The following is a 55,500-nucleotide window of genomic DNA, read 5'->3' on the forward strand; positions in this document are numbered from 1 at the left end:
CCCTCCGCGGGCGACACGTCGGTCACGGCCGGCGCGATGTAGTCGAACATGCCGACCTTCACGGGGACCGTGGATGTAGTGACCGTCACTTCAGCGGGCCCGGCGGCCGCGCCCGCCGGCGTCACCGCGGTCAACGTCGTCCCGCCCGCGTCCACGCTGACATCCGTCGCCGGCACGCCGGCGAAGAAAAGCTGTGGCTCCCCGGAAAAGCTGCCGTTGGCGATCGTCACCGACGTGCCGCCGGGCTGCGGCCCGCTGGCGGGCGTGATCGTCATCGATGCCGGCGGCGTGCCGGCGGTGGTGTCCTGTTGCGACATCGTGTCCCCCTGTTCCCTGGTGATGTTCCGTGGGCCGCCGCGCCATGCGGACGGCTGCGATCGATCATGCAGAGCGCGGCCACGGCGAACAACATGAACGCTTCGCAAAAGTTCCCGAACCGATCGGTTCAGTATTAAGGAATCGTTACACGGCGATATCGAGAATGCGTTTCACCGGAGCGGCTCCCCCTCTCTCTCCCCGCCCCGGGTCCAATAACAACCATGAGGTTTTCCTCCATGAAGCGCACCCTCCTCGCCCTGACCCTCCTTGCCGCCGCTCCGTTTGCCGCCTCTGCGGCCGAAGGCCTGTCCTACAACTACGTGCAGGGCGGCTACGTCGCCACCAACAACAACGACGGCGTGCGCGACGCCGACGGCTGGGGCGTGAACGGCTCGATCGCCGTAAGCCCGAGCTTCAACATCATCGCCGGCTACACCAAGCAGGACATCGACAACGTCGACTTCAAGGTCGACGAGTGGAAGCTGGGTGCCGGCTACCACTACAGCCTGACCGACAAGACCGACCTCGTCACCAGCGTCGCCTACCAGAAGCTCGACCCCAACTTCAACGCCAGCCGCAACGGCTACAGCGCCGAGGTCGGCGTCCGCGGCGCCATCGCGCCGAAGTTCGAGGGCTACGCGATGGCCGGCTACGAGGACTACAAGCAGCTCGACGGCAACTTCTACGGCCGCGTCGGCGCGAACGTGAAGTTCAACGACACCTGGGGCCTGAACGGCGACGTGAAGTTCGCCGACGGCGATGCCCAGTGGTTCATCGGCCCGCGCGTCAGCTGGTAAGGCGCGGCCGCACGGCTCCCCGTGCAGGGCAGGCGTAGCCCCGCTGCATACGCCTTTTCCGCGATCGTCTCCCCCGATCACGGCCTGGAAGCCCGGCGCAAGCCGGGCTTTCTTGTGTCCGGCGCCCGGAAGCCGCGGCCTCCGTCAAGCCATTGCCAAACGTCAAACTTTCATTAAGATGCGTCGGCCGCCAAAGGCGGCTTTCCATATTCCAAGAAAATTCAGGGGTTTACATGAAGAAGTTTCTCGTGCTGGCGCTGCTGGCCGCCGCGCCGTTCGCCGCCAACGCCACCGAACTGAGCTACACCTACGTCGAAGCCGGCTACAGCGAGACCAAGCTCAGCGACAGCGGTTTCGACATCAAGCCGGACGGCTACGCCATCAAGGGCTCGATGGCCTTCGGCGACCACTTCTACGGCGCGATCGGCATGCACCAGGACAGCATCGACGGCGACGACTTCGAGCCGTGGGAACTGACCGGCGGCTACCGCCACGGCCTGACCGACACCACCGACTTCGTCGGCGAGGTCAGCTACATCGGCTTCAACTCCAGCCTCTCGGGCACCGACTACCACAACGACGGCTACCGCGCCGCGGTGGGCGTGCGCTCGGCGGTGGGCGAGCACGTCGAACTGGGCGCCAAGCTGACGTGGACGGGCGTCGAGAACATGGACGACGTGTTCGGCGTCAACCTGAACGGCCAGGTCAAGTTCAACAAGACCTGGGGCGTCTACGGCCAGTACCACTTCAACGAGTACAACTTCCTCGACGCCGATGCCGACAACTGGCAGGTCGGCGTGCGCGCCAGCTTCTGATCGAAGCGACCCGCCTGCGAGACACCCGCGACGCCCGGCTCCGGCCGGGCGTTCGCGTTCCGGGGCCACCGTCGCGCTTCCGGTCCCGCGCCCGGCGGCCCGGCTGCGCATTCAGGCGCGGCTTGGGTACACTGGCAGGCCGCACCGGGCCCAGGCCCGGGCACACCACCGCAACCGCCGGCCACGCCGGCGACACCACCGGCAATGGGGAAATTCATGAAGAAGCATCTTGCGGCCGCGCTCGTGCTGGCCTGCCTGCCGTTCGCGGCGTCCGCCCGCGACAGCCTGGGCGGCTACACCTACATCCAGGGCGACGTCGAACGCATCGTGGTCGACAGCCCGAACCTGGGCACCGACAGCTTCGATTTCGACGGCGCCGGCGTGCGCACCTCGCTCGAACTGACCGACGACCTGTACGTCTACGGCGGCTACGCCTGGGCCCGCAACAGCGACCTGCCCAGCAACATCAACGCCCGCCAGTCGCACGTCGGCCTGGGCTACCGCCACACCGTCTTCGACAACGCCGACTTCACCGCCGAACTGGGCTTCCAGCACATCGAGCTGGATTCCTCGGCCTACCGCGACAACTTCGACGGCACCAAGGCCTCGATCGGCCTGCGCGGCGCCTTCGGCAACAACTTCGAAGGCTGGATCAAGGCGAACTATGTCAACGGCAGCGACTACGACAGCGAGTTCAGCGGCACGCTGGGCGGCCAGTTCGTCGTCAACGAGACCTGGGGCGTCGTGGCCGAAGGCGAATTCGGCGACCTGACCTCGCAGTACACGGTCGGCGTGCGCGCCAGCTTCTGACGCGCCCCGCGGCCGGCACCGTCCGGCCCGCACCGCGATGCCCCCGGCCTTCCGGGGGCATCGTCGTTTCCGGGCAGGTGAATGAGGGGCGGGGCAATCGCTCAGCGAGCGGCGCAGTCGGCGCCGGGCGGCAGCGGGGTCGCCAGGGTCGAATCGAGCGCACGCCAGCCGGTCACCACCAGGCAGGCGACGACCTCGGCGCCGCGGTCGCGGAAATGGGTGTCGTCCGCCTGCGCCTGGTCCGGGCTGCGGCGTTCGGGGACATGCATGAAATAGGCCCGCGACGGCACATCACCCAGTGTCGCCAGCCATGCCCGACTGGCGGCGTCCAGGTCGATCAGGCCGACGCGTTCGCGCGCGGCCAGCGTGCGGACCGACGCGGCGTAGGCGCCATGCGTGTCCAGCGGGCGTCCCTGCGCATCGAATTTCCGCCGCGCCACCGGCGTGATCAGGATCGGCGTCGCGCCACGCGTGCGCGCCAGCGCGACGTAGCGCATCAGCCACGCGGGGAAGGCCTCGACCGGCTCGTCGTAGCGCGCGGGATCCTCGATCTTCTCGTCGTTGTGACCGAACTGGACCAGCAGCACGTCGCCCGCGCGCAGGTCGCGATCGATGCCATCCAGCCAACCCTGCTCGGTGAAGCTGCGCGCGCTGCGCCCGCTGCGGGCGTGGTTGCGCACCTCCCAGACGGCGGGGTCGAGCAACGCCTGCAGACGCATGCCCCAGCCCTCGCGCGGCGCACGCTCCGGGCCGTAGTCGCTGGCGGTGGAATCACCGGCGACGAACACCCGCCGCGGTCCGTCGCCGGCGTGCACGCCGCACGCGCACGCCAGCCACAGGCACGACGCGAGCGCGAGGCGCAGGAACGGCATCAGCGCGCCAGCCAGCCGCCGTCCACGGGGAGGATCGCGCCGTTGACGTAGTCGCTGGCACGGCTGGCGAGGAACACCGCGGCGCCGGCGAGATCCGCCGGCACGCCCCAGCGCCCGGCCGGGATGCGGTCGAGGATCGCCTTGCTGCGCTCGGCATCGGCACGCAGCTGGGCGGTGTTGTCGGTGGCCATGTAGCCGGGCGCGATCGCGTTGACGTTCACGCCCTTCGCGCCCCACTCGTTGGCGAGCAGCCGGGTGATGCCGGCGATGCCGGACTTGCTGGCGGTGTACGACGGCACGCGGATGCCGCCCTGGAACGACAGCATCGAGGCGACGTTGACGATCTTGCCGCCGCCGTTCGCGATGAAGTGGCGGCCGGCAGCCTGGCACAGGAAGAACGCGGACTTGATGTTCACGTTCATCACGTCGTCCCAGTCCTGTTCGCTGAAATCGACCGCGTCGGCGCGGCGGATCAGCCCGGCGTTGTTGACGAGGATGTCGAAGCGGCCGAACGCGTCGAGCGTGCGCTCGATCATGCGCGGGATCGGTTCGAGGCTGGCCAGGTTGGCCTCGATCTCGATGCAGCGACGGCCCAGCGCGCGGGCCTGCGCGGCGGTGTCGGTCGCAGGCGAGATGCCGGCGACAGCGATGTCGGCGCCGGCCTCGGCCAGCGCCAACGCGATGCCCTGCCCCAGGCCGACGTTGCCGCCGGTGATCAGCGCGACCTTGCCGGTCAGGTCGAACAAAGCGGTGCTCATGCGCGCCTCACTTGAGTTGGCAGATGTCGACCTGCTGCATGTCGGTGTAATCGAGGTTCTCGCCGCCCATCGCCCAGATGAAGCCGTAGTTGCGCGTGCCCGAGCCCATGTGGATGGACCACGGCGGCGACACCACCGCTTCCTCGTTGCCGATGACGAGATGGCGCATGTCGGCCGTTTCGCCCATGAAGTGCATCACCTTCTGGTCGTCGCCGAGGCCGAAGTAGAAGTAGACCTCGGAGCGGCGGTCGTGCAGGTGCGGCGGCATCGTGTTCCAGACGCTTCCGGGCTTGAGCAGGGTCAGGCCGAGCAGCAGCTGGCACGAGCGGCACGTCGCCGGAACGATGTACTGGTAGATCGTGCGTTCGTTCGAGGTCTCCAGCGCGCCGCGCTCCAGCGGCACCGCCTGCGCGATCGAGATGTGCGTCGTCTCGAAGCGCGCGTGCGCCGGCGTGGAAAAGAGGTAGAAACGCGCGGGATTCGCCGGATCGGCGGACGCGAAGGTGACGTCGGCGCTGCCCATCGGGACGTAGAGCGCGTCCTTCGGTTTCAGCACGTAGGCGACGCCGTCGACGGTCACGGTGCCGTCGCCATCGGCGACGTTCACCACGCCCAGTTCGCGGCGTTCGAGAAAGGGTTTGCCGGCCGCGGAGGCCGGCTGGGTCTGCACGGGCAACGAAAGCGTGGAATGCACCGGCGCGGCGCCGCCGACGACGATGCGTTCGTAATGGGTGTAGTGCAGGCGGATCGCGTCGGCGGCGAACAGACCGTCGATCAGGTAGCGCTCGCGCAACTGCTGGTTGCTGGCGCCGGCCATGGAATCGGGATGGCAGGCGTGGATGGTCTTCTCGAACATGGGGCGGCCCCTCGGATCGGACGCCGGGATCATAGCGGGGTTTTCGCCGAATTGACACCGGTTACCAAAAGTTGCGGCCACGACCCGCGGCGGCATGCACGAAAAAGGAATCAGCCGGCCTGCGGCGGCAGGCAGGAGTCGCGGGTGACGAGATGCGGGGTGACCGACGCCGGCACGGTCACGGCGTTGCCGGGGTCCGGCGCCAGCAGCAGCGATGCGGCCTGGCGACCGACGTCGCGCACCGGCAGGCGGATCGTGCTCAGTGCCGGCCACAGTTGCGACGCGAGCGGACTGTCGTCGTAACCGACGACGGACAACTCGCCGGGAATGGAAATGCCCATGCGCTGTGCGACCTTGTAGACGCCCGCGGCCATCTCGTCGTTGCAGGCGAAGATCGCGGTCGGGCGGTCGGCGCGGGCCAGCAGCTGTTCCGCGCCGGCGACGCCGGACTCGAAGGTGTAGCCGCCTTCGTAGATGCAGTCCGGCGGCGGCCGGATCCCGCGCCGACCGAGCGCATCGAGGAAGCCGTCGCCGCGTTCGATCGCCGAGCGATAGCGACGCGGGCCCGTGATCAGGCCGATGCGGCGATGGCCCAGCGATTCCAGGTAGTTCGCCGCTTCCGCGCCGGCGATGCGATCCTGCGTGACCAGCATGCGCCCGGGCTCGTCGAACGGCACCGAGGCGATGCGCACGTAGCGGCAGTCGATCGCGCGCAGCGCATCGGCCAGCGCCTGGTCTTCCGACACACGCGGGATCAGGATCACGCCGTGCAGCTTCTGCTGCAGCACGAACCGGCGGATGCCGTCGATGTAGCCCTCGCTCTTGCTGTCGCAGGGATGCACGACCAGCTCGTAGCCGGTATCGCGCAGCGCGTCCAGCACGCCGTACTGCATGTTGACGATGTACTGCGCCGTCGGGTTGTCGAACACCAGCCCGACCAGGAACGACTTGCGGAACGCCAGCCCGCGCGCCTGCGGATCGGGCGCATAGCCGTACTCGCGCATCAGCGCGTGCACGCGGGCGCGGGTGTCGGGCTTCACCAGCGGCGAATCGTTGATGACCCGCGAGACGGTCTTCTTCGACACGCCGGACAGGCGCGCGATGTCGTTGATGGTGGCCTTGCCCGGCACGGGCGGCTTCGGCTCGCGCGGACGCTTGCTGGCGGGGGGCGACGGGGTCATGGCCCGATTATGACCCGATTGCCGGCCGCGATGTCCCCGGTGGACAGCCCGGTCACTTCATCGCCGCGGGCAACCACAGCGACAGGGCCGGCACGAACGCCACCGACAGCAGCACCAGCAGCGCCGCCAGCCAGAACGGCCAGATCGTGCGCAGGGTCTCGCCGATGCTGATGCGGCCGATGGCGGTGCCGACGAACAGCACCGACCCGATCGGCGGCGACACCAGTCCCAGCCCGCCGGCGAGGATCAGCACCACGCCGAACTGCAGCGGATCGATGCCGCAGGCCTTCACCACCGGCAGGAAGATCGGCGTGGCGATCAGGATCTTCGGCGCCAGGTCGATGAAGATGCCGAGGAGTACCAGCACCAGCACCACCAGCGCCATGATCGTGGTGCGGTCGTGCGCCACCGAGCGCAGCGCATCGACGGTCGCCGCCGGCACTTCGAGGTAGGCCAGCATCCAGCCGAACGCGGCCGCGGCGGCGATGACGAACAGGATGGTGCCGGTAGTGCGCGCGGCGTGCGCCAGCGTCGCCGCGAGTTCGCGCCAGCCCAGCCGGCGGTAGACCAGCGCGGCCAGCGCCACCGCGTACAGCACCGCGATCGCCGCACTTTCGACCGCGGTGAAGATGCCGGCGCGGATGCCGAAGAAGATCAGCGCCACCAGCAACAGTCCGGGCAGCGCGGAGACGAAGCGCGCGAGCAGCGCGCGCACGCCGGGGAAGGGCTCGGTGCCGTAGCCGGCGCGGCGCGCCAGCACGTAGGCGGTGACCATCATCGCGACCGTCATCAGCAGCGCCGGCACCAGGCCCGCGGCGAACAGATCGATGATCGAGACGCTGCCGCCGGCCGCGGCCGAGTAGAGGATGAGGTTGTGCGACGGCGGCACCAGCAGCGCGACCAGCGCGGCATTGATGCTGACGTTGACCGCATAGTCGCGGGCGTAACCGCGCTGCACCATCTGCGGGATCATCGCGCCGCCGACCGCGGAGACGTCGGCGATCGCCGACCCCGAGACGCCACCGAAGAACAGCGACGACAGGATGCTGACCTGACCGAGGCCGCCGCGCACGCGGCCGACCATCGCACTGGCCAGCGCGATCAGGCGCTCGGAGATGCCGCCGCGCATCATGATTTCGCCGGCAAGGATGAACAACGGAATCGCCACCAGCGACGGCGAACCGGCACCGGCCGTGATCTGCTGCACCAGCACCAGCGGCGGCAGGTCGACGACCGCCATCGCCGCGAGCGCCGCGGCGGCGAGCGCGAACGCGACCGGCACACCGAACGCCAGCAGCAGCGCGAACACGCCGAAGAGGATCGCGATCGCCATGTCAGGACGCCTCCCTTCCGGACACGATCCGCAGCAGTTGCGCGATCGCGAGCAAGGTCATGCACAGCGCGCCCAGCGCCACCGGCGCGAACGGCAGCGTCTCCGGCAGCGGCGCGCCCGCGGCATGCACGTCGAGGCCGTCGAGGAACAGCCGCGTCGCCCACCACGCCACGGTGCCGCCGATGAGGGCGATCACCGCTTTCTGCAGCGCGACGACGCCGATGCGGAGCGGCCCGGCCGTGGCGCCGACCAGCAGCGTGAAGGCGAAATGCCGGTTCGCATGCACGCCCGCGGCGGCGCCGAAGGCCATCGCCGTGGTCAGCAACGCGACGGTGACCGGCTCGATCCAGCTCGGCGAATCGTTGAGCACGTACCGGGCGAAGACCTGCCAGCCCTGCACCGCGACCAGCGCGACGAGCGCGGTCGCGGCGATGGCGACGGTCACGCCCGCGAGCGCGTCGGCCCAGTCGCGCGGGCGCGGCGGCGACGCGGGCGCCGTGGCCCCGGCTTCGGCATCGGATGTCGACATGCTCGGTTCCCTCTCAGTCCGCGAGCGCGCGGATGCGGTCGTGCAGCGAATGGATGCGGGCGTCCTGCAGCAGGGAGCGCACCAGCGGCGCGGCGGCCTCGCGGAACGCGTGGACATCGACCGCGTTCATGCGTACGCCGGCATCGACCAGCGCCTGGCGCGCCTTGGCCTCGGACGCGTCCCACAGCGAACGCATCACCCCGACCGAAGCGCGCGCGATCTCCAGCACCCGCGCGCGGTCTTCCGGAGACAGCGCATCGAAGCGCTTGCGCGACATCAGCAGCACGTCCGGCGCGTACGAATGGCCGCTCTCCGACCAGTAGTGCGCGGCCTCGAAATGCCGGCTCGAATGGAAGCTGCGGATGTTGTTCTCGGCGCCGTCGATGAGGTGCGTCTCCAGCGCGGAAAACACCTGTCCGAGCGGCAGCGGCGTCGGATTGCCGCCGAGCATGCGCACCAGTGCGATGAAGATGTCCGACGGCGGCACGCGGATCTTCAGGCCGGCGAGATCGTGCGGCTGATGCAGCGGCCGGCGCGTGTTGTAGAAGCAGCGCGGGCCGCTGTCGTACAGCGCCAGCCCGACCAGGCCGCGGGCCTCGAAGCCACGCAGCACCTCGGCGCCGACCGGACCGTCGTGCACGCGACGCTGGTGCGCCTTCGAGTCGAAGGCGAAGGGCATGCACAGCGCGCGCGTCAGTGGAAAGGCGTTGTTGAGCGCGCCGGTGTAGACGCGGGTGAAGTCGATCGCGCCGTAGCGCGCCATCGCCAGCGCATCGGATTCCGAACCGAGCTGGCCCGACGGATACAGCCGCAGACGCAGGCGTCCGCCGGTCTCGCGTTCCAGCGTCTCGCCGAACCAGCGCACCGCGGCGACGGTGGGATAGTCCTTCGGATGCACGTCGGTCGCGGTGAGCACGCCCTCGGCCGACATCGCGGCGGCATCGCCGGCCACGGCCGCGAGCGCCGGCACCGAGGCGGCGGCGCACAGCCCCTGCAGCATGCGCCGCCGGCGCGGATCGAAGCCCATGCCGTTGAAGCCCGTGCCATTGGAGCCCGTGTTCATGCGGGGATTCTCGGCATCGCCAGGATCGCCGTCACGTGCAGCGCGTCGATGCCGGGGAAGGACACCCGCGCGGACTGCCCCGGCAGGATCTCGTGGATGCCGGTGGCCGCACCGGTCGACACCCATTGCCCGGCGCGCAGCGGCAGCCCGCGACGGGCGCAGCGTGCCAGCGCGAAGCGCAGCGCGGCCACCAGCCCGCCGACGATCTCGCCGGCACCGCCCTCACCCACGCACACGCCCTCGATCTCGGTCGTGCAGCGCAGCGCCTGCTCGCCCGCGCCGATGCGGGTGCGCCAGCCGGGTACGGCATGGCCCAGCACCAGCCCGGCGTTGTTGCCGAAATCCGACACCACGACTGCCGGCCCCAGATCGTTGATCCGCGGCAGCGGACTGCCGGCGAGTTCGACCCCGACCCGCAGCTCGTCGACCAGCGCGAGCGCGTCGTCGTCGGTCCAGTCGAGCTTGCCCGGCGGCGCATCGGCGCCCAGCCGGAACACGAATTCCGCCTCCACCGCGGCGAAGCCGTCACGGATGACCGGGAAGGCTGCGCTCTGGCCAAGCCGCGCGTGACTCACCCCATCGGCGAAGATCGGGCCGACCAGACGCTCCTCGCCCAACCGCTCGCGCCAGCCGTCGGGGATGCGGCCGACCTTCCAGCCCGCCAGCGCCCCGGGCCACAGCGCCAGCGCCGCGTCCTGGATGGCGTAGCCGGCGTCGAGCGTCTGCGGGCGCGCGCCGGGATACACCGGCTGCGCCTCGCCGCGCAGGCGCGCCATCACCAGCCGTCGCGCGATTTCACAGCTCTCGCCGTCGTCGCCCATGCCTGCCTCGATCCCGTCCGCCCGGACACCCGGGTCTTGTCGGGGGTGTTGTATAGGAAACCGGTGTCATTGACAATCCTCCGGGCACCATAGGCCCTTCCCCGGAGACCCGGCATGATCCGACACCCGCTGCTGTCCGCCCTCATCGCGTCCGTGCTGGCCGTCCTGCCGGGCGCCGGCATCGCCGCATCCGCCGCCGATCGCGGCGAAACGTCCGCCATCGCCTTCCCCGGCGCGATGGGCGAGGCCGCGCACACGCCGGGCGGGCGCGGCGGACGCATCCTGCGGGTCACCACGCTCGCCGCCGAAGGACCGGGCTCGTTCGCCGAAGCGGTGAACGCAACCGGCCCGCGCATCGTGGTGTTCGAGGTCGGCGGCGTGATCGACCTCGGCGTGAAGACGCTGAAGATCAGGGAGCCCTACCTCACCATCGCCGGCCAGACCGCGCCGCAACCGGGCATCACCCTCATCCGCGGCGGCATCGACATCGCGACGCACGACGTCGTGGTGCGCCACCTGCGCATCCGTCCCGGCGAAGCGGGCCAGCCCAAGCATGCGGGCGAGGATTTCGACGCGATCTCCACCGTCAGCGGCGCGCACGACGTGATCGTCGACCACTGCTCGCTGACCTGGGCCACCGACGAGAACCTGTCGGCCTCCGGCACCCGCTTCGGCGGTGCGAACGCGGCGGAATGGCGCGAGACCACGTCGCATCGCATCACCTTCAGCCGCAATCTCATCGCCGAAGGCCTGGCCAACGCCACGCATCGCAAAGGCGAGCACTCGAAGGGATCGCTGATCCACGACAACGCGCGCGACATCCTCATCGTCGGCAACCTCTACGCACACAACAACGAGCGCAGCCCGCTGTTCAAGGGCGGCACGCAGGGCGTCGTGGTGAACAATCTGATCTACAACCCCGGGCAGCGCGCCGTGCACTACAACCTCATCGCCGAGGAATGGCAGGGCCATCCGTACGAGGACGGCCGGCTGACGCTGATCGGCAACGTCATGCGCGGCGGGCCCGACACGCCGCAGCAGGCGGCATTCTTCATGTTCGGCGGCTCGGGCGGGCTCGATCTGTACCTCCACGACAACCTCGCCGTCGACCGCATCGGCCAGCCGCTGCCGATGATGGGCCGCTACAGCACCGCGCGCGCCAGCGTGCGCTTGCTGAAGACGCCGCCGTCGTTGCCGTTCGGCGTGGTGCCGATCGCCGCCGCCGACGTGCAGGACGCCGTGGTTGCCGACGTCGGCGCGCGGCCATGGGATCGCGACGACATCGACCGCCGCATCCTCGCCGACACGATCGAGGGCCGCGGCCACGTGATCGACAGCGAACAGCAGGTCGGCGGCTATCCGGTGGTGGCGGAGACGCACCAGGCGTTCGTCGACACCGACTGGAATCTCGACACGATGGAGCCGAAGAAGCCGCTGCCGCGCCGCGAACCGCTGCGCTGACGGCACGCGACATGGACGATCCCGCGCACGACGACGGGCACGACGACGCGCCTGCCCCCGCGCGACGACGGCTGGCCATCGCCGGTGCGGGCGCACTCGGCGTCGCCGTGCTGGGCGCGACACTGCCGTTCGTCACTCGCGCACACGGCCACGCGAACGCCCCCGCACCGCTCGCGCACACGCGCAGCGGCCGTGTACGCGGACGCCGCCTGCGCGAGGCCGATCGGCCCGACGTGCTGGCCTTCCTCGGCCTGCGCTACGGCGACGACACCGCCCCGGTGCGTTTCCGCGCACCGCGCACCGAACGCCCGTGGCGCGGCACGCGTGACGCGACGACCTTCGGCGCGTCCGCACCGCAGGCGGGCGCGCTCGGCCCGGGCAGCGAGGACTGTCTCTTCCTCAACGTGTGGACGCCCGCGCTGCGCGACGGTGCGCGGCGACCGGTACTGGTCTACCTCCACGGCGGCGCCTACAACACCGGCGCCGGCAGCGATCCGCTGTACGACGGCACGCGGCTGTGCCGCCGCGGCGATGTCGTCGTGATCACGCTCAACCATCGGCTCAACGCCTTCGGCTACCTGTATCTCGGCGAATTCGATCCGCGCTTCGCGGCATCGGGCAACGCCGGCCAGCTCGACCTGATCGCCGCGCTGCACTGGGTGCGCGAACACGCCGCCGAATTCGGCGGCGACCCCGGCAACGTCACCGTGTTCGGGCAATCCGGCGGCGGCGCCAAGATCGCCACGCTGATGGCGATACCCGCCGCCGCGGGCCTGTTCCATCGCGCGCTGACGATGAGCGGGCAGCAGGTCACCGCCGCCGGCCCGCGCGCGGCGGCGCAGCGGGCGCGCCTGCTGCTGGATGCGCTGGGCATCGCGCCGGACCGGCTCGACGCGCTGTGCGCGCTGCCCGCGGCCACCCTGCTCGCGGCCGCGACGACGCTGCGTGATCCGTCGCGCACCGAGGACATGGCGCTGTACTTCGGTCCCGTGCTGGATGGCGACACGCTGCCGCGACACCCGTTCCATCCCGACGCACCGCCGCAGTCGGCATCGATCCCGATGGTGATCGGCAACACCCGCGACGAGACGCGCGCCTTCCTCGCCGGCGATCCGGCGAACCTGCGGCTCGACTGGAACACCCTGCGCGATGCGCTGCGCCGGCAGCAATACGTCGACCTGCCAGTGGACACGGTGATCGCCGAATACCGACGGCTGCGCCCCGATGCCACGCCGTCGGAGATCTTCTTCGCCGCTACCACCGCGGGTCGCGCCTGGCGCGGCGCGCTGCTCGAGTGCGAGGCGCGCGCGCGCCAGGGCGCGCCGACGTGGGCCTACCAACTCGACTTCGCGTCGCCGCTGGACGGCGGCCGCTGGGGCGCGATGCACACGCTCGACATCCCGCTGGTGTTCGACAACATCCGCCAGCCGGGCTCGCGCACCGGCGATGGCGCGGATGCGCAGCGCGTCGCCGATGCAATGCGCGACATGCTCATCGCACTTGCGCGCCACGGCGATCCGAACCACGTGGGCCTGCCGCCATGGCCGCGCTACGATCTGGCACGGCGCGCGACGATGCGCTTCGACGTTGCATCGACCGTCGAAGACGATCCACGCCGCGGCGAACGCCTGCTCTACGAACGCGCACCGTTCGTGCAGCGCGGCACGTTCTGAGCCTCACGCACGCATTTCAGCGCGGATGCCGGGCCATCCAGCGCGGCCACTCGGCAAGCACGTCTTCGCCGCGCGCGTCGTACTGGCGATAGCCGCGGCGACGCTCCTCCGACACCGAAGCCACCGTGTCGAACACCAGCCCGTAGGCCACGCTGCCGTGCGGCTCCGGACGATCGCCGAACAACGCCTGCGCGCGCGCCTCGACGACGGCGGCATCCGGCACGAAACGATCGGGCGCGTAGAAGCGCGCCCACAGCGCACCGTCGGGATCGGCGATCAGACGACCATCGCGCCAGCGCCAGCCCGCGATCCGCGTCGCGCGCAGGAAATCCACGCCGCCGCGGATCGCCGCGCGCACGTCGTCGTTTGTATCGGGCAGCGTCATCAGGAAACGGAGCACGCCCGCGCTCTCGTGCGTCGCCAGCGCGGGCATCTCGAACGCGCGCGCCGGCGCCGGCGCGCCGGTCAGCGCATCGTGCTGCTGCGCCCACAGCGTGCGCCGGCCGTCGATCACGACCTGGTGCGCGACCCACCACGCGATGCCGCGTTCCGCCGCATCCGCCGCCCGCGCGCGGCGCGGGGCGTCGATGAATGCGAAGTCGCCGTCGCGGTCGCGACCGATGTCGTGCAGCAGCCGCACCGCCGACAGCATCGCGTCGTCGTTGAGCGTCACCGCATCGGCGTAGCCGCCCGCCAGCGGGTAGACCTGCGGCCAGCCGCCGTCGGGAAATTGTGCGGCCAGCAGCCAGTCGATGCCTCGCACGATGCCGGCGCGCAATCGCGCGCGATCGCGTGGCTGCACGCGCTGCACCTTCGCCAGGAAACGCAGCTCCGTCGTGCTCGCACCGTTGTCGAGCGTGCCGACGAAATGCCAATCGGCCCCGCGCTTGCCGTCCGGATCGATCTCGTCCGCCACCCACGACTCGCCGCGTTGCCGCACCGGGCCGTCACGACGCATGTTCTTGCCCCAGCCTCCGGAAGGAATCTGGTAACTCAGGATCACCCGCGCGATCGCGAGGCTCGCGGCATCGGCGTAGGCCGACGGTGCGCGATCGAGCGGCATGGTATCGACACCGTGCGAATCCTCCGCGCGCGGGTGCGGGATCGCGACGAGACCCGTGCGCTCGGCACGCAGCGCGGCGCGATCGGCAGCGCCTGCGCGCCTCGACGTCTCGACATGGGCGCGATAGGCCTCGCGTTTCGGTGCTGATTCACCGGCGATGCGGGCTTCGTCCAGCGGCTCGGCAGGCACGTTGTCGCGCAGGTAGCCCGCGCAGTCGCGCACGCAACCGCCTGCTTCTGCACCGGCCGGGGCGGCATGCATCGCGGACGCGAACGCCAGCAGCAGCCACGCCATCCCCGAAAAAAATGGCCGGACCGCCCTGTCCATCCCGCAAGACGGACGAAGACGACCGGCCAAGGCTCCCGGAAAGCCGGCGCCGGAGGAGGAGGCGTCCGGGCCGGCGGGTTGCGGAAGACGGTCGATGCGACGCACCGCGGCGCACCGCATCGACGGACGCCACGCGTGATCAGAAGTTGTAGCGCGCACCGACGTAGTACTGCCGCCCGGTATGGTGGTACACCGACGCACGATCCGCCGAGTCATCGACGAACTGGTCGTTGAATTCGTCGGTCAGGTTGATGCCTTCCAGGGTCAGCGCGAGGTGGTCGTTGACGTTGTAGGTGAACGACGCGTCCACGTTGAACGTCGCGCGCTTGCCTTCCACGTCGTTGCTGTTGCGGCCGGGCACGACCTGCAGGTAATCGTCGCGGTACGACGCCGACACACGGCCGCTGAACTTGCGGCTGTCGTAGTAGAGCGTCGCGTTGTAGGCGTCGGGCGAGAGGTTCACCAGATCCGCGTCGACGTACAGGCTGCTGGTCGGCGAGATCGCGTAGCGGATCGTCGACGCGACGTGCGTGTAGTTCAGCTGCACGCCGAAGCCCTTCGCCCAGCCGGGCAGGAAGGTGAAGGGCTGCTGGTAGTTGATCTCGAAGCCCTTGAGCGGACCGCCCGGGGTGTTCACCGGCGAAGTGATGTCGAACGGCGTGTCGGCCGGCAGGCCGACCGGCGTCAGCAATTCCAGCGGCAGGCCGGTGGTGTCGTAGGGCCGCGTCTCGCGCAACGTCTGGATGAAGGTGTCGATGTCCTTGTAGAACAGCGCCACGCCCAGCAGCGAATCCTCGCCGAAGTACCATTCGGCCGCGAGGTCGTAGGTCTTCGCGCGGAACGGCTTGAGCATCGGATTGCCGGTGGTGATCGTGCGCAGCGTGGTGTTCACGGTGCCGCCCGGGTTGAGGTTCGGCAGTTGCGGACGCGCCATCACCTTCGCCGCGCCGAAGCGCAGCACGAAGTCGTCGGTGAGATTCCAAGCGAGGTTCACGGAGGGCAGCAGGTCGTTGTAGTCGTTCTCCACGACGACCTTGGTGCCGTTGTTGGTGGCGAGGTAGCCGGTGGCTTCCACCGACGTCGAGGCATAGCGCAGGCCGAGGTTGCCGCGCAGGCGGCGACCGACGAAGTCGGTGTCGAAATCGTACTGCACGAAGCCGCCCTGGTCGGTCTCGCGCACGCCGAAGTTGTTGCCGCGTGCGTTGCCAACGGTGATGCCGCCGAGCCGGAAGTCGTCGCCGTCGCCGGCGGTGCCCGGCGTCGGATCGCAATTGCAGTAGATGTTGAACAGGCTGGCGATGGCGCCGAGGTTCGGCAGCACCCAGCCGCGCGCGTTGCCGCCGGGCTGGCCGAGGCCCGCGCCGAACCCGCTGAAGGTGCGCGCGATGTCGGCGACGGTCACGCCCGCCGGCAACCCGGGCACGCGTGTTTCGTTGGCGCGCCGCAATTCGAAGGTGTCAAAGCCGTATTCCTTCCAGCCGAAGCCGAACTTCAGGTCGGAGGTCGGCGTGAGGTCGTAGGTGAAGCTGACCTTCGCGTTGTCGAAGGTGTTGTCCGCGCCCTGCGGACGGATGCGGATCTCCGAGCCGGTCGAGTTCGCGGCCGGGCTGCTGATCCACTGCCAGGCCGAGGGATTGCTCACGTCGAACGGATAGGTGATCGCCGGCGTGCGATCGTCGCCACGGAAATCCCACGAATAGCCGTCGACGTTCTGCAGGTCGAGGGTGACCGTGGTCTGCACCGGATTGCGGAATTTCGACGACGACATGCCGGCCTGCGCCGACATCGTCAGCTTCTCGCCGAGCCGGGTGGAGAGATCCACGCCGATCTGCTTGAACGTGGTCTCCAGCCGGTCGAAGCGCGATTCGGAGCGCACGTCGACGTTGTTGAACACGCCGTAGACGAGGTTGCCGTGTTCGTCCACTTCGGCGGACACGACCTCGGTCTGCGGCTTGCCGCCCTGCGCGGCGGTGCGGCTGAAGGAAATGGTTTCGAGGAAGTCTTCCTGGCGCGTCGCCTTGAGCTTCGAGTACAGCGCATCGACCGAGACGACGGTGTCGTCGTTGATGCGGAACTGGAAGCTGCCGGTCAGGCCGGTGCGGTCCTGTTCGTGCGTCAGGCGACCGTAGCGCGGCAGGCGCGGCGCGAACGTCCCCGGCGCCATCGCGGTGTTGTACGCGGCGACGTTGGCCGGCGTGTTGGCCGGACGCGGCAGTCCCGTGGCGCAGTTGGCGGCGCTGGAACCGGGCGCCGTCGAGGCCGGCGTCACGCCGACCGGGCTGCAGAAGCCGCCGGAGGCCGACGTCGGCTCCCAGCGCACCGCGCTGAAACCTTCCTCGATCATCCCGCGCTTGCTGTAGGCCAGCGACAGCGCAGCGCCCACGCGACCGTCCGCCCAGGTGTTGCTGATCAGCCCGGCGAAGCGTGGATCCCACGACCCGGACAGGTCGTTGTAGCTCTGCTGCACGCTGGCCGTGGCGGTGAACTTGCGATAGTCGAACGGGCGGCCGCTGCGCAGGTCGACGGTGGCGCCGAGCGAGCCTTCGTCGATCTCCGCCGACTGCGTCTTGCGCACGGTGAGGTTGCTGAAGAGTTCGGACGCGAAGACGTTGAAGTCGAAGCCGCGGCCGCGGTTGGTGCCACCGGAGCTGTCGGTGCCGCCGGTGGTCGACAGTGCCTCCATGCCGTTGAGGCGGACGCGCGTGAAGTCGGCGCCGAGCCCGCGCACGGTGATCGAGCGGCCTTCGCCGGCATCGCGATCGATCGACACGCCGGGCAGGCGCTGCAGCGATTCGGCCAGGTTCTGGTCGGGGAACTTGCCGATGTCCTCTGCGACGATCGCGTCGATCTGCTCGGCCGAATCGCGCTTGTCGTCCAGCGCCTTGATCAGGCTGGCCTTGTAGCCGACCACGCGGACCTCGTCGAGGTCGCCGGCGGGCGTCGCATCGGCATTGCCCGCAGCAGGCGCCGTCTGCGCCAGCGCCGGCAATGCCGCGCAGTGGAGCGCGAGGCCGATGGCCGCCGCGAGCAAGGTAACCGGTGTCTTTCTTGAAACCGCATGCGCGTGCATCGACTTCCCCTCTCGTAAGAAACAGTCGGAATATTCGCGGGCATTTCACCGCTCTCCGGCGGTATGATGGCACCTGAACCTAAAATGACACCGCTGGCCAAACGCTAGCAAAAGACCCGCCGGGATGCATGCTGCGGCGCAGCACCCCGCCATCCACCCCCACCCGGTGCCCCGCGATGACCTCCAGACTCCTCTGCTTCGGCGAACTCCTGCTGCGTCTGGCCGCCCCCGGCCGCGAACGGCTGCTGCAGACACCGGAACTGCGGGTTCACGTCGGCGGCGCCGAGGCCAATGTCGCCGTTTCCCTCGCCCGTTTCGGCCATCCGGCGGAACTGGTCGGCACCGTTTCCGACAACGCGCTCGGCGACGCGGCGCTGGGCGAGCTGCGCCGGCACGGCGTGATCGTCGACCGGGTACGGCGCGCGCCGGGGCGGATGGGGCTGTATTTCCTTTCCATCGGCGCCGGCCTGCGCCCCAGCGAAGTGCTGTACGACCGCGCCGACTCCGCCTTCGCGCAGGCGGGTGCGGGCGCCCACGACTGGCCGGCGCTGGTGCGCGGCGCGCGGCTGTTCCACGTGTCCGGGGTGACACCCGCGTTGGGCCGCGCAAGCGCCGACGCGGCGATCGCCGCCGCCCGGGCGGCGCGCGCGGCGGGCGCCACCGTCTCGTTCGACGGCAATTTCCGCGCGAAGCTCTGGGCCGCCTGGGACGGCGATCCGGCGGAGATCCTGCGCACGCTCATCGCCGAAGCGGACCTGGCGTTCGCCGACCATCGCGACATCGGCGTGGTGCTGGGCGACGCGCCCGAAGGCACGCCCGCGGAGGAACCCGGCGCCCGCTTCGCGGCGGCGGCGGCGCGGGCATTCGCCGCATTCCCGCACCTGTCGCGCATCGCCACGACCGTGCGCACGCAGCACAGCGTGGACGAACACAGCATGGGCGCGCTGATGGCGACGCGCGACGGCGCGCTGCATGCGGCGCCGACACTGGCGATCCCGGGCATCGTGGACCGCATCGGCGCGGGCGACGCGTTCGCCGCCGGCGTGCTGCACGGGCTGCTGTCCGGGCGAAGCGACGCCGACAGCCTGCATTTCGGCCTGGCGGCCGCCTGCCTGAAGCACAGCGTGCCCGGCGACTTCAATCTGGTGGACGAAGCGGAAGTGCTGGCGGTGGTGCGCAACGACCGGCTGGACGTGCGGCGCTGACCCGCGGCGGCTGCACCGCGGCCGTCCGGCTCAGTCGCCGAACAGCCCGTGCGGGTATTCCGGCTTGCGCTCGCGCGCCATCAGTCGCTTGAGGCCATCGGCCGGGGTGATCTCGCCTTTCAGCACGTCGCGGACGGTGCTGGAGATCGGCAGTTCGATGCCGTGGCGGTCGGCCTGGCGCATCACTTCCTCGGCGGTCTGGATCGACTCCACGACCTGGCCGATCTCGCGCACGGCGTCCGCGATCGACTGACCTCGGCCCAGCGCCAGGCCCAGCCGGCGGTTGCGCGACAGGTCGCCGGTGCAGGTCAGCACGAGGTCACCGAGGCCGGCGAGGCCCATCAGCGTCTCGGCCTTGCCGCCGATGGCGAGGTTCAGCCGCAACATCTCGTTGAGGCCGCGGGTGATCAGGCCGGCGCGGGCGTTCAGGCCCAGCGCCATGCCGTCGGCGACGCCGGTGGCGACCGCCAGCACGTTCTTCATCGCCCCGCCCAGTTCGGCGCCCAGCATGTCCTCGCCGGTGTAAGCGCGGAACGACGGGCCGTGCAGGGTGCCCGCGACCTGGCGGGCGAAGGCCTCGTCCTCGGAATGGACGGTCAACGCGGTCGGCAGGCCCTGCGCGACTTCCTTGGCGAACGACGGCCCGGTGACGACCGCCAGCGGCACGCCATCCGGCAGCAGATCGCCGGCGACTTCATGCAGGAAGCGGCCCGAACCGGGCTCGAAGCCCTTGGTCGCCCATGCCACGCCCGCGTGCGCGGGACGCAGCGGCGCCAGCGCGTGCAGGGTCTCGGCGAAGGCATGGGACGGCACGACCACCAGCACGAGATCGCAACCGTCGAGAGCGACGGCCAGATCGGTGGTGGCGCGGAGGGTGTCGGGCAGCGGAATCCCCGGCAGGTAGCGGGGATTCTCGTGCCGGGCATCGATGGCGGCGACCGTGGCAGCGTCACGCCCCCACAGCACCGTGCGATGGCCGTGGCGGGCGATGAGCGCCGCCAAGGCCGTGCCCCAGGAGCCGGCGCCGAGGACGGCGACGGCCGGGAGCGCATCGAGGCGGGCGGTCATGCCGGCACCCGGATCGCGGAGATCAGCGGCGGTCAATCGGGGAGACCGATCGCGCGGATCAGGCGTTGCCGATGGTCTCGGCGCCGGCCAGGCCCTGCTGGGCGGCACGCTGGCGCAGGCCTTCGGCGTACAGGCCTTCGAAGTTGATCGGCTGCAGCAGGAACGGCGGGAAGCCGCCGGCCGTGATCAGGTCGCTGATCGTCTGGCGGGCGTAGGGATACAGCACGGTCGGGCAATGGATGCCCAGCATCGCGTCGAGGTTCTGGTCGTCGAAGCCGGCGAGACCGAACAGGCCGGCCTGGCGCACTTCGGCGAGATAGACGGTCTTGTCGGCCAGCTTGCAGGTCAGCGTCACGCCCAGCTCGACCTCGAACAGGTTGTCGGCGAGACGCTGCACGCGCTGGTTCAGGTTCATTTCGAGGGCCGGCTGGCCCTGCTCGTTGAACACCTGCGGAGCACCCGGGGCCTCGAACGAGACGTCCTTGACGTAGATCTTCTCGATGCTGAAGGTCGGGCCGTTGGCTTCGGCGGCGGCGCCGTTGGCGACGGGTTCGGACATGACGGGAGCTCCTGGAGGAAATGCGGAAAAGAGGTCGATTATGGCACGCGGGCCCCGGACGGGACCTCGGCGCGGTCACCGGGCCGGCGACGGGCGGGAAGGATGTGGGCGCCCGAGTGCCGGTTTGCAATGGCCGGCGGCGACGGGCGCCGGCGGCAGTCTGCCCCGGGGCTCAGCCCTTGCCCTTGACCAGCGGCAAATCGGCCTGGCGCCAGGCGGTGATGCCGCCGTCGAGGATGTGCACGCGCTCGAAGCCGGCCTTCTTCAGCCGCTTGGCGGCGCCGTTGACGGTGATGCCGTTCTGGCAGACCAGCACGATCGGCAGGGCGCGCGCGGGCGCCAACTGCTTGTTCTCGGGGTCGAACTGGCTCATCTGCACGTTGCGGGAGCCGGCGATGTGGCCGTCCTGGAAGTCGTTCGGCGCACGCAGGTCCACGACCAGCGCGTTTTCCTGGTTGATCAGCGCGGTGACCTGGGCCGGCGCCAGCGCCTTGTAGCCGCGGAACAGGCGCATCACTTCGTTGGCGATGATGGCCACCGTCAGCACGACGAAGGCGACGCTGTAGATCGGGTTGCGGGCGGCGAAAGCCCACAGTTCTGTGGAATTCACGGGCAAGGCATCCGGAGGCGCGGGCGGCCGCGCGGGGGGCGGCATTGTCGCCCGCGGCGGCCCGGCTGGCAAAACCGCGGGACGGGGACCGGGGGTCCCGGCCTCAGAGGCCCTTCCAGAAATCCGGCAATCCGGCAATCCACCAGTTCTTGGTCACCGGATCGAAGTGCCAGACCTCGGTGAAGCGCACGGTGCGCGGGCTCAGGGTGTTGCGGTTGACCACCTCGATCTGGATCTCGCGCAGTTCGCTGCCCTCGTCCGGGCCGGGCATGGTCGCCAGGTCGCGATAGGCGGTGACCTGGATCTGCTCGAAGCGGGAGAATTCGGCGTCGGTCATCGGCTTCTCCTTGCGGATCTTGGGATCGACCATGCTCCAGGCACCCTCGAAATCGCCCCAGCGGATCGCGGCGGAGTAGGCGTACTGGTTGCGGTTGAGCAGGTCGCGCTTCTTGCCGGCGAAGGCCGCACCGGCCAGCGACAGCAGCAGGACGACCAGCAGGCCACGGACGAACAGGGACGGCGAAGCGGTGGCGGGACGAGACATCGGCATCCGGACGGTGGCGGCAGGGTCAGCGGGCATCCTACCCCCTGCGCACGGCCACGTAGCGCGACCGGCTCTCCGCGGCCACGCCGCCTTCAGGAAGCGGGACTTCCGCAACGACCGTCAACCAGGCCTTGCCGGTCGTGCGCAGGGCGCGCAGGAACGCGTCCCACGCCTCGCCTTCGGCCGGCATCGCCACCGCCTCCAGATCGGCGTACAGCGGCGCGCGGTAGCGGACCTCGCTGGCACCGACGTAGACCTCGGCGTCGAGACCGGCCGCGGCCAGCGCGCGCACGATCAGCGCCCAGCCGGCGAGCGTCATCAGCGAAGTCAGGCTGCCGCCGAACGCGCAGCCCTTGTCGTTGACGTTGGCGGCCAGCGGCGCGTGCAGGCGCAGGCGGTCGTCGCCCTCGTCGGCGCCGACCCGCAGCCCCAGCGCCGCGACCGGCGGCATCGCCAGCAGTTCGGTTTCGAGTGCACGCAGCGCGGCGGCACGGTCGGTGTCGGTCATGGCGATCGCGGAAGCAGGAGGAGGACGGCGGCCACGCGATGGCGCGCGGCTTGCGGGCGCCCGGGGCTGCGGCCAAGCTGGTCGCATGTCGCCCCGTCACCGCCCGCGAGGATACGCCACGCCGCCGTCGCCCGGCCCCCTCGTGGTGTCGCTGCGCCCGGTCGGCGATCACGCGGCGATGCGCCGCGCCGCCGCCGCCCGCGGCCTGCGCGTGGTCGCGCTGTCGCCGTGGCGCATCGCGGTGCGTGACGATCCCGACACCCGCCATGCACTGCGCGCGGCGCTGACGGCGGACGTGGTGATCGCCACCAGTCCCGCCGCGGTGCGCGCCGCCGCCGTCCTCGCGCCGCTGCGCACGCGCCGCGGCCAGGTCTGGTGCGCGGTCGGCAGCGCGACCGCCGCCGCGCTGCGCCGTGCCGGCGTGGCCGCGCCGCTGTCGCCCGAGCGCATGGACAGCGAAGGCCTGCTCGCCCTGCCCGTGCTGGCGGACGTCGGCGGCCGCGACATCGGCCTGCTCACCGCCCCGGGCGGACGCGATCGCATCGCCCCGGTGCTGGCGTCGCGCGGCGCCCGCGTGCACCGCGCCGACGTGTACGCCCGCGAAACCGTCGCCCCCGCACCCGCCGCGCTGGCCCGCCTGCGCGCCACGACCGCGCCGCCGTGGCTGCCGGTGAGCAGCGGCGAAGCCTTGCTGAACGCGCTCGCCGCCGTGCCCGACGATGTCGCCGCACGCCTGCGCGGTGCGCGCGTGATCGCAGCGAGCGCACGCCTGGCCGCGATCGCCCGAGAGGCCGGCTGCACCGACGTGCGGATCGCCGCCGGGCCGCGACCGGCGCAACTGCTGGCCGCGACCGACATGCAATCCGGCTACCATGCCGCCAGCGCCGCCGAGGATGCGGCCGACCCTTCTCCATGACCGACAGCGCTCCCCCGCCGCCCGCTTCCGTCGACGCCACGTCCGCCGCTCCCGTCGCCACGCCGCCCGCGCCCGCCGCACCGGTGCCGTCCCTCGGCGGCCGGGGCTGGGTGATCGCGCTGGCGCTGGCCGGCACCGGCGCGTGGCTGTGGTACGCCGACCACCGGCGCGACGAGGACGCGCGCTTGGCCGAGATCGAGGCGGCGCAGCAACTGCATGCACTGGAATCACGGGTCGACGGCATGCGCCGCGACGTGCGCGGCCACGCCCAGCGCCTTCAGCAGGCCGACGCCACCAACCGCGTGCTGCGCGACGAACTGCTCGGCGTCGGCCAGCGCGCGGCGCTGCTGGAACAGCAGGTCACGCAGCTCGCAGACGCCAACCGCCACGGCGCAGAAGCGTTGCGCCTGGACGAAACCGAACTGCTGCTGACCCTCGGCGAACAACGTCTGCGGCTCTCGGGCGATCTCGATGGCGCGCGCCACGCCTATGCGCTCGCTGCCGAAGTGCTCGACCGCGTCGACGGCAGCAACGCCCTGAACGTCAAACAGGCGCTGGCGCAGGAGCGCGCCGCGCTCGATGCCCTCAAGGCCGACCCCGCACGCAGCGCGCTGGCGCAGCTCGATGCCTTCGCGCAAGCGCTGCCGCAGGAAGCCCACACCGGCAGCCTGCCGCCGGCCGACGCGCATGCCCCGTGGTGGGAACGCGTGCTCGCGAAACTCGTGCAGGTGCGCCACGGCGACGGCGAGGTCGCACTGTCCGCACAGGAACGCAGCAGCGCACGCACCGCGCTGGCACTCGAACTGGCGCTGGCGCGCACCGCGATCGAACGCCGCGACGACGCCGGCTACCGCGCCGCGCTGGCCCGCGCCGACTCTTGGCTGCCGCGACTGTGGCCCGCCTCGCCCGCGCTCGCCGCCCGTCGCGCGACGCTGAAGCAATTGCAGGCGCTGCCGCTGTCGCCCGACCTGCCCACGCTCGGCAGCACCCGCCAGGTGCTGCGGACGCAGCGGGGCGGGTGATGCGCACCGTCGCCGCTGCCGTCACGATGGTCACCGGCGCGCTCGCAGTGTGCGGATGCGACCTCAACACCGTCGAAACGCATGCAGATACGCTCGCCGATTACGACGACCGCGGCTGGCTGCCGGCCAAGCTGTTGCCGCCCTCCACGCGCGACATCGACCTCGAAAACAATGTCGACCTGAATTACTCCATCGGCAGCTTCCGTTTCCTGCCTGCGGAGGCCGGACGATTCATGCAAGGCGTTCGCAGCGGCGTGCCGCCGCACTCACCCTTCAGGCACTGGCGCCAGATCGTCGCCGACGCCCGCGAGGAGCGGCTCAGCCTCTGGCGATACTCGGAGGAAGGCGCCGAATACGCATTCTTCTGCGATCTGTCCGAAGCGCGCTGCGAATACTGGATGTGGTCGATCCGATGAACCTCTTCCGCACCCTCCTGTTCTGGCTGCTGCTGGCGCTCGCCGGGGCGGTGCTCGCGCAGTTCCTGCTGCGCGACCCGGGCTTCGTGCAGGTGCGCTACCTCGACACCACGATCGAGGCCACGCTGGTCGGCGCGGCGTTGATCGCGCTGGCCGCGGCATTCGCGGCATGGCTGCTGTGGAAGGTGCTGGGCTGGCCGCTGCGACTGTGGCGCCAGCGTCGCGAACGCGCATCGCGCATGCGCCTGGCCGAAGGCCTGGACGCCCTGCATCACGGCCGCTGGACGCAGGCCGAAACGCTGCTGGCGCAGGCGGCGCAGGATCCACTGTTCGCGACCCAGGCGCGGATCGCGGCCGCGCGCGCCGCCGCCGCGCGCGGCGATGCCACCGCCGTGCACGCACACCTCGACACGATCGCGGCGGATCAGCCGATGGCGCGGGCGATCGCGGTGGCCGAGATCGCGCTGGCCGACGGACGCGCAGACGATGCGCTCGCCGCGCTGGAAGCCGTCTCCGACCGGCCGCCGACGCCGCGTGCGCAGGCGCTGCGCGTCGATGCCCTCGCCGCGCAGCGGCAGGCCGCGATCGCGCATCCGGACGCCGCCCTCGTGCCTGCGCCGTCCGTCGACCCGGCACCGTCGCCCTGAGCATGCGCGCCGACCCGAGCCACCGATGAGTCCGCCCGCCACCGCCCTCCCGCGCATCGAACGCGACCCGCAGGACGGCGCCATCGCGCGCCTGTCCGGCGACTGGACGCTGCATCACGCGCTGGCCGTGGGCGATGCGCTGCGCGACGTGCCCGAGGACGTGCGCATCCTCGACGCCGACGGCGTGACCCGGCTGGATTCGCTGGGCGTGCTGCAACTGCTGCGCTTCGCCTCGCGGCGTGGACTCGACGACGACGCGCTGCGCTTCCGCGACGACCATCGCGCGCTGGTGCAGGCGATCGAGGACGTGCGCGACGGTCGCCCCAAGGCGACGAAGACCTACGGCGTCGCCGCCGCGCTGGAACGCCTCGGCCGCGCCGTGCAGCACGACGCCCGCGAAGTGGTCGCGCTGGTCAGCTTCCTCGGCGAGACGCTGGTCAAGCTCGGCCGCATCCTCGTGCAGCCGCGCCGGCTGCGCGTGACCGCCACCGTCTTCCACATGGAACAGGTCGGCCTGGACGCAGTGCCGCTGGTCGGCCTGCTCTCGTTCCTCGTCGGCGCGGTCATCGCCTTCCTCGGCGCGAACATCCTCGCCGACTTCGGCGCGTCGATCTACGTCGTGGAACTGGTGAGCATCGCCTTCCTGCGGGAGTTCGCGGTGCTGCTGACCGCGATCATCCTCGCCGGCCGCACCGCCAGCGCGTTCACCGCGCAGATCGGCGCGATGGTCAGCCGCGAGGAAGTCGACGCGATCCGCACCCTCGGCCTCGATCCGGTCGACCTGCTGGTGATCCCACGCGTGCTGGCGCTGATGACGATGCTGCCGCTGCTGACGTTCATCGCGATGCTCGCCGGCCTGCTCGGCGGCATGTTCGTCAGCGCCAGCAACCTCGACATCCCGCCGCAGGCGTTCTACAACCGCCTGCACGAGACGATGCAACTGCGGCATTTCCTGGTCGGGCTGTCGAAGGCGCCGATCTTCGCGCTGCTCATCGGCCTGATCGGCTGCCTCGAAGGCCTGCAGGTCAGCGGCAGCGCGCAGTCGGTGGGCGAACGCACCACGTCCAGCGTGGTGCAGACCATTTCGCTGGTGATCGTGCTGGATGCGATCGCGGCGATCTGGTTCATGCACATGGGGTGGTGACGTGAACCTTCTTGCGAATCCCGCACTGATCGACCCGCCATGCCACGCGCTGCCCGGACGCCGCCATGACCGGCATCATGACATCGATGCATCCGCGAAAGCCCGGAATCTTTTCCGCGCTGGCGCGCGGGTCACTTTCTTTGGCGCAAAGAAAGTGACCAAAGAAAACTTTCCAGCGCCGGATCACATCTGCCGACGGCGACGTGGTCGGGATTTTTCGATGAGACCTCCATGTCTCATCGAAAAACGGCGCACGTCCTGTGCGCCGCCCTCCGGGTCTCCATTGCCAGGACGGCATGCCGGACCGGAATTGTCGTCGGGACGAGTCGCATCCAAGGCAAGCACAATGCTTCTGCAGGATGGCATTCATTCGCAGATCGGCCTGCCGATCTTGATCCCTCGCCCCACCGCGAGACTGCCGCAGGAAACCTCGCTCGATACGCCAGCCGCAGTTCTTTTCTCCGATCGTCCCGACGACGATTCCAGCGCTGCGTGGAATGCCGGAACGGGAAACCCGGAGGGCGGCGCACAGGAGGTGCGTCGTTTTCCGATGAGGCAGGATGCCTCATCGGAAAATTCCGGTTGCAGCACCGGCGGCAGGTTCGAATTGGACCTGCATGTTTTCTTTGGTCACTTTCTTTTCGAAAAGAAAGTGACCCGCGCACCAGCGCGGGAACGATTCCGGGCGTTCATCGCTTCGCATGGGACACGGATGGCGAGAGCGCCACGCCGCATCCGCGCGCATCGAACGGTCATCGTGCCGCAGCGCGAATGCGCGCACCCGCTGCTCACGGCGGAAAAGGCATCGCCATGACGACGCCCATCGACGAACCCGCCATCCAGGTCCGCGGCCTGCGCAACCAGTTCGGCGAACAGGTCGTGCACGAACACCTCGACCTCGACGTGCGCCGCGGCGAGATCCTCGGCGTCGTCGGCGGTTCCGGCAGCGGCAAGTCGGTGCTGATGCGCTCGATCCTCGGCCTGCGCGAACCGGACGCCGGCACGATCGAAGTGCTGGGCGTCGACGGTCGTTCGCGTGCGGATGCCGATCGTCAGCACATCGAGCGCAACACCGGCGTGCTGTTCCAGGACGGCGCGCTGTTCTCGTCGCTGACCGTCGGCGAGAACGTGCAGGTGCCGCTGAAGGAACATCATCCAGAGCTGCCGGAATCGCTGCTGTACGAACTCGCGCTGCTGAAGGTGAAGCTCTCCGGTCTGCCGCCGGATGCGCTGGACAAGCTGCCGTCGCAGCTGTCGGGCGGCATGCGCAAGCGCGCGGGCCTGGCGCGGGCGCTCGCGCTCGATCCGCCGCTGCTGTTCCTCGACGAACCCACGGCCGGCCTCGACCCCATCGGTGCCGCCGCCTTCGACCGGCTCACGCGCACGCTGCAGCAGGCGCTGGGGCTGACCGTGTTCCTGATCACCCACGATCTGGATACCCTGTACGCCATCTGCGACCGCGTCGCGGTGCTGGCCGAGAAGCGCGTGATCGCGGTCGGGCCGCTGCACGAGATCGAACGACTCGATCATCCGTGGGTGCAGGAATATTTCAACGGCCCGCGCGGACGCGCGGCACGCGACGCCCGCGAACGCGACCCCGCGACGCAGGGCCGTGATCCGATGACCGAGAGAGCCTGACATGGAAACCCGCGCCAACTACGTGCTGATCGGCGCCTTCACGCTGGCGACGGCCGCGTTCCTGCTGCTGTTCGGGCTGTGGGCGGCGAAGTATTCGTCGGACAAGGACTGGCGCTACTACGACGTGATCTTCGACGAGGCCGTCACCGGCCTGACCGAAGGCGGCAGCGTGCAGTACAACGGCATCAGCGTGGGCAGCGTGGCCGACCTCAGCCTCGCGCCGGACGATCCGCGCAAGGTCGTCGCGCACGTGAAGCTGCGTGCGAACACGCCGGTGAAGATCGACACCCGCGCCAAGCTGTCGTTCACCGGCCTGACCGGCACCGCGTTCATCCAGCTCACCGGCGGCACGCCGGCCGCGCCGGCGCTGGTCGCGCACGGCGACGAGGTGCCGGTGATCCGCACCGAGGCTTCGGCACTGCAGAACATCGCCGAGACCGCGAACCGCCTCGTCGCGCGTCTCGACGAAGTGCTCAGCGACGAGAACATCGCCAACATCCACAAGACACTGGCGCACATCGAGAAGACCTCGCGCGCGCTGGGCGACAGCAGCGGCGACATCGGTGCGCTGATCGCCAACGCACGCACCTCAAGCGAGAAGCTGTCGGCGACGCTGGACACCACCAATGCCGCGATCAACGACGTCGACCGCGAACTGGTGCAGAAGCTGCCCGGGCTGATCGCCAAGCTCGACAGCACGCTCGCGCGACTCGACGCCACCGCCGGCAACGCCAACGCGATCATCGCGGAGAACCGCGGCGCGATCCGCGGCTTCACCCGCGACGGACTGGGTGAGGTCGGGCCGACGCTGGACGAACTGCGTGCGCTGGTGCGCGACCTGCGCCGCATCAGTGCGCGGCTCGACCAGAATCCGGCCGGCTATGTGCTGGGCCGCCAGAATCCGAAGGAGTTCGAGCCGAAATGAACCCCGCCACGAAATCCGCCCGCGTTTCGCGTCGCCGCGCGCTGCGCACTTTCGTCCTCGCCGCGCTGATCGCACCGCTGGCCGCCTGCGGCGTGCTGCCGAAGCACGAACCACTGGCGCTGTACCGCCCCGAGGCGACGATCGCCACCGACGCGACGTGGCCGCAGGTCGCGTGGCAGTTGCGCATCGCGCGCCCGTACGCGGACGACGCGCACGACAGCGCGCGCATCCTCGTGCGCCCGCAGCCGGGCGAATTGCAGGTCTACAAGGGCGCGGCATGGACGCAGCCGGCGCCGGACCTCGTGCTGGACACGCTGGTGCGCGCGTTCGGCGACAGCGGCCGGCTCGGCGGCGTCGGCCGTCGCGGCGAAGGCGTGGGCGCGGACTACGAACTGCTGCTCGACCTGCGCCGTTTCGAAGCCGATTACGCCGATGGCGCCATGCCGAACGCGCGCATCGCGCTCGGCGCGCGCCTCGTGCGCAACGACGACGATCGCGTCGTCGCCAGCCGCGTGTTCGAGGCCGACGTGCCCGCCACCGGCACCGCCGTGCCCGAGGTCCAGCGCGCGTTCTCGCAGGGTCTGGGCACGGTGACGACCGATCTCATCGGCTGGACGCTGGCCGAAGGCCGCCGCGACGCGGCGACGAAACGCTGACACCGCAAACGACGACGCCCCGCGGAAACCCGCGGGGCGTCGTGCTCAACGGCGCGAACCTCATTCCATCGGCGGCGGACGCTTGGAAGGACGCGCGGCACGCCAGCGGCGGATGCCATAGACCACCAGCCCGATCGCCAGCCACAGCGGCCATGCGGCGGTCAGTGCGACCACGAGGTCGAGGATGCCGTACCAGCCGGTGCGCAGCGAGTCGAACATGCGCGAGAAGAAGCCCTGCGCGTGTTCGCGGAACACCGCATCGGTGTCGACCAGTTCGGTCTGGCGCAGCTTCGGCGCCTGGTACAGCGACAGCGTGATCGTGCTGAAGTCGACGCGGTCCTCGTACTGCTTCTGCTGGATCAGCGCCTCGTCGCGCTGCATGCGCGCGTCGCTGCGCGCCGAGATCACGTCGGCCTTGCGATCGAGACGATCGCCGCCGCGGATCGCGTCGCCCAGTTCGCGCTGGGCGTCTTCCTCGCGCTGCCGCGCCAGCTGCTGGCGCAGCAGGTCGAACTGGGCGTCGGCGGCCTGGAAGCTGCGACGGTCGAGGAATTCCATCTGCGACGCGATGGCGCGCAGGAACGCCTGGGTGTGGTCGCTGGGCACGCGCACGGTGAGGTTGCCGCGCACCTGGTATTCGGCGAGTTCGAGCAGCTTGCCGTTGCCGGCGGGGCGGCGCTCGATGCGCGTGGTGTCGGCGGTGATGCCGTTGTCGACGACGAAGCCACCCTGCTCCGCGGCGACGTCCTCGATCGCCAGCGCCGAGCCGTACACGTCCTTGACCCGGAACTGCGCCTGCGCGGTGCGGATGAACTTGCGCTGCCCGTCCTTGTAGACCGCGGCGCTGGAACTGACCTGGGCAGCGTCGACGCGGGTGGTCGTTTCGACCGGGTCCTCCGCTTCGCGGCGCGCCACTTCCTCGGCGACGTTGCCCTTGGCGGCCGCGTCGGCCGCGCCTTCGAACGAAGCGGACGCGGCATCCGCAGCGGCCATTTCGGCGGGCGGCGCCGCAGGCGCGGCGGCCGGCATGGCGCCGCCCGCCATGGCCTTGTCGGCCTCCATGCGTGCCGAGGTGGCTTCGGCCGCGCTTTCCTGCTTGCTGCACGCGGCGAGTGAAAACGAAAAGGCGGCGACCAGGCCGCAGACGAGCAGGTTCGAGACAGTGCGACGCATGATCAATCCCCGTTGACGATCCGTTGAGGGCGGGCCGGCGGCGCGATGCCGTCGGAGCGTGCCGTCGGAAAACGTATCGGATCGCGGAACGGGGTTGGCGGAAACCGGCCACGGCCGACCGTCACCGCTGTCACCGGATCGGCGGCGGCGCGTTTCTTGCGGCGAGCGGCGGCAGCGACGCGAGGAAGGCTTCGCCGGCGCCGGTGAAGCGGACGACGACGTCGTCGATCCGGCGCGCGACCAGCACCGGAGATTCCACGGCACCGACGCAGGTCAGCGCCATGGCGCCGAGAAACACGAGCAAGGAGAGATTGATGTCCTGCTCGATGAAATACAGCAGGGTCGCGGCCGGCAGCCAGCTCCAGGCGAACGCGATGGACATGCGATGCCAGCGCAGAGGGCGCATGCACAGCCCGACCCGGTAACGCACGCGCTTGCGCATCGCCAGGGCGACGATCGCGTCGATCAACAGGTTCAGCGGAACGAGCAGGAACAGGGCCGGCGAATGCCGGTGGAAGCTTTGCTCGCGCATCTGCGAAGCCTGCACAGACTCATTGCATTTCACGCAGCGGGCGGGGAAAGCGGCATCGCGCTCGACCACGAGCTTCGTGCCGTCACGCCACAACCCGGAGATCGTGGCGTCCACTTCGACGCGAGGCTCGATTGGCGCGAGCGGCGGCGCATAGGGGTTGATCTCCGACATCGGTAACGTCCCCTGGCGGGGCGCTCAGCGTTCCAGGATCGCCACCACGCCCATGCCGCCGGCGGTGCAGATCGAAATCAGGCAGCGGCCGCCGCCGCGTTCCTTCAGTGCCTTCGCGGCGGTGGCGACGATGCGGGCACCGGTAGCGGCGAAGGGGTGGCCGGCGGCCAGCGACGAGCCCAGCGGGTTGATCTTCGCCGGATCGATGCTGCCCAGCGGCGCGTCCAGACCGAGGCGGTCGCGACAGTATTCCGGGCTTTCCCACGCGCGCAGCGTGCACAGCACCTGCGCGGCGAAGGCTTCGTGGATCTCGTAGATATCGAAGTCCTGCAGCGTGAGATTGTTGCGCTTGAGCATTTCGGCCACGGCCACGGTCGGCGCCATCAGCAGGCCTTCGCCGTGGACGAAGTCGACCGCGGCGACGTGCGCGTCGCGGATGCGGCACAGCACTTCGTGTCCGTTCTGCGCGGCCCACTCTTCGGACGCGATCAGGCAGGCCGAGGCGCCGTCGGTGAGCGGCGTGGAGTTGCCGGCGGTGAGCGTGCCGCGACCGGAGGTGCGATCGAACGCCGGCTTCAGCGAGGCCAGCTTCTCCAGCGTGGTGTCGCCGCGCAGGACGTTGTCGCGGTTGACGCCGCGGAACGGCACGACCAGATCGTCGAAGAAGCCGCGCTCGTAGGCGGCGGCCAGCTTCTTGTGCGACGACAGCGCCCATTCGTCCTGCGCCTCGCGGGAGATGTTCCACTCCTTCGCCATGTCCTCGCAGTGCTGGCCCATGGACTTGCCGGTGCGCGGCTCGCCGACGCCCGGGAATTCCGGCTTGAGTTCGCCGAACGAAAAGCCGCGGGTGAGCCGCGCGATGCGATCCATCGTGGTCTTCGCCGCGGCGGCCGACAGCAGCCGGCGGCGCAGCTTCGGATTGACGGCGATCGGCACGTCGGAGGTGGTGTCCGAGCCGCCGCCGATGCCGACCTCGATCTGCCCGGCGGCGATCTTGTTGGCGACGGTGATGATGGTGTCGAGCGAGGTGCCGCAGGCGCGCTGCATCGTGATGCCCGGCGTCAGCGGCGACAGGCCGGAGGACAGCGCGGCCTCGCGGCCGAGGTTCCAGTCGCTGCTGTGCTTGAGCACCGCGCCCATCGCGACTTCGCCGAGCTGCTGGCCCTGCAGGCCGAACTTCTCGACCACCGCACCGAGCGTGCGCACGCTCATTCCGAGGTTGCCGACATCGGCGTAGGCCGTGTTCTGGCGGCAGAAGGGAATGCGGGCGCCGCCGAGGACGGCGACGGGACGACCATGCAGCATCGGGCACCTCGAGGGGACAGGCCGCGGCGGCGCGCGGCGGAGCTTCGATTGGACCCGCAAACGCTGGAGCTTCGTCTCTAAAACGCCGCGAAGGCCGACGCGGGCGGGCGAACGGCGGATAATGCGGCGAGTGTAACCCCCGCCCCGTGACCGACGCGACCATGACCGCTTCGCAGCCCGCCTCCGCCTCCTCGCCGCGCATGATTGTCCGCGGCGCCCTCGCCCTGGAACTGGTCCCGGGCACGCAGCCGGGACGCGCCGCGCTGCGCCAGGCCGAAGCCGGCGCGCTGGCCGGACTGGTGAGCCGCGACCTGGCCGGCTTCAGCCCCGGCGCGGCGTCGCTGGACCTGGTCCTCGCCGGCGCGCACCACGATCCCGCGGAAATGCTGCGCCCGGGCTGGCCGCTGCACCGTCGCCTCGAAGAGCTGCATGCCCGCGCCCCGGGCGCCGACGGCGGGCCGCGCGTCATCGCCTTCGGCGCCGACGCCGACGGCGTGGTGCCGCTGCCGCTGCGCGCGGAGCTGGAACTGCATGGCGGCCCGCTGCGCGTGGTGCCGTTCCTGCTGGTCGGTCCCGCGTCCGCGGTCACGGCCGTCGCCGCCGATTTCGAGCAGGCGCTGCTCGAACGCGGCATGGCCGGCGCCGAGACCGCGCTGGCCGCGCAGGACGCCTTCGAGGCGCGGATCGAGCACGCCCGCTACCTCACCGCCTACGACCTCGCGGCGATGATGGCGTTGCAGTACCGTCACGTCGGCCTGGGCGGCGTGTGGCCGCTGATCGAGACCGCGCTGCTGGCGCCCGCCGAGACCGCGTGGCTGGACGCCCCGCCGGAACCGCTGCTGCGCTACGTCGACGGCCACGTGCGCGTCGCCGACTTCGATCGCGAGGGCTGGCGCCACCGCTACGCCGGCGACGAACGCGACGAAGCCCGCCTCGACCGCCGTTACGACGTCTTCCGCGCCCGCCAGCGCCAGCTCGGCGCGATCCTCAAGGTGCACGGCCTCGACGTGTTCGCGGTGCCGTGCGCAGGCGCGCAGGACGCGCGCGCTGCACTGGGCGAGGCGTGAGCGGAGGCCGCGGAAAGCGGCGAACCCCCCTGCACGTGGGCACCTGCCGACGCTGCGGCAGCGACGTGGCGTTCGACGCATGGGCGATGATGCCCCGCGCCAGCGTGCGCTGCGGGACCTGCGGCCTTCCGGCTTTCCCGCCGGCGCTCACGTACCTGACGTTCCCCGTCGGGCTGCTGCTTGCGGTCGCACCGATCCACGGGATGCTCACCGCCGCCGAGGGGCTGTTCGGCAAGCCGATGCCCGCGCTGGCCTACGCGGGCTGTTTCGTGATCGGCCTCGCACTGGCGATGCTGGTCCCGGGCCTCGTCAACGTCGTCGTCTGGCGGCTGCTCGCCGTCTTCCTCCGGTGAAGCCCGGCCGCACGCGCGGTCAGGGGACTGCTGACGCTATTGGGGTGCGTCGAGCAGGCCGACAGCGTTGACAGGCCTTAGACTGACGCCTCCGAACTCCAGGGGGATTCCATGCGCACCATCCGCTTCCTCGGCGCCGGCCTGCTCACACTGTCGCTCGCCGCCTGCATCACGCCACATTCCTACGTCGACCCCGCCCTGCATGACACGGCCTGGACGGCGATCAAACCGCCGGCCCAGAAGCAGGCGGTCGGCTTGACCATCGAGTTCTTCCGGAACGGAGAACGTCTGGCGCGCGCCGACAAGACCCTGCGTGCATCGCTGGAGCGCGCACTGGCCAAGAGTGGCGTCGTGGTCCTGCAACCCAACGGCGCAACGGCGACGCTGACCGCGAAGTTCGACAACATCGCCGACATCTCCGAAGCGATGAAAAAAGGCTTCGGCACCGGCCTGACGTTCGGCGCCAAGGGATCGTCCGTCACCGATGCGTACGCGATCACGTTCATCTATGACGACGGCAGCGGTCCGATCGAGAAGCACTACGAACACGCGCTGCACACCACCATCGGAAACGCCCCCGCGCCCACCAGCGCCGCGCCGATGAGCCCGGTGCAGGCCTTCGACCAGGTCGTCGAGGACGCGTTGATCCACTTCCTCCGCGACCTGCAGGCGGAAGGCAAGCTGGTGATCGCCCGCGACGGCAGCGCCCGCTTCGTCGGCTGACCGATCCGGCCCGCGCCACGCGGCGCGGGCCGCTGCGCTCACATCGCGACGTCGATCACCCCGCAGCCCACGCGGCTGCCGGCGTTGCCGGCGGGCTGGCTGCCGTAGTCGTCGGGGTTGGCGTGGACGACGATCGCGCGGCCGAGGATGTCGTTCGCCGCGCCGCTGCCGAGGGTCACGCCCAGCAGGCGGATGTCGACGTGGGCCACGCCTTCCTGGTTGGCGTGCAGGTTGTCCATGTCGCCGAGGTGGTGTGGGCCGTCGCCGGCGCGGCCGTGCGGCATGCCGGCGGGGTTGAAGTGGCCACCGGCGCTGGAGGCATCCGCGGCCGAGCAGTCGCCACGTTCGTGGACGTGGATCGCGTGCGTGCCGCCGTGGCCGAGCCCGCCGAGTTCGCCTTCGATGCGCACGCCGCCGTCGATCGCGGTGATCGCGAGATGGCCGCTGACGAGGCTGGCCGAAGCCGGGCCGATGTTGGCCTGCGCACGCTGGAAGCGATGCTGCGGCACGGGCGGCGCCGGCTTCGGCGGCGGCGTGCTGGCGCAGGACGCGAGCGTGCCGGCGAGCGCGGTGACGGCGAGAAAGCGGACCATGGTCATGGCGGATCTCCATGCAGGGGAAAGCGGAAGTATGGACCGCGACGATCCGGCGCGGTTCCGCGATGCGCGTCCTGCACGAAGCATGCAGGGCGCACGATGCATGCGCCGCGCGGTCAGCCTCGCGGCGGGCGGCGCCCGGGGCCGAGCTTGCGGGTCAGCGTGTTGCGGCCGAGGCCGAGTTTGATCGCGGCATCGGTGCGGTGGCCGCCGGTATGCGCCAGCGCGGCGTCGAACAGCGCGCGATCGAAGCGTTCGAGCGCTTCGGCGTGCAGGTCGGTGCTGCCGGCGTCGAGCCGCGCGCGCGCCCACGCCACGAGCGCGGCGTCCCAGTCGCCGGCGGTCGCCGCACCGTGCACGGGGGCCGCGACCACGCTCAGCGATGCCGCGTCCAGATCGGCGACGCCGATGACGTCGCCCGGCGCCAGCGCAGCCAATCGCCAGCACAGGTTTTCCAGTTCGCGCACGTTGCCCGGCCACGCGTGCGCCTGCATCCGCTGCAGCGCTTCCGGCGCGAGACGCTTCGCCGGCGCGTCGAACTTCTCCGCCGCCGCGCGCAGGAAGCGTTCGGCGAGCTTCGGGATGTCGTCGCGGCGCTCGCGCAGCGGCGGCAGTTGCAGGCGCACCACGTCGAGCCGGTGCAGCAGGTCCGCGCGGAACCGGCCTTCGGCGACCAGCGCGTCGAGGTCCTGGTGCGTCGCGGCGATCACGCGCACGTCGACGCGGATGAGTTCGCGCCCGCCGACGCGGAAGAATTCGTTGCCGGCGAGCACGCGCAGCAGCCGCGTCTGCAGCGGCAGCGGCATGTCGCCGATCTCGTCGAGGAACAGCGTGCCGCCGTCGGCCTGCTCGAAGCGCCCGGTGTGGCGCTTCGCCGCGCCGGTGAACGCGCCGGCCTCGTGGCCGAACAGCTCGCTTTCCAGCAGTTCCGACGGGATCGCCGCGGTGTTGAGCGCGACGAACGGCCGCCGCGCGCGCGGCGATTCGTGGTGCAGCGCGCGCGCCACCAGCTCCTTGCCGGTGCCGGTCTCGCCGATGATCAGCACGCCCAGCGGCGCCTGGGCCAACCGGCCGATCGCGCGGAACAACGCCTGCATCGCGGGCGTGTCGCCGATCAGCGCGTCGGTGGCACCGCCTTCATCCTCGCGCACCGGCGGCGCGGGCGCGCCACGCGTCGGCGCCAGCGCTTGCGCGGCGAGCGCCACCGCGGCGTCGAGATCGAACGGCTTCGACAGGAATTCGTGCGCACCGCCGCGGAACGCGCCGGCGGTGCTGGCAACGTCGGTGTACGCGCTCATCACGATCACCGGGAGTTGCGGATGCCGCGCCTTCACCGCCTCCAGCAGCGCCAGGCCGTCTTCGCCCGGCATGCGCACGTCGGTGAACAGCAGGTCGGGCGCCTCGCGCGAGTCCAGCGCCCCGCGCACCGCGGCGGCGTCCTCGAACGCGGTCACGCCGTAGCCGGCCTCGCGCAGCGCGGTCGCCAGCACGAAGCGCACCGAACGATCGTCGTCGACCACCCACACCTGCGGCGGGGACTCAGGCGTGGTCGGCATGCGGATCGTCCAGGCGGTCATCGGGGGTGCGGTCCTTCGTCGTGTCTTCAGGGTCCGGGGCCGGCGCGGGGGCCGGATAAGGCAGCAGCAGGGCGAACACGGTGTGGCCGGGGCGCGAGCGATAGCTCAGCGAGCCGCGATGCTCGCGCGCGACCTGCTGCGCCAGCGCGAGCCCGAGGCCGGTGCCTTCGGCGCGGCCGCTGACCAGCGGCAGGAACAGCTGCTCCGCCAGCGCCTCGGGCACGCCGCGGCCGTCGTCGGCGATCTCCAACCGCAGCACGCGCGCGTGGAGTTCCTCGCCGATGCGCACGCTGCGCTCCACGCGCGTGCGCAGGCTGACGTTCGCGGCGCCGGCCTGCAACGCGTTGCGCACGAGGTTCCACACCGCCTGCGTCAACCGGTCGGCGTCGCCGGGCAACTCGGGCAGCGACGGGTCGTAGTCACGGATCAGCTTCACCGCCCAGCCGGCGTCGTTCTCGGCCAGGCGCAGCACGCGTTCCAGCACGCCGTGGATGTTCAGCGGCTCGTGCGGGCGCGCCGGCGCGGGCGACAGCAGCCGGTCGATGAGATCGGTCAGCCGCGCGACTTCGGATTCGATCAGCCCGGTCAGCTCGCGCGCCTCGTCATCGGTCGCGCGCCGGGCCAGCAACTGCGCCGCGCCCTTCAGCCCGGCCAGCGGATTGCGCAGCTCGTGCGCGAGACCCTTCAGCGCCGCCGACAGCGCCGACGGCAGTACCGTGGCGGGGTCGTCACCGGGGAATTCGTCGACCGGATGCGCTTCCAGCCACCAGCCGCCGTCCTCGCGCCGGGTCAGCAGGGCATCGGCGTACTGCGCGGTCTCGCTGCCCGGGAAGGCGAACGGCAGGCGCCGCAACCGCAGTTGGTCGCCCGGCGGCGCAGCCAGCACCCGCGCCAGCGTCCGCCCTTCGACCTCGAACGCCGCCAGCGGCAGCCCGGGCAGGCGCCGCGGGCCGACACCGAGCCAGCGCGCCAGCGCGAGGTTTCCGCCCTCCACCCGACCGTTGGCATCGCACCACGCCACGGGCGTGGAGAGCGCATCGAAGGCGGTGGTGTCGGGGGGCATCGCACCAATTTAGTGCAAAGCCCATCGGCAGGCGAGCCGCAGTCAGTACACGGCAACAGGCGCCCGTTCGCTGGACAGGTCATTATGTAATGCGTTACATAATGACCATCACGTCAGGTGCGCCCCCATGGAATACATCTCCCAGCTTGGCCTCGTCGCCCTTGGCAGCCGTTTCCGCGCGGTCAGCGACCGGCTCTATGCCACGGCCGACGAGGTCTACCGCCTCGGCGGGCTGCAACTGCAGGGCCGCTGGCTGCCGCTGCTGCGGGTGCTGCACGACCGCGGGCCACTGACCGTCGGCGAGATCGCCGACGCGGTGGGCCAGACGCATTCGGCGGTCAGCCAGCTGGCCGACCGACTGGTCGCGCAGGAGTGGCTGGCGGTGGTCGTCGATCCCGCCGACAAGCGCCGCCGCCGGCTGCGCCTGACCGAAGCGGCCGCGGCGCAGATCCGCGCGGCGAAGCCGTACTGGCGCGCGATCGAGGACCTGTTCGCGCAGCACTGCCGCGAGCACGGCATCGACCTGCTGCAGACGCTGGCCGCGTTCGAGCGCGTGCTGGCGCCGGACCTTGCCGATGCGATCGTCGCGCGCGCGGCGGCGCACGGGCGCGAGGCGCTGCGCATCGTGCCGTTCGCGCCCGCGTTGCGCGAACACTTCTACCGGCTCAACGAAGCCTGGCTGCGCAAGTATTTCTACGTCGAGGAAATCGACCACCACGTGCTGTCGCATCCCGAAAGCGAGATCCTGGCGCCCGGGGGCGAGATCCTCTTCGCCGCGCTGGGCGAGGACATCGTCGGCACCTGCGCGCTGATGCCGGCCGGGGACGGCACGTACGAACTCACCAAGATGGCGGTCGACGAATCGCGGCAGGGGCTGGGCATCGGCCGCGCGCTGATGGAGGCCGCCATCGCCGCGTTCCGCCGCCGCGGCGGGCACACGCTGTTCCTGGAGACCAACCGCAAGCTCGTGCCGGCGATCCGGCTGTACGAAACGATGGGCTTCGAGCACCAGCCCGCACGCAAGGCGGATTCGCATTACGTGCGCGCCGACGTGTACATGATCTGGCGCGATCCGGACGAACCGGCGCGTTGATCGCACGGTCGCCTATCATCGCGACGGCGAACGATGTCAGCCGTCGTTCGCGATCGCATGCCTCGTGGCACGGCGCCGAAACGCCACGCAAGCCACGATGCCCGCGAGCATGCCGCCGAGGAACAGCGGCAGCTCCGGATTGCCGGGTACCGCGAGTAGCGCGACGGCCGGGCCCGGGCAATAGCCGGCGATGCCCCAGCCGATGCCGAACAGGATCGAGCCGATCACCAGCGGCGCGTCGATGCGTCGCGCGTCGCCGACGTGGAAGCGCGCGTCGAACACCGGGCGCGGGTGCTTCAGCACGACCCGGAACGCGATCGCCGCGGTGACGACCGCGCCGCCGAGCACGAACAGCAACGCGGGGTCCCAGTCGCCGGCGACATCGAGGAAGGCCAACACCTTCTGCGGCGACGTCATGCCCGCCAGCGCGAGGCCGAGACCGAAGACGAGACCGGAGAGCAAGGCGGCGAACCCGCGCATCACGCGATCCCCCAGACGTGGCGCACCGCCCAGGTCGTGGCCATGGCGACCGACAGGAACAGCCCGACCGCGACGAACGAACGTCGCGAGAAGCGTGCCATGCCGCACACGCCGTGGCCGCTGGTGCAGCCGCGCGCCAGCGTCGTGCCGACGCCGACCAGCACGCCGGCGACGACCAGCAGCAGCGGCGGAAAACCCGCTCGCGCCACTGGCGCCGTGCCGCTCGCGACTTCGTACAGCCCCGCGCCCGCGATCAGCCCCAGCAGGAACAGCAGCCGCTGCGCGAAAAGCGTCTTCGGCCCGGTGAACAGGCCGCCGAGGATGCCGCTGACGCCGGCGATGCGGCCGTTGAAATGCAGCAGTCCCGCCGCCGCGCCACCGATGAGCACGCCACCGGCGAGCGAAGGCAACAGATCGGGCAAGGTCATGGCGTCAGAACTTCCGTCCGTAGGCGAAGCCGAGAATGTATTCCTCCAGATGGAGGTTCGCCTCGCCGCCGCCGAAGCCGGGCGGGATCGAGCCGCGTCCCTGCACCGTTTCCTTCAGCGCCTGCGTGTACGCGACGCTGAGCTCGCCGCCGTCCGCCAGCGTCCAGGTCGCGCCCGCGGACACGTGGTCCTGCACCACGCCGGGCGCGAGGATGTTGAACAGCGTCTGGTCGGACGGGATCGGCTGCCCGGAATGGTTGTAGCCCGCGCGCAGCCGCAGGCGGTCGCTCCAGGCGTAGTCGGCGCCGATCTTGAAGGCGGTGATGTCGCGCCAGCCGAAGCCCGGGCCGTTCGGGGCACCGAGGCCGTTGGGCAGGTTCGCCAGCGGCAGCCCGACCGAGCGCACGCTGCCGTAGCGGATCCGTTCGGCATCGGCCGCGATCGTCAGCGCCGGCGTGGCCTTGTACGCCAGGCCGACGCCGTAGTTTTCGGGAATGTCGAACCCGCCATGGCCGGCGAACAGGCCTTCGTAGCGCTCGAACCGGCCGGTACGGATACGCGACGACCACGTCGCGCCCAGCGAGAGGTTCGGCGTGACCTGCCCGGTCCAACCCAGGCGCAGGCCCCAGCCGGTGGCGCTGTCCTTGCCGCGATTGGTGACGTGGCCGGGGCGCGTGGTGAAGGCCGGATCGAAGTTCTGCAGGCCGCGCGCCTCGAACCGCTGGTACGCGACGTTCACCGCCGCGCCGATCGCGTGCCGGTCGTTCACCTGCCACGCGATCGACGGCGAGACGAACAGCTGTTCGAGGTCGACGCCGGCCTTGCCGCTGCCGAACAGCGGGATGCCGCCGTCGTACACGGTGTTCATGCCGCCGTTGCCGTACACGGCGATGCCGACGCCGAGCCGGTCCGACAGCGCGTGCGTGTAACCGAATTCGGGCAGGAAGAAGTTCGTCTTGCCGTTGCCGTCGTAGCGGCCTGCGACGGGGCTGGGCGCGGTGATCTCGGCGCCGCGCTTCGGCGCGAACCAGGTCAGGCCCGCGTCCACGCGATCGTCCACCAGCACGGTCCCGGCGGGGTTGGTCGCGGCGGCCAGCGCGTCCTGCGGGAAGGCGATGCCGGCGCCGCCGAGACCCTGCGCCGTCACGCCATAGGCATGCTGGAAATAACCATCGGTGGCCAGCGCCACCCCGGGCGAGACGGCAAGCGCCAGCAACGCAAGATGCGGGAAACGAAGGCGCATGATCAATTCCCAGTCGATTGGTGTGATTCCATGGACTGTAGGAACGACACCCCGGCGCGGGGAACTGAACGATCGTCATGTGCTTATTCGTTTGCGGGCGACCGGCCGCCCGCGTCGCGTCGGCATTCCGGCCGCTACAACCCCACCAGATGCAGGAAGCGCGTGGTCGAGGTGTCCTCGATGCAGTGCACGAGGCGCACGCCCGCGGCGCGGTAGACGGCCTGCCAGGCGCGACGGTCCGGCGGCGGGATGCCCTGCCCCGAGATCGCCTGCACGTAGTCGTGCAGCAACGTTTCGCGCATCGCCGGCGTGGTGTGCGCGGCATGGCCGAGGCGGCCGTAGTAGTCCGACACCAGCAGCATGCGCCCGGGGAAATCGCGGCGCAGGCGAAGGAGCCACGCGGGCGCGGCGTCGCGCTTCGCGAAGAGTTCGTTGGCGAGATCGCCGGCGACGATGGTGTCCACCCGCGCCCGTGCGTCCGCGGGCAGCAGGCGCGCGGGCATGCGCCCGTCGCCCGCGAGGATGCGCACCCGTCGCGCGACGCCCGCCGCGCGCAGACGCGCGCGTGCGAGCCGGCACATGCCCGGGTTGGCGTCGATGCCCCAGCCGCGCAGCTGCGGATTCGCCACCGCCAGCGCCGCGAGCAGCGCGCCGGGACCGCAGCCGAGATCGAGCACGCCCCGGCTGCCGAGCTGCGTGAGCAGCGACGCCGGCATCGCCTCGGCGCCGCCCGGTGCATGCAGGAACGCGTTGGCGTGGCGCCGGCGATCCACGCGCGCGCCGGCCCGCGCCGGATGCCGCAGCAGTTCCGGCAGCGCGACGGCATTCGCACCGAACGCGCCTGCGTAGAGATCGAGCACGAACTGTGTTTCCGGCGCAGCGCCTTCGCTCGCGACGAAACGCTTGCCCTGCTTGCGCACCAGCGTGGTGCGCGCGGCCGCGAATTCCAGCGTCGCGGCGAGCAGCGCCGGATCGAGCCGGCACGCCTGCGCCACGTCGTCGACGGTGCGCGGCCGCGACAGCGCGGCGAGCACGCCGAGGTCGTGCAGCGTCGACAGTGCGTGGCCGAGCTGAAGCCCTTCGGCGAGATCCAGCGCGCCCCAGTGCGGCGCGGCGATGGCGTCGGAAGAAGACGCGGTCTTGCGGCTCAATGCATCGCCCCCGCCGTCGTCTCCGGCGCGGGCACGAGGATGCCGGCGCCGACCAGTTCGCGGAAGAAGCGGTCGTCGACGCCGTCGTCGCCGGTGGCCTCGCGCAGCATCGCGGCGACCGCGTCGCAGCGCTGCGGTTCGGCGAACACGCCGAGGATGGCCTCCAGCCCTTCGTCGATGCGCCAGGCTTCGGGGGCCTTGCGGCCGAAATGCAGCAGGTAGCTGGTGCGCTCCGCGTCGTCGTCGGGCAGCAGGGCGTCGTCGCGTCCGGCGTCGCGGATGCGCGCCAGCCAGCGATCGCAGTCGTGCAGGCCGGAGAGGATGCGCACGCGATCGCTCAGCACGTACGGCCGCGGCGCGTCGTAGGCCGGCGCGGGCGCTTCGACCGGCGCGGGTCGCGTGTCGTGCAGCGCGAGGCCGTAGCGAAACAACGAAGTCAGATGATGATCCGCACCGTATTCGGCCGCGACGAAACCGGCGAGCAGGTCCGCGTCCGGCATCCAGCCCGGCGGACGTTCGCGCAGCATGCGATCGGCATGCGCGCGGAACGCCGCGACGAACGCCGACAGTCGCCCGTCGTATCGCCGCAACGCATACGCGGCGACGTCCGGCCCGACGCGGCGCAGCAGATCGACCGTCGCCACCGCGAACAGATGGTCTTCGCGCGGCAGTGCGCCGGGATAGTGGAAATAGGTCTGGAAGATCTCCGGCGTCGACACCACCAGCTCGCGGTCGTCGGGGCCGATCAGTTCGCTGTTGTATGGGCTGGCGTAACCGTCGTAGCGCACGTCGTCGCCGCGCTCGGCGTACATCGGCGTGCCCGGTTCCGGCTGCAGGATGTGCAGCTGCGTGAGGCAGTTCGCGGAGAAGTGGCGGCCGATCATGTCCAGCGTGTCGTCCTGGTCGGCGCGCTCCTCTTCCGGATAGCCGGTGATGAACGACGCCGTGGTCTCGATGCCCAGCGACGCGCACACACCGAGGATCGGTTCGACGAGATCGAGATCCAGCCGCTTCTGGCTGATCTTCTGCATCCGCTTCGAGCCGGTCTCGATGCCGAAGTACAGGCCGATGCAGCCGGCATCGGCCATGCTTTCCAGCAGCGTCGGATTCACGCAGTCCACGCGCGCCGACACCCGCCAGCGGAAGCCACGCCCGCGCACCGCTTCGCAGAACGCCTGCACCTTGTGGCGGTTGACGGTGAACATGTCGTGGTCGAGCTTGAACTCGTCGAAACCGTAGCGCTCGCGCAGGCGCTCCAGCTCGAACACCAGCCGCTCCGGCGATTTCAGCCGGAAGCTGCGCTGGAAGAAACCGGCGGTCGAACAGAACGTGCACGCGAACGGGCAGCCGCGCCCGGCCTCGATGCGCAACAGGTCGAGGCCGAGTTCGGCGATCGGGTAGTGGTCGTAGTCCAGCAGCGGCAGGCTGTCGAGGTCGTGGACCTTGGGCTTGCCTTCGGTCATGCGGAAGCCGCCGTCAAGAGTGTCGCGCCAGCTCAGGCCGGGGATCTTCGCGAACGCGCGATCGGGCAATGCGCGCAGCACCGACGGGAACACCTCGTCGGCTTCATGGCGCACGACGAGGTCGAACTGCGGGAAGCGTTCGAGGATCGGCCGGTCCAGCATCGTCGCGTGCGGCCCGCCGAGCAGGATCGGCAGGTCGGGTTCGGCGCGACGCAGGCGCGCGGCGACGTTGATCGCGAACAGGAAGCTGCAGCCGAGCGTGGTGAAGCCCACGGCTTCGGGCGACTGCGCGAGGATCTGCGCGGCGGCGATGTCGTACAGGTATTCGTCGTAGCGCAGCGTGCCGTTGCGCAGCAGTCGCTTGGGATCGTAGATCGAGGTCGTCGTGCCATCGCGTGCGGCGGACGCCGCCAGCGCCAGCAGGCCGAGATGCGGATGCACGTCGAGCAACGCGAGGTCGCCCTCTTCCGGCATCACCAGGTTGTCGACGAGGGTCAGGCGCATCGCGCCTCGGGCATGGCAGGCAGTTGCACCAGACCGAAGTCGGCGAGCGTCGCCAGCGCCGCGCGCACCGCCGCGGTCGCGCCGCGTCCGCCGCCGAGGCTGCGCACCAGCGCGGGCACGCTGCGGCGGCCGTCGAGGCGCGCCAGCAGATGGAAGCCGAGCGCGTCGAGATCGAGCACGGTCACGTCGTCGGCGCCGGGCGCGCGCCAGAAACACAACGCGTGCGGCGCGTCAGGCACGCTGCCGAGGTCGGGCACGCTCGCATGCAACGCGTCGGCGAGCACACGTGGATCGCAACCGAATTCGTGCAGTTGCAGTGTGCCGCGCAGCCGCGGCACGTCGGGCAGATCGATGACGTCTGCGTCGGCATCCGTCGCCGTGTGCCAGGGCCCGAGCCGCGCGATCGCGTCCTCGTAGCGCAGCGCGTCCCACAGCCGCGCATGCATCGGATCGGCGGGATCGAGCCAATCGGCGATGAAGTCGAGCAGGTCGCGCGCACGATCGGGCATCGTCGTCGCCCACGGCAGCCGCCGCAGCGAGCGGAATTCCGCATAGGCCGCGAACATCGCGATCTCCATCGCGGTCGTGCTCATCAGCCGGAACGACAGCGGATAGTGCGCGCGCAGCGGGTTGTGGCGCACCTTCACGCCCAGCCCGGAAAACTTGGCGAGCACGTCGAGGTCGATCTCGGCCGGATCGACGCCCAGCGCGCGCAAGCGCTCGGGCTGCGCGCGCCAGCGCACCAGCAGCCGCGGCTGTTCGATGCCCGCGGCCATCACCGCCTGCACGCGCGCCAGGCTCATGCGGCCTCCAGCAGCGCGCGGGTGCGCATGAGTTGCTGCTGCAGGATCGCCTGCGGGAACGCGCCCGACCAGTTGTATTCCAGCGTGAGCGCCTGCGGCCGCACCACGTCGAGCACGCGGCGCAGCAGGTCGAACACTTCGGGCGGCGCGGGCACCGCGTGGTCGTCCCACGCCACGCCCGACTGCGTGCTCATGCCGGAGATGTGCACCTCGACCACGCGCTCCAGCGGCAGGCGCTTCAGTTCTCGCTGCGGATCGGCGCCGGTGTTGACGCAGGTGATCAGGAAATGGGTGAGGTCCAGCAGCAGGCCGGCGTCGCAATGCGCCAGCACGTCGGCGATGTAGGCCGACATCGGCATGGTGCTGCCGGGCACCTCGAAATACTGCGGCGCGTTCTCCAGCAGCAGCGGCGTCGCGCCGAGCCGCGCGCGCGCCGCGGCGTAGTTGTCGATGACGCGCGCGACCGAGGCCTCGCTCAGCTGCGGGCAGACGGTGTAGGTCAGCGAGGATGGCGCGATCGCTTCGCCGTCGTCGTCCAGGCCTTCGGCCGAGACATACGCGAGGTGTTCGCCGATCCACGGCGTGCGCAGCCGCGCGGCGGCGGCGGCGATGGCGTCGAAGGTCTGCGCGGACGGCGGCACCGTGCCGGCCACCGAGACGCTGGCGCAGTGCAGGATCAGCGGGATGCGCTGCTGCACGTCGCCGGCTTCGGGCGTGTGCCGCAGCTGTTCGAACGGGATTTCGAGATAGTCGAGCGCGTCGGGCAGCGCGTCCAGGCAGGTCAGCGCCGGCGGGCCGTAGGCCAGGCCGATCTGGGTCCGCGACGGGTCCGGCCGGAAATGCTTCACGCGCTGCGCCTCGAAGGGAATGCGTTCGTCACCTGCGCCCGCGAACGCGGCGACAGGCATCGCGGCACCGCACGTCGTGCCGTGCGGGCAGGCGAAACGTCACCGGAGAACGGCTCCGGCCCGCAGGCCGGAACCGCGCGGGCGTTCGACGATGGAACTCAGTCGTACAGCCAGGGGCCGCTGAGCTTGCCGCCGCTCAGGTCGACCTTGCTCAGCGTCACCGTCAGCGTGCCCTTGTCGATGCAGCGCTTGATGGCCGCGATCTTCTTCGCGTCCAGCGGCATCGACAGGTGCATCTTCGGGATCGCGCCGCTCAGCGCGATGCTCGCCGACTTGGCGGCGCCGCTCTTCTTCGCGACTTTCTTGGCCGCCTTCTTGGCCGGGGCTTTCGCGGCTTTCTTCGCCGCCGGTTTGCGCGTTGTTGCCATTTCCCTGCTCCTCCCTGCTCACATGATGACCGCGTTGCGCGGCCGGACGATGCGGTAGCTTTGCGGAATCCCTGGCATGCAGTGCGGTTCCGGGGCGATGCACCGGCGAACATCCGCGACTCCCGCGGCGTGATCGATGGCGCGAATCGTCATCGCATCCTCGGAACCGACGACTCGGCGACCATGTCACACGCTTCTCGAAATTGTCAACACCCGTCATCGTGCAACGTCACGATGTCGCGCACGCCGCCGTGCAGCACGCCACCATGCACTGCACCATCGACGGCACCGCGCGCTTGCAGGCGCATGCGCGGATCGTGCGTCGGCAGCAGCATCACGTGCACGCGCCAGTCGATCGCGACGTCTTCGCGCAGCAGCGCATCGCCGCGCGTCGACAGCGCCGCGAGCAGCGCGCGCAGCAGGCGCAGCGCCAGCGCGCGGCCGACGCAGACATGCCCGCCGGCGCCGAACGGGAAATAGACGTACGGCGACGGCCGCAGGTCCGCCCAACGCGCGGGCAGGAAGCGTTCCGGCTGCGGGAACGTCGACGGCTCGCGATGCGACAGGAACGGGCACAGCAGCACTTCGGTGTGCGCCGGCAACCGATGCGCGCCCAGCCGCACCGCGGTGCGCGTCGTCCGCACCATCAGCGCGTTCGGCGTGAGCACCCGCAGCGACTCGGCGAGCACCGCGTCCGCCAGCGTCTCCTGCGACAACGCCGCCGCGGGATCGGAGCGGCCATCGTCGGCACGCAGGCGTGCGCGCAGCATCGGCAACTGGCTGAGCGCAAGCAGCGTCCACGCCATCGCCACCGCGACGGGCTCGTTGGTGGAGACGGCGAGCACGTTGGCGTGGCCGACGAACGCGTCGTCGTCGATCGCGTCGTCCAGCGCCAGCGCCGCGAGTGCGCCGAACATCGCCGCATCGCGATGCGCGGCACGCACGGCGACGCGATAGCGACGCAGGCCGCCGTCGAGCGCCAGGCCGCTGCGCACCAGCGATGCACGTGCGTCGTCGTCGAGCGCCGCCCACGGCGCCGCGGCCTCCCGCCGCAGGCGGAAGTAGTCCATGACCGCCGCGGGATCGAACCCATCGATCGCGACGTCACCGAACAGCAGCGACGTGGACGCGGCCAGCGTCACCCGCCGCATCGTCTCCAGCAGCGGCCAGTCGTCGGCGTCGCGCGTCACGAATCCCGCATCGACCGCCTGCCGCGCGGCCAGGGCGATGCGCTCGGCGTCGGCGCGGGCCAGCGCACGGGCGAGCTGCGCCTTGGCCTGCGCGTGCGCATCGCCGCGCATGCCGTGCAGGCTGGCGTTGAGATGCACCAGCGGCGCCGGCAGGCCCAGCCGCACCGCCGCCGACACCGGCAGCACGAAGCGTTCGATGTCGCCCAGCACCGCGCGCTGGTGCGCTTCGCCGAAGACCGCGATCACCTGCGCGCAGTCGTCGTCGCGCGAGAGCAGCGGGCCGGCCATGTCGAGCGCGAAGACGTCGCCGTGACGCGCACGCGCGTCGGCGAGCCAGGCCATCGGGTCGGCGCCGATCGAGGCGACGTCGCCGGCGCGCGGCAGCGGACGCGCGGCGCTCATGCAGGGCCCGCCGTCCGTGTCGACATGCCGTTCCGGTTCGTTCGCATCGTGCGTCTCCACGGCTTCCCGTCCTCGGGTGGCGACAGCATCGCACGGCGGGCGCACGCGGCGGCGGTATGATCGGCCGCTCGCCCCCGCCCAGGATCGCCGCCCGTGAACGCACCACGCCCGACGTCCCTCGCCGCCACGCTCGGCACCGGCCTGTGCGCGCTCGCGCTGCTGCTCGGCAGCGCCGCGCCGGCCCGCGCGCTGACCACGCCGCTGCGCTTCGAGACCGTGCAGACCGAGGCCGACGTGCCGCACCGCTGGTGGCAGGACGCGGTGATCTACGAGGTCTGGCCGCGCTCGTTCAAGGACGGCGACGGCGACGGCAGCGGCGACTTCCGCGGGCTGACGTCGAAGCTGGATGATCTGCGCGGCCTCGGCGTCGACACGATCTGGCTGACGCCGGTGTTCGAGGCGCCGTCGTACCACGGTTACGACTTCCAGGACTTCTACACGATCGAACGCGACTACGGCGCGATGGCCGACTTCGACCGCTTCGTCGCGCAGGCGCACAGGCGCGGCATGAAGGTGGTGCTGGACCTGGTGCTGAACCACGTGTCCGACCAGCATCCGTGGTTCCTGAAATCCGCGCGCCGCGAGCCGGGCTACGAGGACTATTTCCTGTGGCGCGACACGCGCCCTGACGGCTGGGGCCAGCCGTGGTCGACCACGCCGGATCCGTCGAAGGTCTGGCACTGGAACGACACCCGCAAGGCCTACTACTACGGCGCGTTCGGTGGCTCGCAGCCCGACCTCAACCTGCGCAACCCCGCGGTGTCGGCCGAACTCGACCACGTCGCCGCGTTCTGGCTGGAGAAGGGCGTCGACGGCTTCCGCCTGGACGCGGTGCGCTACGCGATCGAGGACGGCCCGCTTCCCGGGCAGGCCGACACACCGGCGACGATCGCGTTCTGGACCGCGTTCGCGCAGAAGGTGAAGGCGATCAATCCCGACGCGCTGCTGATCGCCGAAGCGTGGGCGCCACTGGACACCGTCGCCCGCTACCGCGATGGCGGCAAGGGCCTGGACGCAGCCTTCGATTTCGACTTCGGCGACCGCGTGATCGCGCTGCTCAATCCGTCCAGCGAACGCAAGGCCGACTTCGGCACGCTCGCCGATGCCACGGACGGGCGTCGCGACACGCTGTGGGCCGACCTGAAGGCGCGCGCCGCCGTCGCACCGCTGTCGTACTTCGCGCCGTTCCTGTCGAACCACGACCAGAACCGGCTGCTGCAGCGGCTCGGCGGCGACGAGGCGAAGGCGAAGATCGCCGCCAGCCTGCTGCTGACCTCGCCCGGCACCGCGTGCCTGTACTACGGCGAGGAGATCGGGCTGACCCAGCCGAAGACCGGCGAGGATCGCTATCGCCGCGCACCGATGCAGTGGGACGACGGCGCGGTCGCGGGTTTCAACGCGACCGGCAAGGTATGGACCGACCTCGCCCCGCCGCGCGGCTATCGCGGCGAGCAGGGCGCGTGGTGGGTCGACTTCTGGCGCACGCAGCGCGGCCATGGCCATTCGGTCGCCGCGCAGCGTCGCAACCCGGATTCGCTCTACCGGCACTACCAGCGCCTGCTCGCAGTCCGCAACGCCAATCCGGCGCTGCGCCGGCCGACCGAGCTGCGTTATTTCCCGGTCGATGCCGCCGATGTGTGGCTGCTGCACATGGCGTCCGCCGAAGGCGAGAACTGGGTGATCGTGAACCTCGATCCCGCGAAGCCGGTCGCGTTCGCCGTACCCACCGAACTGATCGGCACCCATCGCGACCGCCTCGCCGGCGCCACCCGCACACTGGGCAAACACTTCACGCTGCGGCCCGGCGAAACGCTGGTGTTCTGAGCGACACCCTGCGCCTTCCGACGATTTCCCCTGTCCATCCGCCTGTCCTCGAGTCCCTTCATGCCGATCCGTCGCCTCGCCCCGCTTTCCGTCACTCTGCTCACGCTGCTGTCCGCCGGCGCCACGATCGCCGCCGACAAGGGCGCCGCCGCCGAAGGCCCCGCTGTCGAAGGCATGTCCTTCCAGCACAACGACTGGGAAGTGGCCTGCGACAACACCCGCACCTGCCGCGCCGCGGGCTACCAGTCGGACGATGGCGAAGCATTGCCGGTCAGCGTGCTGCTGACCCGCGCCGGCGGTGCCGGCACGCCGGTGACCGGCCAGGTGCAGCTGAGCGAAGGCTGGGATGACGATCTGTTCAAGGGCTTTCCCGCGCGCTTCCCGCTGGCGTTGCGCATCGATGGCCGCGACCTCGGCAGCGTGACGCTGGCGAAGGACGCGCTCACGGCCGACCTCACCGCCGCGCAGGTGAAGGCGCTGCTGGCCTCGCTGCTGCGCGACAGCCACATCGAATTCCGTGCACGCGACAAGGTCTGGCCGCTGTCCGGCGCCGGCGCGTCCGCGGTGCTGCTGAAGATGGACGAGGCCCAGGGCCGTGTCGGCACGGTCGGCGCGCTCTATCGCCGCGGCAAGCAGGACGAGTCGCGCGTGCCGCCGGCGCTGCCGAAGCCGGTGATCGTCTCGCCGCCGCTGGCACCGGCGCAGCCCGGCGACGCCACGCTCGTCGCGAAGCGCGGCGATGTTCTCCGCGCGGCGCTGCGCAAGAGCATCGACCCCGACGACTGCGAAGGCACGACGCAGGTCGACGAATACCACACGCTGGAAGTGACGCGGCTGACGAAGACGAAGCTGCTGGTCTCGACGCTGTGCTGGCAGGCGGCCTACAACCAGGGCATCGGCTTCTGGGTGGTCGACGACAAGCCGCCCTACGCGGCGGAGCTGGTCACCACCGAAGGCACCGACGGCGACGGCCACGGCATCCATTCCGGGCAGAAGGGCCGCGGCATCGGCGACTGCTGGAGCAACGACAGCTGGACCTGGGATGGCCGCGGCTTCGTGCACAGCGGAAGCGGCGGCTCGGGCCAGTGCAAGGGCTTCGCCGGCGGCGCGTGGGACATGCCGACGCTGGTGTCGGAGGTGAAGTGATCCCGGCGCGCGAGCCAGGCGCCCGCGTGATCCGCGCCTGTGCCGCGGCTCAGCCCAGCAGCACGCGCACCAGCAGCATTGCCGGTGCGCCGAGGTAATACAGCAGGCGGCCGGCGATCTCGAGCCCGCGACGCACGCCGACGGCGCGCTCCCGTTTCGCGAGCAGCGCGGCCCACGTGCCGGCTTCGATGAAGACGCGCAGCGCGGCGGCGTACAGCGTCATGCCGGCGGCCCACGACGCCCACCAGATCAGCAGCGCCAGCAGCCACGCCTTCAGGCCGAAGGTGTAGTACTCGCCGAGGAAACCGCCGTACGCGATGATCTGGTGCAGGCGGAACGCCGGCAGCGCCGGCAGCAGCGGGAACAGGCCGAACTTCACCAGCGGGTGATCGAACCAGCGTCGACGCACGGCCGCCGCGCGCACGTGTGCATACGCGGCCGCGCGCGCCTCGCCCGCCTGCGCCACCGCGGCGGGCGCACCCGCGCGCACCAGCGCCTGCGCGAGCGCCGGCACGTCGATGCCCGCCAGCCCGTGGGTGAAGCGCGTGCCCGACGCCAGCCGCAGCCACGCGCCCGGCAGCGGCAGCGGCAGGCGCCACGGCTCCAGCGCGGCGACGCCGGCGACGGGGATCTCGACACGACGCGCACGCTGGTCGAGCACCAGCGCGTCCGTTTCGATGCGGAGCGTGGCGGCGCCGGCGCGACCGATCGCCCACGCGGCGAGCGCCGGCGCCAGCACCAGCCCGACGAACATGCGCAGCTGCGCGAGGGTGCCAGTGTCGCTGCCGTCGCCGACCAGCCACGCCGACCCCATCCACAGCAGACCGGCACCGGCGACCACGCGCAATGCGCCGGCGGCGATCCGCGCCGGCGGCGACAGCGCCGACACGGCCATCGCACACTGCGCGGAGGACGCCGTCGCGACATCATCGCTCGCCGCACGCGGCCGCCGCGCACGCCGGGCGCGCAGCGCGGACCATGTCGCGAGCAGCAGCAACAGCAACGCGGCGGTGCGCCCGACCCAGTCGCCCCAGCGCACCATCAGCGTGGTCGGCGGCCGCATCGGGGCGACGTCGCCGACCAGCAGCGCCTGTTCCCCCATCGCGGTGCGCTGGCGCACGTCGCCGGTCGGATCGATTACCGCGCTGACGCCGTTGTTGGTGACGCGCAACTGCGGCAGGCGGGTCTCGATGCTGCGGAACGCCGCCACCGCCAGATGCAGGCGCGCGCCGTCGGGATGCGCGGTGAACCACGAATCGTTGGACAGCCCGAGCAGCACCTGCGCGCCCTTGCGTGCGCCCTCGACGGCCAGCCCGGGATCGACGTCGTCGAGGCAGATCAGCGGTGCCACCGGCACCTCGCGGCCATCGCGCAGGCGCAGCGGGAACACCCGTGCGCCGTCGCCGGGCCGCCACGTGCCGGCCCACGGCAGCAGCCGGCGCAGCGTCGGGCCGTCCAGCCACGGCGGCACGTATTCGGTGAACAGGAACAGCCGCGTCTTGCGATAGAAGCCCTGCACGCCGCCGCGCGCGTCGACGAAGGCCGCGGCGTTGTATTCGCCGTCGGGGTCGCGGTCGTAGGTGCCGAACACCAGCGGCACGCCCGCGGCGACGGCGAAGCTGCGGATCTCGTCGTCCAGCGCCTCGCCGTCGGCACTCTTGGGATGCGCGAACGTGGTCGGGAACACCGTCTCCGACCACAGCAGCGCGTCGACGCGGTGGTCGATCACCGCTTCGCGCGACATCAGGTAATGCGTGTCGAGCACCGTGCGCACGACCGCGTACGCGCCCATCTCGCGACGCAGGCGTTCGTAGTCGACGATGTTCGACTGCACCATGCCCAGGCGCAGCCGCGGCGCATCGGCGCCGGCCTGCGGCAGCGACGCCAGCCGCAGCGCGCCGTAGCCGGCCAGCGCCAGCGGCAGCACGAGCGCGAACGCCAGCGGCCGCGCCGATGCGCGCACGCCATCGCGCCGGCGCGACAGCGCATGCGCGGCCGCCTCGTTGGCGAGGATCAGCACGAAGGTCAGCCCCGCGGCACCGCCGAGATCGGCGGCCTGGCGCAGCGTGGCCGACGGCAGCAGCCCGTGGCCGAGCGTGTCGCCCAGCAGCTTCGGCACCAGCCATTCGGCCGCGACCCACGCACACGCGCCGGCCAGCGCGCGCAGCGCGACGCCGTGGCGACGCCCGAAGGCATGGCGCACGAGCGCGAACACGAAGAACTGCGGTTGCAGCAGCGGTGCGACCGCGAGCACCACCGCGACGCCGCCCGCGGCAGGCAGGCCGAGATAGCCGGCGATGGCGCTGCCGAACCACCACAGCACCGCGCCGGCGAAGGCCACGGCCATCAACAGGCCGCCGCGTGCGGCGGCGAAGGCGCTCGGCGCTGCGTCGAGCGCACGCAGCCACGGCACCAGCACCACGAAGCCCAGCGGCCACGCGAACCCGCCCCGCGCGTACAGGGCGAACAGCAGCGCACTGGCGAAGACGCCGGCCGACATGCGCCAGCCGGGACGCAGCGAAGCGATCACGCGCTACGGACTCCCGCCGTCGCGAGGCCGCGGGATCTCGATGCGCCGCACCGGCAGCCCCGGCGGGGCGTATTCGGGCGGCACCACGCGGTTCGCCGGGATCGGGATCGGTTTGCCGTTGGCGTCGAAGAACTGGAAATCGGGCGAGAACATCAGGATCGGTTCGATCCGCTGGCCGTCGTCGGTCGCCTGGTAATGGCGGACGTAGCCCTCGGGCAGCGGGAAATCCTCGGGCACGGCCAGACCGACCAGCGGCGGACTCGTCCCCGGCGGATTGAACGCGCCGAGTCCGGTGTGGACACCGGCGGCATGCAGGCGATCGATCACTTCGCCCATCGTCGGCACTTCGCCCGGCGGCACGTAGTCGGCGAGGTCGCCGACCGGATCGCTGCCGGTGCCCGCGCGGCGCGCGGTCAGCGCCTGCGCGGCGGCCGTTGCGGCGGCGATGGTCGATCTGCCGGTGCCGGGCGCGGTCGTGTCGTCGACGGGCGCCGCGGCGGACGCGACATCGTCGGCCGGCGGGCGCGCATCGTCGCCAGGCGTGCGATGCATGCTCAGCAGATACCCCCCGCAGCCGGCGACCAGCACCGAGGCGAGGGCGAGATAGAGCAGGCCCCGGCGTGCGCCGGGGCCTGCGTGGCGGACGATGCGCACCCCGTCGCCGGCCGGGCCGGTCGAAGGGGCATGCGAAGCGCGCAGGTCGTCCATCGTGGCATCGTGACGGTCAGGCCGCCGCGATCACGGCGCCGGCGGGCTGAAGGTCGACAGACCCCAACCCATGCGCTCGTGGCCGTACTGGTTCCAGATCGGGTTCTTGCCGCCGGTGAACGACGTGTAGCGCGCCGCGCCCGTGCCCGTCGAACCGCCGAACAGGCCGGCCGTGACCGTGCCGCCCTGGTAGGTCGGGTGGGTGTCGTCCGACTGGATGTAGTCGTAGCTGCTGGACGAGGACACGAAGTGCGTGTTCGCGTCGCGCAGGGTCGACTTCAGCGTGGAGGTGATGCGGGTGACGTAGCTGGCTTCGCTCTCGCCCGGGATGAACTTCAGCGCATCGGAGTCGATCTGGCCGTCACCGTTGCTGTCGTAGTCCGCGCCCATGTACTGGGCGAAGTTGTCGTTGCACTTGAAGCCCTTCTGGCGGGCGTATTCGCACATCCAGTAGTTCATGCTCGCGATCGCCGGCAGGAACTTGTCGCGCAGGTTGATCTTGGCGCCGGTGGTCGGGTCGTTGCAGCCGCTCTGCACGTTGTCGGCGGCGTAGCCGGGGTAGTACAGGTTGGAGATGACCTTCAGCTTCACGCCCGAATAGGCATTGGCGTTGATGTAGTTCATCGCCGCGGCGACGTAGGTCTTGCAGTTGGCGACCGCGGTGTTGAGCCCGCTGTAGTCGCAGGTGCCGGTCTGGCCCTTGAACGCGCTGCGCGCCTGCAGGCCGTCGTTGCCGCACATTTCGAACGTGACCACGCGGGTCGAGGCGTCCTGCATGTACGAGGCTTCGCCGACGATCTTGTTGTTGTAGACGTCGGACGCGATGGCGCCGGACTTGGCGCGGCGGACGCTCTCGATGTCCGCGTTCCACAGCGCCGCCAGGTATTCGGCGTCGACGGTGGGGGCGGAGTACTTGGCGGCATTCGCGATCGAGCCGTTGTAGCCGGCGTAGATCGAGTCGCCGTAGGCGACGACGCGGTACTTCGTCGCGGTGCCGGAACGGTCGACCGTCCACGACACGTTCTGGTTGAGCG

The 55,500-nt window shown here is 70.7% G+C and carries 56 protein-coding genes (2 of these 56 running past the window's edge); 21 read left to right on the plus strand and 35 right to left on the minus strand.

Going from position 1 to position 55,500, the window contains the following annotated elements; genetic code table 11:
* Positions 1-317: the 5' portion of an IPT/TIG domain-containing protein gene (locus tag ACT53R_RS15325; protein ID WP_476172771.1), read on the minus strand. It extends 2,341 nt beyond the left edge of the window; 317 of the gene's 2,658 nt are visible here — the first part of the coding sequence; it begins with the start codon at positions 315-317; its stop codon lies beyond the left edge, outside the window.
* 237 nt (positions 318-554) lie between these two features.
* Here ACT53R_RS15325 and ACT53R_RS15330 point away from each other — a divergent pair, with 237 nt between their 5' ends.
* The 3 genes from ACT53R_RS15330 (at position 555) to ACT53R_RS15340 (ending at position 2,740) form a co-directional block, all read left to right on the plus strand.
* Positions 555-1,115 carry an OmpO family porin gene (locus ACT53R_RS15330; RefSeq protein WP_476172772.1) on the plus strand — a complete coding sequence of 187 codons (561 nt, stop codon included), beginning with the start codon at positions 555-557 and terminating at the stop codon, positions 1,113-1,115.
* Positions 1,116-1,348: 233 nt separating this feature from the next.
* A complete protein-coding gene (locus tag ACT53R_RS15335; RefSeq protein WP_476172773.1) occupies positions 1,349-1,930 on the plus strand; it encodes an outer membrane beta-barrel protein in 582 nt (193 codons plus the stop codon).
* Between the two features lie 216 nt (positions 1,931-2,146).
* Entirely contained in the window at positions 2,147-2,740 is a 594-nt protein-coding gene (locus ACT53R_RS15340) for an outer membrane beta-barrel protein (protein WP_476172774.1), read from the plus strand.
* Positions 2,741-2,841: 101 nt separating this feature from the next.
* Here the strand turns inward: ACT53R_RS15340 and ACT53R_RS15345 are convergent, their stop codons facing one another.
* The 8 genes from ACT53R_RS15345 to ACT53R_RS15380 all read right to left on the minus strand — a co-directional run bounded on the left by ACT53R_RS15345 (position 2,842) and on the right by ACT53R_RS15380 (position 10,153).
* The gene (locus tag ACT53R_RS15345; protein ID WP_476172775.1) at positions 2,842-3,612 is read right to left on the minus strand and encodes a rhamnogalacturonan acetylesterase; all 771 of its coding nucleotides are present in this window, start codon (positions 3,610-3,612) and stop codon (positions 2,842-2,844) included.
* Positions 3,612-4,370 (minus strand): 2-dehydro-3-deoxy-D-gluconate 5-dehydrogenase KduD, encoded by a 759-nt coding sequence (gene kduD / locus ACT53R_RS15350; protein WP_476172776.1) that lies wholly within the window; start codon positions 4,368-4,370, stop codon positions 3,612-3,614. Before kduD ends, ACT53R_RS15345 begins: the two co-directional genes overlap by 1 nt.
* Before the next feature lie 7 nt (positions 4,371-4,377).
* Positions 4,378-5,226 carry a 5-dehydro-4-deoxy-D-glucuronate isomerase gene (kduI, locus tag ACT53R_RS15355; protein ID WP_476172777.1) on the minus strand — a complete coding sequence of 283 codons (849 nt, stop codon included), beginning with the start codon at positions 5,224-5,226 and terminating at the stop codon, positions 4,378-4,380.
* 110 nt (positions 5,227-5,336) lie between these two features.
* Positions 5,337-6,407 carry a LacI family DNA-binding transcriptional regulator gene (locus ACT53R_RS15360; RefSeq protein WP_476172778.1) on the minus strand — a complete coding sequence of 357 codons (1,071 nt, stop codon included), beginning with the start codon at positions 6,405-6,407 and terminating at the stop codon, positions 5,337-5,339.
* A gap of 52 nt (positions 6,408-6,459) precedes the next feature.
* Positions 6,460-7,740 carry a TRAP transporter large permease gene (locus ACT53R_RS15365; RefSeq protein WP_476172779.1) on the minus strand — a complete coding sequence of 427 codons (1,281 nt, stop codon included), beginning with the start codon at positions 7,738-7,740 and terminating at the stop codon, positions 6,460-6,462.
* A gap of 1 nt (position 7,741) precedes the next feature.
* Positions 7,742-8,269: a TRAP transporter small permease gene (locus tag ACT53R_RS15370; RefSeq protein WP_476172780.1), complete on the minus strand. Its 528-nt coding sequence runs from the start codon at positions 8,267-8,269 to the stop codon at positions 7,742-7,744.
* A 13-nt stretch (positions 8,270-8,282) separates the two neighbouring features.
* Positions 8,283-9,296 carry a TRAP transporter substrate-binding protein gene (locus ACT53R_RS15375; RefSeq protein ID WP_476172886.1) on the minus strand — a complete coding sequence of 338 codons (1,014 nt, stop codon included), beginning with the start codon at positions 9,294-9,296 and terminating at the stop codon, positions 8,283-8,285.
* 32 nt (positions 9,297-9,328) lie between these two features.
* A complete protein-coding gene (locus ACT53R_RS15380) occupies positions 9,329-10,153 on the minus strand; it encodes a 2-keto-4-pentenoate hydratase (RefSeq protein WP_476172781.1) in 825 nt (274 codons plus the stop codon).
* A 114-nt stretch (positions 10,154-10,267) separates the two neighbouring features.
* Here ACT53R_RS15380 and ACT53R_RS15385 point away from each other — a divergent pair, with 114 nt between their 5' ends.
* A complete protein-coding gene (locus ACT53R_RS15385; protein ID WP_476172782.1) occupies positions 10,268-11,614 on the plus strand; it encodes a pectate lyase family protein in 1,347 nt (448 codons plus the stop codon).
* Positions 11,615-11,625: 11 nt separating this feature from the next.
* Positions 11,626-13,287, plus strand: coding sequence for a carboxylesterase/lipase family protein (locus ACT53R_RS15390; RefSeq protein WP_476172783.1), 1,662 nt, complete (start codon positions 11,626-11,628; stop codon positions 13,285-13,287).
* 16 nt (positions 13,288-13,303) lie between these two features.
* On the opposite strand, the gene pelA is transcribed toward ACT53R_RS15390, so the two are convergent.
* Positions 13,304-14,644: a pectate lyase gene (gene pelA, locus ACT53R_RS15395; protein WP_476172784.1), complete on the minus strand. Its 1,341-nt coding sequence runs from the start codon at positions 14,642-14,644 to the stop codon at positions 13,304-13,306.
* Positions 14,645-14,816: 172 nt separating this feature from the next.
* On the minus strand, positions 14,817-17,747 hold the full coding sequence (locus ACT53R_RS15400) for a TonB-dependent receptor (RefSeq protein WP_476172785.1): 2,931 nt from the start codon (positions 17,745-17,747) through the stop codon (positions 14,817-14,819).
* Between the two features lie 176 nt (positions 17,748-17,923).
* On the opposite strand from ACT53R_RS15400, the gene ACT53R_RS15405 reads away from it, so the two are divergent.
* Positions 17,924-18,952: a sugar kinase gene (locus tag ACT53R_RS15405; RefSeq protein ID WP_476172786.1), complete on the plus strand. Its 1,029-nt coding sequence runs from the start codon at positions 17,924-17,926 to the stop codon at positions 18,950-18,952.
* A 30-nt stretch (positions 18,953-18,982) separates the two neighbouring features.
* Here the strand turns inward: ACT53R_RS15405 and ACT53R_RS15410 are convergent, their stop codons facing one another.
* The 5 genes from ACT53R_RS15410 to ACT53R_RS15430 form a co-directional block, all read right to left on the minus strand.
* Complete coding sequence (locus ACT53R_RS15410; RefSeq protein WP_476172787.1) at positions 18,983-20,020, minus strand: NAD(P)H-dependent glycerol-3-phosphate dehydrogenase; 1,038 nt, start codon at positions 20,018-20,020, stop codon at positions 18,983-18,985.
* Between the two features lie 58 nt (positions 20,021-20,078).
* Complete coding sequence (gene secB, locus ACT53R_RS15415; protein WP_476172788.1) at positions 20,079-20,579, minus strand: protein-export chaperone SecB; 501 nt, start codon at positions 20,577-20,579, stop codon at positions 20,079-20,081.
* Positions 20,580-20,751: 172 nt separating this feature from the next.
* Positions 20,752-21,189, minus strand: a complete 438-nt coding sequence (locus ACT53R_RS15420) for a rhodanese-like domain-containing protein (protein ID WP_476172789.1) — start codon at positions 21,187-21,189, stop codon at positions 20,752-20,754.
* A 103-nt stretch (positions 21,190-21,292) separates the two neighbouring features.
* Positions 21,293-21,733, minus strand: a complete 441-nt coding sequence (locus ACT53R_RS15425; protein ID WP_476172790.1) for a hypothetical protein — start codon at positions 21,731-21,733, stop codon at positions 21,293-21,295.
* A 37-nt stretch (positions 21,734-21,770) separates the two neighbouring features.
* A complete protein-coding gene (locus ACT53R_RS15430) occupies positions 21,771-22,241 on the minus strand; it encodes a YiiD C-terminal domain-containing protein (RefSeq protein WP_476172791.1) in 471 nt (156 codons plus the stop codon).
* An 85-nt stretch (positions 22,242-22,326) separates the two neighbouring features.
* Here ACT53R_RS15430 and ACT53R_RS15435 point away from each other — a divergent pair, with 85 nt between their 5' ends.
* From ACT53R_RS15435 to ACT53R_RS15475, 9 genes are all read left to right on the plus strand, one after another.
* On the plus strand, positions 22,327-23,157 hold the full coding sequence (locus ACT53R_RS15435) for a uroporphyrinogen-III synthase (protein ID WP_476172792.1): 831 nt from the start codon (positions 22,327-22,329) through the stop codon (positions 23,155-23,157).
* A complete protein-coding gene (locus ACT53R_RS15440; protein ID WP_476172793.1) occupies positions 23,154-24,179 on the plus strand; it encodes a uroporphyrinogen-III C-methyltransferase in 1,026 nt (341 codons plus the stop codon). Before ACT53R_RS15435 ends, ACT53R_RS15440 begins: the two co-directional genes overlap by 4 nt.
* On the plus strand, positions 24,179-24,595 hold the full coding sequence (locus ACT53R_RS15445; RefSeq protein WP_476172794.1) for a YbbD-related protein: 417 nt from the start codon (positions 24,179-24,181) through the stop codon (positions 24,593-24,595). Before ACT53R_RS15440 ends, ACT53R_RS15445 begins: the two co-directional genes overlap by 1 nt.
* On the plus strand, positions 24,592-25,242 hold the full coding sequence (locus tag ACT53R_RS15450) for a heme biosynthesis HemY N-terminal domain-containing protein (protein WP_476172795.1): 651 nt from the start codon (positions 24,592-24,594) through the stop codon (positions 25,240-25,242). The genes ACT53R_RS15445 and ACT53R_RS15450 overlap by 4 nt, the downstream gene beginning before the upstream one ends.
* A gap of 25 nt (positions 25,243-25,267) precedes the next feature.
* Positions 25,268-26,386, plus strand: coding sequence for an ABC transporter permease (locus ACT53R_RS15455; protein WP_476172796.1), 1,119 nt, complete (start codon positions 25,268-25,270; stop codon positions 26,384-26,386).
* 346 nt (positions 26,387-26,732) lie between these two features.
* Complete coding sequence (locus ACT53R_RS15460; RefSeq protein ID WP_476172797.1) at positions 26,733-27,200, plus strand: hypothetical protein; 468 nt, start codon at positions 26,733-26,735, stop codon at positions 27,198-27,200.
* Entirely contained in the window at positions 27,197-28,024 is an 828-nt protein-coding gene (locus ACT53R_RS15465; protein ID WP_476172798.1) for an ABC transporter ATP-binding protein, read from the plus strand. The genes ACT53R_RS15460 and ACT53R_RS15465 overlap by 4 nt, the downstream gene beginning before the upstream one ends.
* A 1-nt stretch (position 28,025) precedes the next feature.
* Positions 28,026-28,949, plus strand: coding sequence for an MlaD family protein (locus tag ACT53R_RS15470; RefSeq protein ID WP_476172799.1), 924 nt, complete (start codon positions 28,026-28,028; stop codon positions 28,947-28,949).
* Entirely contained in the window at positions 28,946-29,605 is a 660-nt protein-coding gene (locus ACT53R_RS15475) for an ABC-type transport auxiliary lipoprotein family protein (RefSeq protein WP_476172800.1), read from the plus strand. The genes ACT53R_RS15470 and ACT53R_RS15475 overlap by 4 nt, the downstream gene beginning before the upstream one ends.
* 60 nt (positions 29,606-29,665) lie before the next feature.
* Here ACT53R_RS15475 and ACT53R_RS15480 read toward each other — a convergent pair whose 3' ends face one another.
* The 3 genes from ACT53R_RS15480 to ACT53R_RS15490 all read right to left on the minus strand — a co-directional run bounded on the left by ACT53R_RS15480 (position 29,666) and on the right by ACT53R_RS15490 (position 32,786).
* Complete coding sequence (locus tag ACT53R_RS15480; RefSeq protein WP_476172801.1) at positions 29,666-30,778, minus strand: DUF4349 domain-containing protein; 1,113 nt, start codon at positions 30,776-30,778, stop codon at positions 29,666-29,668.
* A 130-nt stretch (positions 30,779-30,908) separates the two neighbouring features.
* Complete coding sequence (locus ACT53R_RS15485; protein WP_476172802.1) at positions 30,909-31,481, minus strand: hypothetical protein; 573 nt, start codon at positions 31,479-31,481, stop codon at positions 30,909-30,911.
* Positions 31,482-31,505: 24 nt separating this feature from the next.
* Entirely contained in the window at positions 31,506-32,786 is a 1,281-nt protein-coding gene (locus ACT53R_RS15490) for an acetyl-CoA C-acetyltransferase (RefSeq protein ID WP_476172803.1), read from the minus strand.
* A gap of 161 nt (positions 32,787-32,947) precedes the next feature.
* On the opposite strand from ACT53R_RS15490, the gene ACT53R_RS15495 reads away from it, so the two are divergent.
* The 3 genes from ACT53R_RS15495 to ACT53R_RS15505 all read left to right on the plus strand — a co-directional run bounded on the left by ACT53R_RS15495 (position 32,948) and on the right by ACT53R_RS15505 (position 34,929).
* Positions 32,948-33,853 (plus strand): hypothetical protein, encoded by a 906-nt coding sequence (locus ACT53R_RS15495; protein WP_476172804.1) that lies wholly within the window; start codon positions 32,948-32,950, stop codon positions 33,851-33,853.
* 35 nt (positions 33,854-33,888) lie between these two features.
* Positions 33,889-34,206 (plus strand): hypothetical protein, encoded by a 318-nt coding sequence (locus tag ACT53R_RS15500; RefSeq protein ID WP_476172805.1) that lies wholly within the window; start codon positions 33,889-33,891, stop codon positions 34,204-34,206.
* A gap of 111 nt (positions 34,207-34,317) precedes the next feature.
* Positions 34,318-34,929, plus strand: a complete 612-nt coding sequence (locus tag ACT53R_RS15505; protein WP_476172806.1) for a hypothetical protein — start codon at positions 34,318-34,320, stop codon at positions 34,927-34,929.
* Positions 34,930-34,967: 38 nt separating this feature from the next.
* Here the strand turns inward: ACT53R_RS15505 and ACT53R_RS15510 are convergent, their stop codons facing one another.
* The 3 genes from ACT53R_RS15510 to ACT53R_RS15520 form a co-directional block, all read right to left on the minus strand.
* The gene (locus tag ACT53R_RS15510; protein WP_476172807.1) at positions 34,968-35,528 is read right to left on the minus strand and encodes a superoxide dismutase family protein; all 561 of its coding nucleotides are present in this window, start codon (positions 35,526-35,528) and stop codon (positions 34,968-34,970) included.
* A gap of 113 nt (positions 35,529-35,641) precedes the next feature.
* Complete coding sequence (gene ntrC / locus ACT53R_RS15515) at positions 35,642-37,081, minus strand: nitrogen regulation protein NR(I) (RefSeq protein WP_476172887.1); 1,440 nt, start codon at positions 37,079-37,081, stop codon at positions 35,642-35,644.
* The gene (locus ACT53R_RS15520) at positions 37,065-38,165 is read right to left on the minus strand and encodes a two-component system sensor histidine kinase NtrB (protein ID WP_476172808.1); all 1,101 of its coding nucleotides are present in this window, start codon (positions 38,163-38,165) and stop codon (positions 37,065-37,067) included. Before ACT53R_RS15520 ends, ntrC begins: the two co-directional genes overlap by 17 nt.
* A 127-nt stretch (positions 38,166-38,292) precedes the next feature.
* On the opposite strand from ACT53R_RS15520, the gene ACT53R_RS15525 reads away from it, so the two are divergent.
* Positions 38,293-39,258 (plus strand): bifunctional helix-turn-helix transcriptional regulator/GNAT family N-acetyltransferase, encoded by a 966-nt coding sequence (locus tag ACT53R_RS15525; protein ID WP_476172809.1) that lies wholly within the window; start codon positions 38,293-38,295, stop codon positions 39,256-39,258.
* A 36-nt stretch (positions 39,259-39,294) separates the two neighbouring features.
* Here ACT53R_RS15525 and ACT53R_RS15530 read toward each other — a convergent pair whose 3' ends face one another.
* The 10 genes from ACT53R_RS15530 to ACT53R_RS15575 form a co-directional block, all read right to left on the minus strand.
* Complete coding sequence (locus ACT53R_RS15530; RefSeq protein ID WP_476172810.1) at positions 39,295-39,738, minus strand: DUF6691 family protein; 444 nt, start codon at positions 39,736-39,738, stop codon at positions 39,295-39,297.
* Positions 39,738-40,166 carry a YeeE/YedE family protein gene (locus ACT53R_RS15535; RefSeq protein WP_476172811.1) on the minus strand — a complete coding sequence of 143 codons (429 nt, stop codon included), beginning with the start codon at positions 40,164-40,166 and terminating at the stop codon, positions 39,738-39,740. The genes ACT53R_RS15530 and ACT53R_RS15535 overlap by 1 nt, the downstream gene beginning before the upstream one ends.
* Before the next feature lie 4 nt (positions 40,167-40,170).
* Complete coding sequence (locus tag ACT53R_RS15540) at positions 40,171-41,409, minus strand: OmpP1/FadL family transporter (RefSeq protein WP_476172812.1); 1,239 nt, start codon at positions 41,407-41,409, stop codon at positions 40,171-40,173.
* 134 nt (positions 41,410-41,543) lie between these two features.
* Entirely contained in the window at positions 41,544-42,560 is a 1,017-nt protein-coding gene (gene apyS / locus ACT53R_RS15545) for a RiPP biosynthesis methyltransferase ApyS (protein ID WP_476172813.1), read from the minus strand.
* Positions 42,557-44,527 carry a RiPP biosynthesis radical SAM protein ApyD gene (apyD, locus tag ACT53R_RS15550; RefSeq protein ID WP_476172814.1) on the minus strand — a complete coding sequence of 657 codons (1,971 nt, stop codon included), beginning with the start codon at positions 44,525-44,527 and terminating at the stop codon, positions 42,557-42,559. The genes apyS and apyD overlap by 4 nt, the downstream gene beginning before the upstream one ends.
* The gene (apyI, locus tag ACT53R_RS15555) at positions 44,518-45,330 is read right to left on the minus strand and encodes a RiPP maturation protein ApyI (protein WP_476172815.1); all 813 of its coding nucleotides are present in this window, start codon (positions 45,328-45,330) and stop codon (positions 44,518-44,520) included. Before apyI ends, apyD begins: the two co-directional genes overlap by 10 nt.
* Positions 45,327-46,238, minus strand: a complete 912-nt coding sequence (apyH, locus tag ACT53R_RS15560; RefSeq protein WP_476172816.1) for a multinuclear non-heme iron-dependent oxidative enzyme ApyH — start codon at positions 46,236-46,238, stop codon at positions 45,327-45,329. Before apyH ends, apyI begins: the two co-directional genes overlap by 4 nt.
* 98 nt (positions 46,239-46,336) lie before the next feature.
* Entirely contained in the window at positions 46,337-46,606 is a 270-nt protein-coding gene (apyA, locus tag ACT53R_RS15565) for an aminopyruvatide family RiPP (protein ID WP_476172817.1), read from the minus strand.
* A gap of 18 nt (positions 46,607-46,624) precedes the next feature.
* Positions 46,625-46,759, minus strand: a complete 135-nt coding sequence (locus ACT53R_RS15570) for a hypothetical protein (protein WP_476172818.1) — start codon at positions 46,757-46,759, stop codon at positions 46,625-46,627.
* A gap of 53 nt (positions 46,760-46,812) precedes the next feature.
* Positions 46,813-48,198 (minus strand): cytochrome P450, encoded by a 1,386-nt coding sequence (locus ACT53R_RS15575; RefSeq protein ID WP_476172819.1) that lies wholly within the window; start codon positions 48,196-48,198, stop codon positions 46,813-46,815.
* A gap of 153 nt (positions 48,199-48,351) precedes the next feature.
* On the opposite strand from ACT53R_RS15575, the gene ACT53R_RS15580 reads away from it, so the two are divergent.
* Both ACT53R_RS15580 and ACT53R_RS15585 read left to right on the plus strand, forming a co-directional pair.
* Positions 48,352-50,082 carry an alpha-amylase family glycosyl hydrolase gene (locus ACT53R_RS15580; RefSeq protein ID WP_476172820.1) on the plus strand — a complete coding sequence of 577 codons (1,731 nt, stop codon included), beginning with the start codon at positions 48,352-48,354 and terminating at the stop codon, positions 50,080-50,082.
* 60 nt (positions 50,083-50,142) lie between these two features.
* A complete protein-coding gene (locus tag ACT53R_RS15585) occupies positions 50,143-51,228 on the plus strand; it encodes a DUF1176 domain-containing protein (protein WP_476172821.1) in 1,086 nt (361 codons plus the stop codon).
* 49 nt (positions 51,229-51,277) lie between these two features.
* On the opposite strand, the gene lnt is transcribed toward ACT53R_RS15585, so the two are convergent.
* The 3 genes in view from lnt to ACT53R_RS15600 are tightly spaced (at most 30 nt apart) and all read right to left on the minus strand, a layout consistent with a single transcriptional unit that may run on beyond the window.
* On the minus strand, positions 51,278-53,758 hold the full coding sequence (gene lnt / locus ACT53R_RS15590) for an apolipoprotein N-acyltransferase (protein ID WP_476172822.1): 2,481 nt from the start codon (positions 53,756-53,758) through the stop codon (positions 51,278-51,280).
* A gap of 3 nt (positions 53,759-53,761) precedes the next feature.
* Positions 53,762-54,466, minus strand: a complete 705-nt coding sequence (locus ACT53R_RS15595; RefSeq protein WP_476172823.1) for a hypothetical protein — start codon at positions 54,464-54,466, stop codon at positions 53,762-53,764.
* Positions 54,467-54,496: 30 nt separating this feature from the next.
* Positions 54,497-55,500: the 3' portion of a hypothetical protein gene (locus tag ACT53R_RS15600; protein ID WP_476172824.1), read on the minus strand. The gene runs 76 nt beyond the window's last position; 1,004 of the gene's 1,080 nt are visible here — the last part of the coding sequence; its start codon lies beyond the right edge, outside the window; it ends in the stop codon at positions 54,497-54,499.

The organism is Lysobacter sp. DMC104, from assembly GCF_056313665.1.

Coding starts and splice junctions, on each gene's coding strand:
- ACT53R_RS15330 (WP_476172772.1), top strand. CDS start 555: ATGAAGCGCACCCTCCTCGCCCTGACCCTCCTTGCCGCCGCTCCGTTT.
- ACT53R_RS15335 (WP_476172773.1), top strand. CDS start 1,349: ATGAAGAAGTTTCTCGTGCTGGCGCTGCTGGCCGCCGCGCCGTTCGCC.
- ACT53R_RS15340 (WP_476172774.1), top strand. CDS start 2,147: ATGAAGAAGCATCTTGCGGCCGCGCTCGTGCTGGCCTGCCTGCCGTTC.
- ACT53R_RS15345 (WP_476172775.1), bottom strand. CDS start 3,612: ATGCCGTTCCTGCGCCTCGCGCTCGCGTCGTGCCTGTGGCTGGCGTGC.
- kduD (WP_476172776.1), bottom strand. CDS start 4,370: ATGAGCACCGCTTTGTTCGACCTGACCGGCAAGGTCGCGCTGATCACC.
- kduI (WP_476172777.1), bottom strand. CDS start 5,226: ATGTTCGAGAAGACCATCCACGCCTGCCATCCCGATTCCATGGCCGGC.
- ACT53R_RS15360 (WP_476172778.1), bottom strand. CDS start 6,407: ATGACCCCGTCGCCCCCCGCCAGCAAGCGTCCGCGCGAGCCGAAGCCG.
- ACT53R_RS15365 (WP_476172779.1), bottom strand. CDS start 7,740: ATGGCGATCGCGATCCTCTTCGGCGTGTTCGCGCTGCTGCTGGCGTTC.
- ACT53R_RS15370 (WP_476172780.1), bottom strand. CDS start 8,269: ATGTCGACATCCGATGCCGAAGCCGGGGCCACGGCGCCCGCGTCGCCG.
- ACT53R_RS15375 (WP_476172886.1), bottom strand. CDS start 9,296: ATGGGCTTCGATCCGCGCCGGCGGCGCATGCTGCAGGGGCTGTGCGCC.
- ACT53R_RS15380 (WP_476172781.1), bottom strand. CDS start 10,153: ATGGGCGACGACGGCGAGAGCTGTGAAATCGCGCGACGGCTGGTGATG.
- ACT53R_RS15385 (WP_476172782.1), top strand. CDS start 10,268: ATGATCCGACACCCGCTGCTGTCCGCCCTCATCGCGTCCGTGCTGGCC.
- ACT53R_RS15390 (WP_476172783.1), top strand. CDS start 11,626: ATGGACGATCCCGCGCACGACGACGGGCACGACGACGCGCCTGCCCCC.
- pelA (WP_476172784.1), bottom strand. CDS start 14,644: ATGGCGTGGCTGCTGCTGGCGTTCGCGTCCGCGATGCATGCCGCCCCG.
- ACT53R_RS15400 (WP_476172785.1), bottom strand. CDS start 17,747: ATGCACGCGCATGCGGTTTCAAGAAAGACACCGGTTACCTTGCTCGCG.
- ACT53R_RS15405 (WP_476172786.1), top strand. CDS start 17,924: ATGACCTCCAGACTCCTCTGCTTCGGCGAACTCCTGCTGCGTCTGGCC.
- ACT53R_RS15410 (WP_476172787.1), bottom strand. CDS start 20,020: ATGACCGCCCGCCTCGATGCGCTCCCGGCCGTCGCCGTCCTCGGCGCC.
- secB (WP_476172788.1), bottom strand. CDS start 20,579: ATGTCCGAACCCGTCGCCAACGGCGCCGCCGCCGAAGCCAACGGCCCG.
- ACT53R_RS15425 (WP_476172790.1), bottom strand. CDS start 21,733: ATGTCTCGTCCCGCCACCGCTTCGCCGTCCCTGTTCGTCCGTGGCCTG.
- ACT53R_RS15430 (WP_476172791.1), bottom strand. CDS start 22,241: ATGACCGACACCGACCGTGCCGCCGCGCTGCGTGCACTCGAAACCGAA.
- ACT53R_RS15435 (WP_476172792.1), top strand. CDS start 22,327: ATGTCGCCCCGTCACCGCCCGCGAGGATACGCCACGCCGCCGTCGCCC.
- ACT53R_RS15440 (WP_476172793.1), top strand. CDS start 23,154: ATGACCGACAGCGCTCCCCCGCCGCCCGCTTCCGTCGACGCCACGTCC.
- ACT53R_RS15445 (WP_476172794.1), top strand. CDS start 24,179: ATGCGCACCGTCGCCGCTGCCGTCACGATGGTCACCGGCGCGCTCGCA.
- ACT53R_RS15450 (WP_476172795.1), top strand. CDS start 24,592: ATGAACCTCTTCCGCACCCTCCTGTTCTGGCTGCTGCTGGCGCTCGCC.
- ACT53R_RS15455 (WP_476172796.1), top strand. CDS start 25,268: ATGAGTCCGCCCGCCACCGCCCTCCCGCGCATCGAACGCGACCCGCAG.
- ACT53R_RS15460 (WP_476172797.1), top strand. CDS start 26,733: ATGCTTCTGCAGGATGGCATTCATTCGCAGATCGGCCTGCCGATCTTG.
- ACT53R_RS15465 (WP_476172798.1), top strand. CDS start 27,197: ATGACGACGCCCATCGACGAACCCGCCATCCAGGTCCGCGGCCTGCGC.
- ACT53R_RS15470 (WP_476172799.1), top strand. CDS start 28,026: ATGGAAACCCGCGCCAACTACGTGCTGATCGGCGCCTTCACGCTGGCG.
- ACT53R_RS15475 (WP_476172800.1), top strand. CDS start 28,946: ATGAACCCCGCCACGAAATCCGCCCGCGTTTCGCGTCGCCGCGCGCTG.
- ACT53R_RS15480 (WP_476172801.1), bottom strand. CDS start 30,778: ATGCGTCGCACTGTCTCGAACCTGCTCGTCTGCGGCCTGGTCGCCGCC.
- ACT53R_RS15485 (WP_476172802.1), bottom strand. CDS start 31,481: ATGTCGGAGATCAACCCCTATGCGCCGCCGCTCGCGCCAATCGAGCCT.
- ACT53R_RS15490 (WP_476172803.1), bottom strand. CDS start 32,786: ATGCTGCATGGTCGTCCCGTCGCCGTCCTCGGCGGCGCCCGCATTCCC.
- ACT53R_RS15495 (WP_476172804.1), top strand. CDS start 32,948: ATGACCGCTTCGCAGCCCGCCTCCGCCTCCTCGCCGCGCATGATTGTC.
- ACT53R_RS15505 (WP_476172806.1), top strand. CDS start 34,318: ATGCGCACCATCCGCTTCCTCGGCGCCGGCCTGCTCACACTGTCGCTC.
- ACT53R_RS15510 (WP_476172807.1), bottom strand. CDS start 35,528: ATGACCATGGTCCGCTTTCTCGCCGTCACCGCGCTCGCCGGCACGCTC.
- ntrC (WP_476172887.1), bottom strand. CDS start 37,081: ATGCCGACCACGCCTGAGTCCCCGCCGCAGGTGTGGGTGGTCGACGAC.
- ACT53R_RS15520 (WP_476172808.1), bottom strand. CDS start 38,165: ATGCCCCCCGACACCACCGCCTTCGATGCGCTCTCCACGCCCGTGGCG.
- ACT53R_RS15525 (WP_476172809.1), top strand. CDS start 38,293: ATGGAATACATCTCCCAGCTTGGCCTCGTCGCCCTTGGCAGCCGTTTC.
- ACT53R_RS15530 (WP_476172810.1), bottom strand. CDS start 39,738: ATGCGCGGGTTCGCCGCCTTGCTCTCCGGTCTCGTCTTCGGTCTCGGC.
- ACT53R_RS15535 (WP_476172811.1), bottom strand. CDS start 40,166: ATGACCTTGCCCGATCTGTTGCCTTCGCTCGCCGGTGGCGTGCTCATC.
- ACT53R_RS15540 (WP_476172812.1), bottom strand. CDS start 41,409: ATGCGCCTTCGTTTCCCGCATCTTGCGTTGCTGGCGCTTGCCGTCTCG.
- apyD (WP_476172814.1), bottom strand. CDS start 44,527: ATGCGCCTGACCCTCGTCGACAACCTGGTGATGCCGGAAGAGGGCGAC.
- apyI (WP_476172815.1), bottom strand. CDS start 45,330: ATGAGCCTGGCGCGCGTGCAGGCGGTGATGGCCGCGGGCATCGAACAG.
- apyH (WP_476172816.1), bottom strand. CDS start 46,238: ATGCCTGTCGCCGCGTTCGCGGGCGCAGGTGACGAACGCATTCCCTTC.
- apyA (WP_476172817.1), bottom strand. CDS start 46,606: ATGGCAACAACGCGCAAACCGGCGGCGAAGAAAGCCGCGAAAGCCCCG.
- ACT53R_RS15570 (WP_476172818.1), bottom strand. CDS start 46,759: ATGACGATTCGCGCCATCGATCACGCCGCGGGAGTCGCGGATGTTCGC.
- ACT53R_RS15575 (WP_476172819.1), bottom strand. CDS start 48,198: ATGAGCGCCGCGCGTCCGCTGCCGCGCGCCGGCGACGTCGCCTCGATC.
- ACT53R_RS15585 (WP_476172821.1), top strand. CDS start 50,143: ATGCCGATCCGTCGCCTCGCCCCGCTTTCCGTCACTCTGCTCACGCTG.
- ACT53R_RS15595 (WP_476172823.1), bottom strand. CDS start 54,466: ATGGACGACCTGCGCGCTTCGCATGCCCCTTCGACCGGCCCGGCCGGC.